We start from the raw sequence: 53862 nt of genomic DNA on the forward strand, positions 1-53862 counted from the left end.
CGACGTGTGCCCGAAGGGGCTCAATCCGACCAAGGCGATCGGCAAGATCAAGGAATTGATGGTGCGCCGGGCGGTTTAAGCGCAACCAGTCGAAGTCGATGGCGCAGTCCCGAAAGGGACTGCGCCATTTTTTTTGTCGCAAGGATTTGCGCGGCATGAAGTGATTGCATAGCTAAAGCATCGTTTCGAACGTCCGACATTTGGATCTTGTAATGAGACTGTTGTCTCACTAGAATGAATTCGAAGGCATCGTGAGCGATGCGCGCGAGGAGGCAATCATGACGCTGAGCCCTGTGGAGATGGACCGCAAGATCGACGAGCACTTCGGCTTCGAGCGGCGCGACGACGTGGAAGGCGTGCTCGCCACACTCACGCCGGATGTGGAGCACGACGTCGTTGGCTGGCCGGCAGGACCGGCGCATGGACGCAACAACGCCCGGCCGTTCTACGAAACGCTGTTTGCCGATCTGTCGGAGAGCCGCGTCGAAAGTTTGCGAAGACTGTATGGCGACGGCTTCGTCATCGACGAATCGCTGTGGCGCGGGAAGGCGCCGGGCCGGCCGTTCGGACTCGAAGGCCGCGGACGTCCGCTCGAATTCCGCATGCTGCATGTCGTCGAATTCAGCGAGAACGGACAGATCAGGCGCGAGAACGTATGGGTCGATCTCGCGGCGATCATCGGACAGTTGCCGCAAGCGTGAAGGCCCGGTCCGTGACTCGATCTCGCGCCAATCAGAAGCAGCGCACACGCAAGGACCTGCTGCAGGCGGCTTCGCGTCTGATGAAGCAAGGCCTCAAACCCGGCCTCGAAGAGATCGCCGCCGAAGCCATGGTTTCGCGCGCCACGGCGTATCGACATTTTCCGAGCATCGATGCGTTGCTGCTGGAAGCATCGCTCGATGTCGATACCCCCGACGCGAGCAAGCTCTTCTCCGCGCGCGCATCGGGCGATCCGGTCGCGCGACTGCAGCGCGTCGACGCCGCGCTGCACGACATGATCCTCGCCAACGAAGCGCCGCTTCGCATGATGCTCGCGCACTCGCTGGAGCGGGCGGCAAAGGGCGAATCCGGCGAGGATACTCCGCTGCGCCAGAACCGCCGCACGCCGCTAATCGAGGCGGCGCTCGCGCCCGCGCAGGCCGATTTCACGCCTGCCGCCTTGGATACCCTGATTCAGGCGCTTGCGCTCGTCATCGGCACGGAGGCGATGATCGTCTGCAAGGACGTCCTGCAACTCGACGACGCACGGGCCCGCCGTGTCCGGCGCTGGGCGATCCGCGCCCTGGTCGATGCGGCGCGGCGCGGCGGGTTGGACGAAGCAGGTATGGGATAATCTCGAAATTCGCGCCGGGCCGACTCAAGAGGTCGCCTGCACGGGCGCGCAAGGGCCTTTATCCTCGTGGCCCGCTTATTTCTCGCGATATTCCAACAGCAACCACGATGCCCACATACCGTTCCAAAACTTCCACCGCCGGCCGCAACATGGCGGGCGCGCGTTCCCTGTGGCGCGCCACCGGCATGAAAGACGAAGATTTCTCGAAGCCGATCATCGCCGTCGTCAATTCGTTCACCCAGTTCGTACCGGGCCACGTCCACCTGAAGGACCTGGGCCAGCTCGTCGCGCGCGAGATCGAGGCCGCGGGCGGCGTCGCGAAGGAATTCAACACCATTGCCGTCGATGACGGCATCGCGATGGGTCACGACGGCATGCTGTATTCGTTGCCGAGCCGCGACATCATCGCGGATTCGGTGGAGTACATGGTCAACGCGCACTGCGCAGATGCCATGGTGTGCATCTCCAATTGCGACAAGATCACGCCGGGCATGCTGATGGCCGCGATGCGCCTGAACATTCCGGTCATCTTCGTGTCGGGCGGCCCGATGGAAGCGGGCAAGACGCGCCTCGCCAATCCCACGACGAAGGCTATCGAACTGAAGAAGCTCGATCTGGTCGATGCGATGGTGATCGCCGCCGACACGCGTTATTCCGACGCCGAAGTCGCCGAAGTCGAGCGCTCCGCGTGCCCGACGTGCGGCTCGTGCTCGGGCATGTTCACGGCGAACTCGATGAATTGCCTGACCGAAGCGCTGGGTCTCTCGCTGCCGGGCAATGGCACGGTTGTCGCGACGCACGCGGATCGCGAGCAACTGTTCAAGCGCGCGGGACGCCGCATCGTCGAACTGGCGCGTCAGTACTACGAGCAGGAAGACGCGCGCGTGCTGCCGCGCTCGGTCGGCTTCAAGGCCTTCGAAAACGCGATGACGCTGGATATCGCGATGGGTGGCTCGACCAACACCATCCTGCATTTGCTGGCGATCGCGCGCGAGGCGGAGATCGAGTTCACGATGAAGGACATCGACCGCATGTCGCGCATCGTGCCGCAACTGTGCAAGGTCGCGCCGAACACGAACAAGTATCACATCGAGGACGTGCATCGCGCGGGCGGCATCATGGCCATCCTGGGCGAACTGGACCGCGCAGGCAAGCTGCATACCGACGTGCCGACCGTGCACGCGCCCACGCTGAAAGACGCGCTCGATCAGTGGGACGTCAAGCGCACGGAAGACGAAGCGGTCAGGACCTTCTACATGGCAGGTCCGGCCGGCATTCCGACGCAAACGGCGTTCAGCCAGAACACACGCTGGCCGAGCCTCGACACGGATCGCGCGGAAGGCTGCATCCGCTCCTACGAGCACGCGTTCTCGAAAGAGGGCGGTCTCGCGGTGCTGACGGGCAATATCGCGCTGGATGGCTGCGTGGTGAAGACCGCCGGCGTGGACGAGAGCATTCTCGTGTTCGAAGGCACGGCGCATGTCACCGAGTCGCAGGACGAGGCGGTCGAGAACATCCTGAGCGACAAGGTCAAGGCAGGCGACGTGGTCATCGTCCGTTATGAAGGTCCGAAGGGCGGCCCGGGCATGCAGGAAATGCTTTATCCGACGAGCTATATCAAGTCCAGGGGACTCGGCAAGGCGTGCGCGCTGCTGACGGACGGACGCTTTTCGGGCGGCACCTCGGGCTTGTCGATCGGTCATTGCTCGCCGGAAGCGGCTGCGGGCGGCGCGATCGGCCTCGTGCGCGATGGCGACAAGATTCGTATCGACATTCCGAACCGGACCATCGATGTGCTGTTGACGGACGATGAACTGGCGCGCCGTCGCGAAGAACAGAACGCGAAGGGATGGAAGCCCGCTAAGCCGCGCCCGCGCAAGGTGTCGGCGGCGCTCAAGGCTTATGCGAAGCTGGTCATGTCGGCTGACAAGGGCGCGGTGCGCGATCTGTCGTTGCTGGATGACTGAGTGCGCGGCGGGCCTCGTGCCCGCCTGCCGCCAGCTTGCAGGCCGCTCTCCGGAGCGGCTTTTTTTTCGATCTTATGGCCAGTCTCGTCAGTGCTTTTCAAAAATGCGCTGAATCATTCGTCATTCCTCTACGCTGCGCCCGGGCATTCAACGGGCGATTCCCGGCTCGTGGCGATTTCTGATCGAAACAATTCAGGTTGCCGGTCTGGAATAAAGCAAGTGCTGGAAAGCGCGTCGGAAAATGCGCGGAAACGGTCGTGCTTTGTGCGGACTTCTGTGTGTTCTCGCACGGTTCGCCATGCAGGTCAGTCCTTTCATAGCGGCGTGGATCACGGTGCAATGCGCGCGACGGCGCGTATCTGGCGAGGAGGCAACGATGGCGAAGAACATAGTCTTTTGTGCCGACGGAACGTGGAACGGACCGCACTCCGGCGACGACGACGGAGTGCCGAAGACCACCAACGTCTGGAAGCTTTTCACGCTGCTCGCGGGAACCTCGGACACCGAGCCGGATTATCAGTCCGAGCAGGAACTCGTCGATAGCGCGAGCGGGCAAGTCGCCAAGTACCTGCACGGTGTCGGCGACAGCAATAATCCGCTGACGAAGTTATTGGGTGGAGCATTGGGCGCGGGATTGGTCATGCGCATCGTGCGAGGCTATACGTATATTTCGCGCAACTACACCGATAACGATCTCATCTATCTGATCGGCTTTAGTCGCGGCGCATATACGGCGCGCGCGCTCGCCGGACTGATCGCGGACATGGGCCTGCTGAAGCCGAGCCTGACCACGGATCCCATCATCGCCTATCGAATGGGGATGCAGGCGTGGCGGCAGCATCAGGCGAAGAAATATTCCACCACGGACGCGGGACAGAGCAATCCCATCGACTCGATCCTCGACCATCTGCCGCATCTGATGTTCAGCAATCTCGATGACGACGATCTGGTGCAGGTTCCGGATGGAGGGATCAAGGCCGTCGCGGTATGGGACACGGTCGGATCGCTAGGGATTCCGAATTATCTGGTAAAGCAGGATTCGCGTTATGACGCGTTCCAGTTCGCGGATACCAAATTGAATCCCAAGATCGGCTTTGGATTTCATGCAATCAGCCTGGATGAACAGCGGGCGGATTTCACGCCGACTTTCTGGGACCCGCGCGACGACAACACCGTCACGCAGGTCCTCTTCGCGGGCGCACACTCCGATGTGGGCGGAGGCTATGCGCTGGCGGAGTCGGGGCTCTCGGACATCGCCTGCAAGTGGATGATCCAGCAGTTACAGGGGGCGGGAGTGAATTTCCGGCCGGATGCCATTCAGACGCTCAATCCCAACTCGCGCAGCAGCGCGCATCAGCCGTGGCTGACTCCGCCGTTCGATGCGCTGCCACGCGGTCCGCGTCAGGACATCGCGTTCCCGAAGGCTGTCGGCGCCCACCGGTCGATATTCGAGCGGCTCGCGAAGGGTTCGCCCGGCGTGCGTGCGGACCCTAGTCTCGCGCCGGGCGTGTATATGCCCGCGTGCTTCGCCACGGACTTCGCGGCCTTCGAAAAGTGGGCGGATTGACACGTCAGCGTTTCGCACCGTCGGTTCGTGCCCGTCCCTGGCGCGTACTGTATGAAATATGACGGCGCACAGCGTCCGCTCGATCGCGAATCCGTCACGCGGAGACATTCCGCCGGCATCGCTGGCGTGTGTTTCCGCGTGGCAAGCCATCGTTCCTGCATGCGCGGAAAAAGAAAACGCCCGCGCTAGACGCAGGCGTTTCCGTGGCCCCGCTACCGCGCCCCAAAAACGATTTCTCGTTCGCTTTCGCATCAGGGGCCGGCTTCCGCGCGGCTCGCTTTCAGTATAGGCGCTGCGGTGAGATATCCAAGTCGGCGAAGCGAATTCTCTGCGCGGTCCCGCCCCGACAGCGAGGCGGATCGTCCGGAGAGATCGTCGTCAGTGCGCCATCACGCAATATGCACGGAGATTGGTACTTGTTCCAATGACGGAGGGCATAATTGCAACTATTAATTAACTGTCGCACTCTGATCCGGGGAAACCACGCCATGAGCGAACTACGAGTAAAACGAGACCCCGAAGGCACGCGGCGGCGCATTCTGGAAGCCGCCACCGAGCAGTTCACGAAGTTCGGCCTCGCCGGCGCGCGGGTCGACGCGATCGCCACGGCCGCGGGAACGAACGAGCGCATGCTGTACTACTATTTTACGAGCAAGGAAGGGTTGTACGTCGCCGTGCTCGAAGCGATGTACGGCAAGTTCGCGGAGCGTGAGAGCAGTGTCGATCTGACCGGTCTGCCGCCCGCGGAGGCGATCCGTCAACTGGCGCAATCCATCTGGACTTACCTGCGGGAAAATCCTCAGTGGTTGAGCCTCATCAATAACGAAAATCTGCATGAGGGGCGGTATCTCGAGCGTTCGAGCACGATGCGCGAGACGATCTCGCCCGTGGTCGATCTCCTGCGCACGATCCTCCAACGCGGCACGGCCACAGGAGAGTTTCGCGAAGGCATCGATCCGCTGGATTTCTACGTCACGCTCGTCGGCATGGGCTATTACATCGTGTCCAACCGTTATACGCTGGAAGCGTTCACGGGCCGGAACTATGCGGACCATGTCCGCCAGAAAACGATCTCCACCATGCATGTCGACATGCTGCTTTCGTATTTGCGTCCGGCCGACAATCGGGCGTAATGCGACCCCGGTCGCTCGCGAGATGCCTTGCTGTCGATGAGGCGTTACGTCGATAGCGAAGCGATATTTTTGCTTACATTGGATGTCAGCCAACGGCCGAATGGAATCAGCCATGCATCTTCCCTCGCCCTCTCAATCGCCGGGACGAGCAGCCAGCCGGGTCGCCCTGTGCATCGCGCTGCTGGTCTCGCCGCTTGGCACGCTTGCGCAGAACGGAACTCCCGGCGTGAGCTTTTCGACGGCCGAAGCGGGCGGATCCCTGCCCGCAGGATGGAAGAATTTGCCGGTGGTGAAAGGCAAGCCCATGACGCGTTACACGCTGGTTCGCGACGGCCATACCATCGTCCTCCAGGCGGACGCGGACCATTCCGCCTCGGCATTGATGCATGAGGGCGATATCGATCTGAATCAAACGCCGGTCGTGTCATGGCGTTGGAAAGCGGAGGGGCCGATCGAGGGCGCGGACAATCGCACAGGATCGAAAGAAGATGCGCCGGCGCGGCTGGTGTTCGTCTTCGACGGCGACAAAAGCAAGCTCTCGATGTTCGACCGCGCCAGTATGGAAGTTGCGAAGCGCCTGGGCGGCCAGGACTTGCCTTATGCCACGCTCATGTATATCTGGTCGACCACGGCGGCGCCGGGCACTGTGATTCCAAATCCTCATACGGGGCGCGTGCAGATGATCGTTGTTTCCGGTCAGCCGGGGGATGCGGGTCAGTGGCAGAGTCTGCGCCGTAACATCGTGCAGGACTATGAGAAGGTCTTTCACGAACCGCCCGGACGCATGACCGGCTACGGTCTGCTGACCGATACGGATAACACCGCGACGACCACACGCGCGTGGTACGGCGACATACAATTTTTGGGCCAGTGACAAGGCAGGTGATTGGCTTTCTCGAATCACTCACCGACTCATGACGAATCGCCACAGCGCCGCGCACTCGGCATCGGTGATTCGATAGAGCGGCATCGACTTGCGAAGCATAATGCTTGTGGGATCGATACCGTCTTTCACCGCGCGGCAGAAGGCCGTCGCGTCATAGTGACTGATCGGCCCGCCACGCCGACGTGTTTCCCCGAGCAATGAATCGTGTGTCAGCGGTGGCGCAAAGGCCTTCGCCGTCGGTGTGCCTGCGTGGCAATTGACGCATCGCGTCGTCCAGGCGGGCAGCGGACGATCGTCGTCTCGCAGATGCGCCGTCATCGGATGCTGTCCGTTGAATATTGCGCACCCCAGGTCGGCTGATTCACACGTGGCGTCCGCATGCGCAAGGCGAGTCAGCGCGATGAAAGCAAGTGCGATCGCGACGGCGCGCCTTGCGGGGTAGCGTCGTCGGGCCATTCAATGCACCAGCAGCACGCGCGAGACGCTCGGCACGCCCTTCGAATTCAGCGCGAACAGCATGTAATAACCCGGAACCACGACGCCCGGATCGGAAGGAATCTGCAAGTGATATTCGCCCGCGCTGCCTACGGTGAACGACAAAGGCACGCGTCGCTGCTCGTTGTTCAGCGAATGCGTGACCGATGACGAACGCATCAGCGCGAACGCGCGCATGCCGCGGCTGGCCGTCACCACGATCGTCGTACCGAGTTGCGCATCGCCCGGCACGGACGAGAGACTCGGCCGGGACGCGTTGGACCCATCTGCGTTGAGCAGATACGGCGGCGTCAATATCTCCACGTCGGTGTGATTGGTCGAGCATCCGCCGCACAATCCGCCGCCGCCGCTCAGCACGCGTCCGTCGTTCAGAAGCAGCGCGACGCTGTGATACGTGCGCGGCACGGCCTGAGGCGCGAGTGGTGAAAACGTATTGGTCGCCGGGTCCCACAGCTCGGGCGTGAGGATCGCGTTGTCATCGGAGAAAGGCGCGGCGAAGGTCTGTCCGCCGACCACGACGACTTGCCCGTTCGGCAGCACGACGCTGTTGCTGAACGCGCGCCGATAGCTCATCGGCGCGATGGTGCGCGTCACCGCGTTTCCGCTGCTGATGTCGATGAGCGTCGCATTCGACGTGGCCTCCGACTGGTCGTAGCTCGGCGCGCCGCCAACCGCGAGTATCTTGCCGATGTCGTACATGACCGCGTTGCCGTTCATCGCGTCGTTGTCGTTGCCCCGGTTGCCGGCCGACGTGACGTTGCCGTTGCCCGCCGTATCGAACCAGTGCATCGCGCGGCTCGGTCCGGCATGGAACACGCGTCCGTTGGAGACCGCGAACATCCAGGCGTGATTGTCGGAGCGGAAAATGCCCGCGGCGTCGTTCGTGAGAATGTAATCCTCGACGATGGAACTGTTGATGCGCCAGCCCGAACCCTGCGTCCACGTTTCGCCTGTCTTTCCACCGAGTCCGCCGTTCCACGAGCCGCCCACCACGAACACATCGCCGTTGCTCAAGGTGACACTTCCCTGATAGCCGCGCGGAATGTTCATCTGATCGCTCGCGGACCACGTGCTCGTCGAAGGCGAATAGATGCTGCTCAGTCTCGTGCTCGATCCGCCGGTCACGAAGATCGTGCCATCGGCGAGATTGTTGATGCCGGGGCAGAACATGTCGTGTCCGGTATTGCTGACGATCACTTGCCTGCTTCTTCCGGTCGACGGATTGAAGATCGCCGTGTAGGTCTGACCCGGCGTGACCTCGCCGGTCGTGAAACTGACCGCGCTGTCAGCCGACCAGACCAGCACGTTACCGTTGGGAAGATTGGCGGCTTGCAGCGGCACGAGCGGCACCGTGACGGGCGCCGTCCACTTCGAAGGCAGCGTGGGTATGGGCGGCGGCAAGCCGTTCACTTGCCACGTCTGTATCGCGCTTCCATTGCAGATTTGCTGCGTCAACTGGGCGCCCTGCGAAGTGGTGTTCGCCGCGCTCACGCATAAGCCGCTATGTCCCGCGACGATCGCGTAGCCCGCGCCTTGCGGCACCAGCGAGAAGGCCTGATTCGCGCCCCCGGTGCAGGTCCACTGGATGATGGGGCCGCCCGGGCCGCCCGCCCAGCCCGACACGTCCATGCACAGGCCGCTGTTCTGATTGATGAGGTTGTAGCGCGCGCCGGTCGCCGAAGGCAGCCATTGCTGATTCGGGCCGCCCCAGCACGTCCAGGACAGCACGGGCGCGCCGGGCGTCACGGATTGGCCGCTGACGTCCGCGCAAAAGTTGGTGCCGCTCAGCGTGATGGGAGCCGATCTTTGCGCGCGGGCGGTGATCGATACGGTTGCGAGAGCCAGCGGCAATGCAATCAAAAGCAGGAAGCGCATGGTTCGGAAGAGCAAGCGGGACGCGTTCCTCGTCGAACGGATTCCTGACATGGTTTTGCTCCCCGTGGATGAAACTGTTTAAACGCGTGCGAGCGCACCGAGCACATCGCAGACGTCGTCGACGCGCGGAAGGTCGGCGCTTCGCCAGCGCAGCATCGCGTTGGCATCGAAGCAATAGACTTGGGTCGAATGGTCCGCGATGTCGCCGAGCGGGAGCTTGCTGCCCGACAGCGCCACGCGCATCCGGTCGACATCCGTGAGTGCCGGCGTCGCCGCAGTCCACGCCGGACCCGCCTGAAAGCGCGCGAGCCATGCGCGCAAGGCCGAGGGCGAATCGGAAAGCGGATCGATTCCAAGCGACAGCAATTGCACGGGATGATGCGTGCGGATCGCGCCGATCCGTTCCTGCACCGCGCCGAAGAGCGCTCCTTGCAGCGGACATACGGTGCCGCAACCGGTGTAGATCGTCTGCAATGCGGTGATGCCCTGACGCAGCATGTCGTTCAGCAATACCTTTCGTCCCGTCTGATCGACGACCCAGGTATCGTCGAGGCGCAGTGGCGGCGTGACGAGTCCCAACCCGCCATGCTGCGCGAACGAAACGGGCGACACCGCGCCAAGCGCGAGCGCGGCCATGTCGCGAAGCAGAGAGCGGCGAGTCAACGATGGAGCAGGCGCGCGCATCCTTTCGTGGCATCTCGGAATCGTGCTCATCGACACTTTCATGTTTCGCGTTTCACGCGTTGAGGGTGAGGCTTGCGTGCCGAAGATCCAGCCAAAGGGGCGCGAGACGAGTCGCATCCATCCGGCTCATTTGTATTGCAATATCTCTGGATCAAAGACTAGCAATCAAACGCGGAAAAAAAAGTTTGGCTCACGAAATGATTAGCTAAATGTGTGCACTCGGACACATTCTTTTTTAGAGCCCGAACAACGCGTCACGAAGCGGGGATTGCTTTCGCGCGTGGATTGATTTATTGACGTGGATCGTTGCAGAAGATGAGCCGGGCTCGGTATGAAACCCATGGGCGGGTGAGGCAAGACGGCAGAAGGCCGGGCCGCGCGTTCCTCCACGAACGTCGGCCTTTTGCGAGTGATTAGGCGTCCGTGCGGCCCTGTCGCCGCAGGACGACATGCGTGGCTTTTTCCGTCGATACGAATTCGACGCATTCGTATCGGAGCGACCGCATGTCGACTCCGCCGAACAGCGATTCGCCGCGGCCGAGCAGCACGGGCGAGATAGCGATGTGCAGTTCGTCGATGAGACCTTCGCGAAGATACTGCCGGATCGTGTCCGCGCCGCCGCCGATGCGCACGTCCAGACCGCCGGCCGCTTCGCGTGCGCGGTCGAGCGCCTCGCGTATGCCGCCCGTGACGAAGTGAAACGTCGTGCCGCCTTCCATCTCGATGGAAGGACGCGCGTGATGCGTCAGGATGAAGGCCGGAACGTGATACGGCGGATTGTCTCCCCACCAGCCTTTCCAGTTCATGTCCGGCCAGTCGCCACGAACGGGGCCGAACATGTTTCTGCCGAGAATCCACGCTCCGACATTCTGAAAGCCGCGCGCGGCGAAATCATCGTCGATTCCGGTCGTGCCGTCGTCATTGCCGAACAGGCTCCGCTGGAACGTGCGTGTCGGGACGAGCCATTGATGCAGTTCCGTTCAGCCCATGCCGAGCGGATTGTCGATGTCCTGATCCGGGCCTGCTCCGTATCCGTCGAGCGAGATGGTGAAGCCGTCAACGCGAACGCGTGCCATCCTTTGTCTCCATTTGAACGACTGATGGGTAATCAGCGACGCATAAGCCTTTTGTCGTCATCGCGCGCTGGATGCGATCGTTAATGTACCGTGCGTCCACGCTCCGCGCCGAGGCGCGCCTCCGAACTTTCCCTATGTTACGATCGTAACAAAACCGATATAAACTGAGATCAATCTATCAAAACATGTTGTGCGTCGCACAAGACGCCGGCAAAACGATCTCATCTTGGAAAACGCATCGAAGTCCATCGTCGCCTGGCCCGGCCAGACGCAGCATCAGGACAAGGCTCACGCCGACGCCCGCAATCCGGGCGTGCCGTTCGATCTCGCATGGCTCGACGGCCTGCGCGTGAACCAGTCGGCGGTGGCGCGCCGCGCCTCCACGCTCGGCACGCGCCGCGCCGTGAAGAAAGACGCGCAGGCGGCGTGGCTGCTGAAGGCCATCACCTGCATCGACCTCACGACGCTCAACGGCGACGACACGCATGCCCGCGTCCAACGCTTGTGCGCCAAGGCGCGCCGTCCCGTGCGCGACGATCTGCTCGACGCGCTCGGCATGACGCCCGAATCGATCAGGACGGGGGCGGTGTGCGTCTATCACCGTTACGTGAAGACCGCCGTGAACGCGCTTCAGGGCAGCGGCATTCCGGTCGCCGCGGTCTCGACGGGCTTTCCCGCGGGCCTCAATCCGCACGCGCTGAAGTTGCGCGAGATCGAGGCATCGGTGGCGGACGGCGCGGCGGAAATCGATATCGTCGTCACGCGCGAGCACGTGCTGACGGGGAACTGGAAGGCCCTGTACGACGAAATGCGCGACTTCCGTGCGGCGTGCGGCGACGCGCACGTCAAGGCGATTCTCGCGACCGGCGACATCCGCACGCTGTCGAATGTCGCGAAGGCGTCGATGATCTGCATGATGGCCGGCGCCGATTTCATCAAGACCTCGACCGGCAAGGAAGGCGTCAACGCGACGCTCGACGTGTCGCTCGTGATGGTTCGCATGATCCGCGAATATCTGGAACGCACCGGCGTTCTGATCGGATTCAAGCCCGCGGGCGGCGTATCGACCGCAAAGTCGGTGCTCGAATACCAGATCCTCATGAAAGAGGAACTCGGGCGCGCATGGCTCGAGCCGGAGCTCTTCCGCATTGGCGCGTCGAGTCTGCTCGCGGACATCGAACGCCAGCTCGAACATCACGTGAGCGGACGCTATTCGGCGTTCAATCGCCATCCCGTTGCCTGACCCGCAAGACTTCACTATGAAAGCCTCATGAGCGTTGCCGAATATTTCTCCTCGATGGAATACGGACCCGCACCGGAAGACGATCGCGCCGCGCGCGCCTGGCTCGATCAGCATGGAAGCCGCTTCGGCCATTACATCAACGGCGCGTGGCGCGAGAGCGACGCCGCCGAACGCTTCGATTCGCGCGAACCCGCGACGGGCCGGGTGCTCGCATCGATCGCGCAAGGCGATGACACTGATATCGACGCCGCCGTGCAAGCCGCGCACGATGCGCTCGAAGGCTGGCAGGCCATCGGCGGCGCGGGGCGGGCGCGGCATCTGTATGCGTTGTCGCGCATGGTGCAGCGTCACAGCCGCCTGTTCGCCGTGCTCGAATCGCTCGACAACGGCAAGCCCATTCGCGAGTCGCGCGATATCGATATCCCCCTCGTGGCAAGGCATTTTCTGCATCACGCTGGCTGGGCGCAGTTGCAGGACAAGGAGTTCGCCGACTGGGCGCCGCTCGGCGTGATCGGCCAGATCGTGCCGTGGAATTTTCCGCTGCTGATGCTAGCGTGGAAGATCGCGCCCGCGCTCGCGCTCGGCAACACCGTCGTCTTGAAGCCCGCCGAATTCACTTCGCTGACCGCGTTGCTGTTCGCGGAGCTGGCGCATCGCGCGGGTCTGCCCAAGGGCGTGCTCAATGTCGTCACCGGCGACGGACGCACAGGCGCGGCGCTGGTCGGGCACAAGCGCGTTGCGAAGATCGCGTTCACGGGATCGACCGAAGTCGGCCGCCAGATTCGCGCGACGACCGCGGGCTCCGGCAAGTCGCTGACGCTCGAACTCGGCGGCAAGTCGCCCTTCATCGTGTTCGACGACGCCGATATCGACAGCGCCGTGGAAGGCGTCGTTGACGCCATCTGGTTCAATCAGGGGCAAGTGTGCTGCGCGGGCTCGCGTCTGCTCGTGCAGGAAGGCATCGAAGCGCGTTTCGTCGAAAAGCTCAAGCGCCGCATGGATACGCTGCGTGTGGGGACATCGCTCGACAAGGGCATCGACATGAGCGCCGTTGTCGATGACGTGCAGCTCGAACGCATCCGCTCGCTCGTCGCGAAGGGCGCGAGCGAAGGCTGCGGGATTCATCAGTCGTCGCGTTCGACGTTGCCCGAGGGCGGCGCATTCTTTCCGCCGACGCTCGTCACCAACGTCTCGCCCGCATCGACGCTCGCGCAGGAAGAAATCTTCGGCCCCGTGCTCGTGACGATGAGCTTTCGCAGCCCGGAAGAAGCCGTCGCGCTCGCGAACAATACCCGCTATGGCCTCGCCGCCAGCGTGTGGAGCGAGAACATCAGCCGCGCGCTGGATGTCGCGCCGCGCCTGCAATGTGGCGTCGTTTGGATCAATGCGACCAATCTGTTCGATGCAGCCGTGGGTTTCGGCGGCTATCGCGAGTCGGGCTTCGGACGGGAAGGCGGGCGCGAGGGCATTTACGAATACCTCAAGCCGCGCGCATGGTCCACGCTTGCCGTTCGCGGTGAAACGAAACCGTTGCAGGCGCAGCCCGATGCGCTCGTCGATGCCGGCAATGTCAGCGCGCTCGATCGCACGGCGAAGCTCTTCATCGGCGGCAAGCAGGCGCGTCCGGACAGCGGTTATTCGCGGCTCGTGCATTCGCCCGCTGGTGAGATCGTCGGCGAAGTGGGCGAGGGCAATCGCAAGGACATTCGCAATGCGGTCGCGGTCGCGCGCGGCATGACGAAGTGGTCGTCGGCGAGCGCGCACAACCGCTCGCAAGTGGTGTACTACCTCGCCGAGAATCTGAGCGCACGCGCCGACGAATTCGCGAAGCAACTCGTCACGCGCGCCGGTTCGAGCGAGCGCGATGCGAAGCGTGAAGTCGACGCGTCGATCGCGCGCCTTTTCACGTACGCCGCGTGGGCCGACAAGTACGACGGCGCGGTGCATGCGCCGCCGCTGCATGGCGTCGCGCTCGCTATGCATGAACCGCTCGGGGTGATCGGCATCGTGTGTCCGGACGAAGCGCCGTTGCTCGGTTTCGTTTCGCTGGTGGCGCCGGCGCTCGCGCTGGGCAATCGCGTGGTCGTGGTGCCGAGCGAAACGTGTCCGCTGATGGCGACGGACTTCTATCAGGTCGTCGAGACGTCCGATGTGCCGGGCGGCGCGCTCAACATCGTCACCGGCGATGCGCGAACGCTCGCGCAAACGCTCGCGCAGCACGACGACGTCGATGCGCTCTGGTGCTTCCACGGCGCGTCGCTGTCGGCGATGGTTGAGCGCGAGTCGGTCGGCAATCTGAAGCGCACGTTCGTCGATCAGGGCCGCGTGTTCGACTGGCATGACGCCGCGAGCGAAGGCTTGCCGTTCCTGCGTCAGGCGGTGCAGGTGAAGAATATCTGGGTGCCATACGGAGATTGACCCAAGACCGGCCCGAGACTGATTCAGATTTGATCGCGGCGCAGATCCCGATACGGGACGCGCCCTGCATGGAGGAGACGCTGTGCTGAAGAACATCGATCCGCTTTTGAACGCCGATATCCTGTACGCGCTCGCCGCGATGGGTCATGGCGATGAAGTGGTGATCTGCGACGCTCATTTCCCCGCCGATTCCGTCGCGCGGAGAACGGTGCTGGGCCGCGTCCTGCGAGTCGATGGCGCGAGCGCGCCGCGTGCGGTGCGCGCGGTGCTGTCGGTGCTGCCGCTCGATACCTTCGTCGACGATCCCGCCAGCCGCATGGAGATCGTCGGCGATGCGACTGCGTTGCCCGCGGTTCAGCGCGAGGCGCAACGCGAAGTCGATGACGCGTCCGGCCGCGAACTGCCCCTTGCGCCCATCGAACGTTTCGCGTTCTACGAGCGCGCGAAAAACGCCTATTGCGTGATCGCGACGGGCGAGGCGCGCGGCTACGGCTGCTTCATCTTCAAGAAGGGCGTGATGCTCGCAGCGGATGAACCCGAAGCCGCGCACGGAGGCACGCGATGAAAAGCGTCGTCATTCTCGGCATCTTCGTGACGGACCTCGCGTTTCGTGCGCAACGCATGCCCTTGCTGGGCGAGACCGTCGCGGGCTCCGCGTTCAAGATGGGGCCGGGCGGCAAGGGCTCGAATCAGGCGGTGGCCGCCGCGCGCGCGGGCGCGGACGTGATCTTCTGCACGCGCATCGGCGCGGATGCGTTCGGCGAAATCGCGCAGGCGACGTGGGCCGCCGAAGGCATCACCTCGCGCGCGACCGTGATGAGCGATGTGGCCACGGGCGCCGCGCATATCTATGTCGATGAAAACACTGGCGGCAACGCGATCATCGTGGCGGCGGGCGCGGCAGGGGCGCTCGTGCCCGAAGACGTCGACGCCATCGAGGACGACATCGCGCGCGCGGGCGTCTTCGTCACCCAACTGGAGCAGCCGATTCCCGCCGCGCGCCGTGGACTCGAACTCGCACGCAAGCATGGCGTGACGACCGTGTTCAACCCCGCGCCCGCCATGCCGCTCAGCGACGATATCTATCCGCTGTGCGACTACATCACGCCGAACGAAACGGAAGCGGCCGCGTTGACCGGCATCGAGATCGCGAATGTCGAAGACGCGCGCCGCGCCGCGAACGTGCTGATCGGCAAGGGCGCGCGCGCCGTGATCGTCACTCTGGGCGAAGCGGGCGCGCTGCTGCACACGGCGAGCGAATCGGCGCTCGTTCCCGCGTTCGACTGCGGCCGTGTCGTCGAAACGGCAGGCGCGGGCGATGGCTTCACCGGCGGTTTCGCGGCCGCGCTCGCACGCGGTGAAAGCCCGCTCGATGCGGTGCGTTTCGGCTGCGCGCTCGCGAGCCTTTCGGTGACGCGTCCGGGCACCGCGCCGTCAATGCCGCGCCTCGATGAAATCAACGCGGTGCTCGAACAAAGGAGCGTCACGCAATGAGGTGGTTTCAGGATCGCCAGTTCAATTTTCTGATCGGCGTGAATGTGCTCGTCGTCATCGTCGCGACGTGGCTGTCGCACGGCCAGTTTCTCGACATCGACAATCTTCAGTCAATGGGCGGTCAGTTGCCCGAGCTCGGCCTGCTCGCCCTCGGCATCATGCTGTCGATGGTGTCGGGGAACGGAGGCATCGATCTGTCGGGTGTCGGGCTCGCGAATCTTTCCGGCATGGTTGCGGCGATGCTTCTGCCGCATATGGTTTCCGCCGATGATTCTCCCGCGCTCTATACCGGCGTGTTCGTATGCATCGTCGTGTTGATGGGCGCGCTAGGCGGCTTGCTCAACGGCGTGGTGATCGCGAAGCTCAGGCTCACGCCGATTCTCTGCACGCTCGGCACGCAATTGCTCTTTACCGGCATCGCGGTCGTTCTGAGCAACGGCGCATCGGTGCGCGTGGAGTATGTCGATCCGCTTTCCAACATCGGCAACGGCACCTTCCTGCAAGTGCCCATTTCGCTGTGGATCTTCATCGCGGCCGTGCTGCTGCTCGGCTGGATCTTGAAGCGCACGCCCTTCGGCCTGCGTCTCTATCTGATGGGCACGAACCCGAAGGCCGCGTTCTATGCGGGGATTCCGCGCGCGGGCATGCTGATCGTCACTTATGGTTTGTGCGGTGTGCTCGCATCGCTCGCGGGCCTGATCAGCGCGACGCACACGTCGAGCGCGAAGTGGGACTACGGCAATTCGTATCTGCTGATCGCGATTCTGATCGCGGTGATGGGCGGCGTGAATCCGGCGGGCGGCTACGGCCGCATCGTCTGTGTGTTTCTCGCCGCGACGGTGTTGCAGTTCCTGTCGAGCCTGTTCAATCTCCTCGGCGTGTCGCAGTTTTTCGGCGATTGCGCGTGGGGCTTTCTGCTGCTCGCATCGCTCGCATTCGCGGGTGGCGAGCGCGTGCGCGCGATCTTCGGCATCGGCGGCGCCGCGCCCAGAAGCAATGTTCCGCCGCCGCCTGCATCGACCGGAAAATAGTGTTGCGTGTGATGTGCAAAGAGACCAATCGATACATAAAGGAGACAACGCAATGAAGCTGAACAAACTGGGCACCGCGCTCACGGCGATCGCACTCGCCGCCGGCGCGATTGCAGCGGCGCAGGCCGCGACGAACGAAACCATCGTGACGGTCGTGAAGGTGACCGGCATCAACTGGTTCAATCGCATGGACGAAGGCGTGAAGGAGTTCGGCAAGGAAAACCCGAACATCAACGCGTATCAGACGGGTCCGGGCCGCGCCGACGCCGCGCAGCAACTGAAGATCATCGAAGACCTGATCGCGAAGAAGGTCACGGCGATCGCCGTGGTGCCGTACGATCCGCCGACGCTCGAACCGGCGCTCAAGAAGGCGATGGATCGCGGCATCAAGGTCGTCACGCATGAAGCGGACAACGCGAAGAACACGATGGTCGATATCGAAGCCTTCGACAACACCGCATACGGCGCGGGCCTGAACGAGCGTCTCGCGAAGTGCATGGGACAGCAGGGCAAGTGGGCGGTGCTGGTCGGCTCGCTCGGTTCGCGCTCGCAGGTGCAATGGGCCGATGGCGGCATCGGCAACGCGAAGGCCAAGTATCCGAAGATGGATCTGGTCGAGCCCAAGCTCGAAACCAATAACGATGGCGAGCGCGCCTATCAGGTCGCGAAGGAAGTGCTGCGCAAGCATCCGGATCTGACGGGCTTCCAGGGTTCGTCGTCGCTGGACGTGATCGGCATCGGGCGCGCGGTCGAGGAAGCGGGCAAGGTCGGCAAGATCTGCGTGTACGGCACGGGCCTGCCGACGGAAGCGGGCAAATTCCTCGAAAGCGGCGCGATCAACGGCATCGCGTTCTGGGACCCCAAGCTCGCCGGTCTGGCGATGAACAAGGTCGCGCAGATGCTCGTGGACGGCAAGGAAGTACAGAACGGCGCGGACCTCGGCATCACCGGCTACAACAAGGTGACGGTGACGAAGGGCCCGGGCAAGGGCGTGATCGTGCGCGGCACCGGCTGGGTGGACGTCGACAAGACGAACTACAAGCAATATAACTTCTGATGTGACGTGCGCGGCGTGCCTTGTTTCAAGGTGCGCCGCCTGCTTCGATACGACATGACCACCACGACACCGCTTCTCGAAGTCGTCAACATCCACAAACGCTTCACCGGCGTGTATGCGCTGCGTGGCGTGAGTCTCGCGTTCGAGCGGGGACAGATCTATCACCTGCTCGGCGAGAACGGCTGCGGCAAGAGCACGCTCATCAAGATCATTTCCGGCGCGCAGCCGCCCGATGAAGGCGAGCTCGTCATCGAAGGCCTGCGTCACAGCAGGCTCTCGCCGCTCGAGTCGCTTTCGGCGGGCATCGAGACGGTTTATCAGGACCTCTCGCTGCTTCCGAACATGAGCGTTGCGGAGAACGTCGCGCTGACGTCCGAGCTCGCGGAGCACGCGGGCAAGCTCGCGCGCACCTTTAATCGCCGTGCGCTTGCACAAACTGCCGCCCGCGCGCTCGAAGCGGTCGGCTTGCCGGGCGACGCGGACTTCCAGAAGACGCTCATCGAACAGCTGCCGCTCGCGACGCGGCAACTCGTCGCCATTGCGCGCGCGATCGCGAGCGAGGCGAAGTTCGTCATCATGGACGAGCCGACGACTTCGCTCACTCAGAAGGAAGTCGATAACCTGATCGCCGTACTCGCGCGTCTGCGCGCGGATGGCGTCGCCGTGCTGTTCGTCAGCCACAAGCTCGACGAATGCTACGCGATCGGCGGCGAAGTGATCGTGCTGCGCGACGGCCAGAAGATGACGCAAGGGCCGATCGAAAACTACACCAAGGCGCAGATCAGCGAGCTCATGACGGGCAAGCATCTTTCGACGGAGCGCTATCGCGCGGAAGGCGAAGCGGGTGCATCGCAAGTAGTGCTCGACGTGCAGGGTCTCGGCCGCAAAGGCCAGTTCACCGATGTGTCGTTCAAGCTGCACAAGGGCGAGATTCTCGGCGTGACCGGGCTGCTCGATTCGGGCCGCAACGAACTCGCGCGCGCATTGGCGGGCGTCGCGCCCGCGGACATCGGCACGGTGACGCTCGACGGCATGCGCGTGCGGCTGCAATCGCCCGCCGATGCCAAGGCGCAGCGCATCGGCTATGTGCCGGAAGATCGCCTGAACGAAGGGCTGTTCCTCGACAAGCCGATCCGCGACAACGTCGTCACCGCGATGATCGCGAGCCTGCGCGACCGCTTCGGCCAGATCGACCGCAAGCGTGCGCAAGCGCTCGCTGAACGCACGGTGAAGGACCTGCAGATCGCCACACCCGATGTCGACAAGCCCGTGCAATCGCTTTCGGGCGGCAACCAGCAACGCGTGCTGATCGGCCGCTGGCTCGCGATCGATCCGCGCGTGCTGATTCTGCACGGCCCGACGGTCGGCGTCGATGTGGGATCGAAGGACATCATTTACCGCATCATGCAGCGGCTCTCGAAGGAGGGCATCGGTATCATCCTGATCAGCGACGACCTGCCCGAGCTGCTGCAGAACTGTGACCGCATTCTGATGATGAAGAAAGGCCGCATTGCGAGCGAATATCGCGCGGACCGGCTGAACGAAGCCGATCTTTATCACGCGCTACTTTCAGAGGCAGCATGAGCATGAGCGAATCCATCCGCCGCACGGGAAGCGAGACGGTGCCGCAGCCGGTGGCCGAAGTCGCGCCGCGTGTGCGCAAAGGCAATCTGTACGCACAGTTGATGCGCAATCCGGAGTGGTTCACGGTCGGGCTGATCGTGGTGACGTGTCTCGTCGTGGGCAGCCTCAACCCGCGCTTCTTCCAGCTCGCCACGCTGTTCGACATGCTGCATTCCGCGACGACGGTCTCGCTCTTCGCGCTCGGCACGCTGGTCGTGCTGGCGTCGGGCGGCATCGACGTATCGTTTACGGCGATCGCGGCGCTTACGATGTATTCGATCACCAAGGCCGTGTTCGCGTGGTGGCCGGAGTGCCCGTTCGTGCTGATCCTGCTGGCCGGTGCGCTCGGCGGCGTGGTGCTCGGCGTGATTAACGGCCTGCTCGTGCATCGGCTGAAAGCGCCGTCGCTGATCGTGACCATTGGCACGCAGTATCTGTATCGCGGTTTGTTGCTGACGTTTGTCGGCACGCAGTTCTTCATGAACATTCCGCACAGCATGGATACGTTCGGGCGTCTGCCGCTGTTCTTCTATCACACGCCCGATGGTCTGCGCGCCGTGCTGCCGGTGTCGGTGATCGCGCTCGTGATCGCGGCGATGGTCACCTGGTGGCTGCTCAATCGCACGATGATGGGACGCGGCGTCTACGCGATGGGCGGCTCGCTCGCGATCGCCGAACGGCTCGGCTACAACCTGCGCGCGATCCATCTTTTCGTGTTCGGCTATACCGGTTTGCTGGCGGGCGTCGCGGGCATTCTGCACGTTTCGACGAACCGGCTCGCGAATCCGTTCGATCTCGTCGGCACGGAGCTCGATGTGATCGCCGCCGTGATTCTCGGCGGCGCGCGCATCACCGGCGGTACGGGAACGGTCGCAGGCACGCTGCTCGGCGTCGTGCTCGTCACGCTCATCAATAACGTGCTGATTCTCGTCGGCGTGCCGAGCACCTGGCAGAAGGTCATCATTGGCGCGTTCATTCTTTTTGCGGGAACGCTGTTCGCGCTCGGACGCAGACAGTAAGCACACTAGGCACGGTCAGCGCCTTTTCGAAAACCGGAACGAAAACGGCCCATTCAAAAACTGAATGGGCCGTTCGCCTTTTTATCGGAACGATTCACGCGCGCTTTTTAAGCGTCTGGCCTTCTTCGGTGATGACCGAATCGAATTCGGAGAGCTGCGAGAAGCGCACGGCCTTGACCTTGCCGAACTTGCTTGCATCGACGACGAGATGACGTTCCACCGCGCTTGCCATTGCCGCCTGCTTGATGGCGACTTCGTGAAAATTCCAGCAGGTCACGCCGCGCGCCTCGTCCACACCGCCCGCCGACATGAAAGCCTTGTTGATCCCCATGCGCCGCAAGATCTCGACGCTCTCATCGCTTGCGAACGACTCGGAAGACGGCACGTATACCCCGCCGAGCAGAATCATTCGCACATTGGGCTTGCGCCGCAAAATCTCCGCGACATTGAGCGAATAACATACGACCGTCAGATGCATCTCGACGGGAATCTGGCGCGCGAGCGTCGTCAACGTCGTGCCGCAGTCAATGAAGATGGTTTCGTTATCCACGAGCAGTTGCGCCGCATGATTCGACGCGACCGCCTTCGCCTGCGCGAAGTGATCTTTTTCCTCTTCGATGGTGTATCCGGCGTTCGGCACATCGGCGGCGCTGACGATGTAGCCGCCGAGATAAGTGAACTGTCCGGGATGTGCGGCGATATCGCGGCGCACCGTCATTTCCGACACGCCGAGCAATGCGGCCGCATCGCGCAGGCGCATCACGTTCTGTTTTTCGAGCGCGTTCGAAAGGGCGCGCAAGCGGTCGTTCTTGGCCATCGGTGCGGCGCGATGATGCGCGCTATTGCGGGCGGCGTATCGCGCAGGGAGTGTTAGATTCTGGTCGTCGGATGAGAAGATTATAACAATGCGCGTCGCGCTTTTTGAGGCGCAACGCGCGTGTCGGGGGTAAATCCCGAGGCCGGAAATCAGGCATGCATCGCATGCATGAGAAGTGCTTCAATCCGCGTCGGTCATCGGACCGGGAACGATGAGCCGCTCCGGCGCATGCGAGCCCGCGAAGCGCGACACGGCGTAATAGAGCACGCCCGGCACGACGATCCCGACGATCCACGACACATCCACGCCGCCGAGCGCATCGACCCATGGACCAGTGTAGAAGCCCGTCGCGACGAACGGCATTTGCACGAGCACGCCGATCGCATAAACCGTGATGCCGGCAAGGTTCCATCGGCCGTAGCGGCCATCGACATCGAAGAGGGCGGGCACGTCGTAGCGTTCGCGCGTGACCCAGTAATAGTCGACGAGATTGATCGCGCTCCACGGCGTGAAGAACACGAGCAGGAACAGCAGAAACGAAGAAAAGGCCTTCAGGAAAGAGTGCTGCCCGAGCAGCGCGAGTCCGCTCGATGCCGCGACGCTCAGCAGCACGAACACGAACCGCGTGCGCGCCGAGATCTCGCGCTGCCCGCCGAAGCCTGTGACGATCGCAGCGACCGACATCACGCTGCCGTATGCGTTGAGCGTCGTGATCGTCAGCTTGCCGAGCGCGATCGTGAAATAGAGCACGGCGGCAATCGCGCCGGTCGCGCCGAGTCCGACGATGAACGCGACCTCGTGCCCGGAAAAGCGCTCGCCGGCGAGCGCGGCGGCCAACACGCCGAAGGTCATCGAAACTTGCGCGCCGATCACCGTGCCGCTGAACACGGCGAGGAAGGTCCGGAGCGCGGACGTGGACTTCGGCAGATAGCGCGAATAGTCCGCGACATAAGGCCCATAAGCGATCTGCCACGACGCCGACAACGAGACCGCCAGCAGGAACGACGCGACGGTGAAGTGGCGGTTCGCGAGCAGGCTGTCGAGCGCATGACCATGAAGCAGGCTCGCGAACAGATACAGAAATGCGAGCGTGCCGACGATGCTCGACACGCGACCCATCGTGTGAATGATGCGATAGCCGAGGCCGGTAAGCAGCACGACCAGCGCGGAGAAGATCAGAATCGACGTGGTGTTGTCCGTGTGCAGCAACTCGCCGACGGCCTGCCCCGCGAGCACCGTCCCGCCCGCCGAGAAGCCGATGTACATCACGCACACGAGCACGAGCGGAACGATCGCGCCATACACGCCGAACTGCACGCGGCTGGAGATCATCTGCGGCAGGCCGAGTTGCGGTCCCTGCGCGCCGTGCAACGCCATGACCGCGCCGCCGATCACCTGACCGATGAGCAGCCCGATCAGCGACCAGAAAACGTCGCCGCCGAGCACGACCGCGAGCGCGCCGACGACGACCGCCGTGACCTGCAGATTCGCGCCGAACCACAGCGTGAACTGGCTGAACAGATTGCCGTGGCGTTCGGCATCCGGAATGAAGTCGATCGACCTGCGCTCGATCAGCGAAGCGTTGTCATCGACAGTCGTGGTTTTGCGTTCCATGCTCGTCTCCTGAGCGGTGAGGAACTTCATGAGGGAATGCGGCGTTACGCGAACAGCGAACGCGCGATGACCGTGCGCTGAATCTCCGACGATCCTTCGTAGATGCGCAGGATGCGTGCATCGCGCACCAGACGCTCGATGCGCATCTCGCGCGTGAAACCGTAGCCGCCGTGTATCTGCAATGCGGCGTCCGTGACGAAGGCCACCATTTCCGACGCGTAGAGCTTGGCCATCGACGCGAGTTCGGTGAACGGCTCGCCTGCCGCGCGTCGCGCGGCGGCCTGAAGCGTGAGAAGCCACGCGGCTTCGAGGCGCGTCTTCATGTCGGCGAAGGTCCATTGCAGGCCTTGCTTGTGCGCGAGCGGCTCGTCGCCGACGTGACGCTGCTTCGCCCATTCGACCGCGTCGCCGAAGGCCGCTTCCGCGATGCCGAGACTCGTCGCCGCGACGTCGAGGCGGCTGTTGTCGAGCACTTTCATTGCGGTGCGAAAGCCGCTGCCTTCGTCGCCGAGACGGTTGGCGGCGGGCACGACGCAGTCCAGCGCGACCTCGTGCGCGGGCGCGCCGTGAATGCCCATCAGCTTCTCCGGCGGCGCTACGGTCACGCCCGGCGTATCGCGATCGACGACGAAGGCGCTGATGCCGCGCGTGCCCTTGTCGGCCGAAGTCTTCGCATAGACGACGATGAACTGCGCCGCGCCCGCGTTCGATATGAAATGCTTGACGCCGCGAATGTGATAGCTGTCGCCGTCGCGCAAGGCTTGCGTCGTCATGCCTGCGGGATTGGAGCCGGCCTGCGGTTCCGTCAACGCGAATGCGCCGAGCTTCGCGCCCGTCGCGGCATCGGGGAGATAGCGCTCGCGCAGCGCATCGCAGCCGCCGATGAGAATTGAGTCGGTCGCCAGATAATGCGCGCCGATCATCGACGATGTGGCCGCGCACGCCTTCGCGATTTCGGATAGCGCAAGCACGATCGCCGCCGGCGATGCGCCGATGCCGTTCCATCGCTCGGGCAGGTTCATGCCCATCACGCCGAGTTCGGCGAGCGCTTGCACATAACGCGTCGTCGGGATTTCCTCGCGATCGACTTGCGCTGCATGCGGCGCGAGTTCGGCCTGCGCGAATCGGCCGATCGCGTCCGCGATTTCGAGGTCGGCGTCGTTGACGCCCAGTCGCTTAAGCAAGATCGTTCTCCTGAAGTTTTCCCGTATCGTTCGTTCGAACGATGCCGTTTGCCGCGAATGCGGCGATTGTATTCGAGTCGAGGCCGAGCACATCGGCGAGGACCGACGACGTGTGTTCTCCGAGGCGCGGCGCGCGCGTCGTGCATGTCTTCGGGTAAGCGGAAAATTTGAGCGGCTGCGCGGGCAGGCGCGAAGTCGATCCATCGGCCGCGTCGGTCTCGACGAGCAGACCGCGCGTGCGTGCGTGCTCGCTGTCGAGCGCCTGCCGGATGGTCTGGATCGGCGCGACGGGAATGCCCGCGTCACCGAGCGCCTTATTGACTTCATCGACCGGGCGCGTCGCTGCCCATCGTTCGATGCAAGCACGCAGCGCGGCTTCGTGCGTGCAGCGCGATGTATCGTTCGCGAAGCGTGGATCGTCGGCGAGTTCGGGATGACCGATCGCATCCGCGAGCCGGCTGAACAGCTTGTTGTTGAGCACCGCGACGACGAAGTGACCATCCGAGGCACGATAGGCGCCGAACGGCGCGGATGTCGGATGACGATTGCCGACACGCGACTGCGCGACACCCGTGGCCGCATAACGCGCGACGAGCGCGGCGGTCAGGCTCAGCGTGGCGTCGAACATCGACACGTCGACGTGCGTTCCTTCGCCCGTGCGATCGCGCGCCACGAGTGCGGCCAGCACGCCCCACGACGCGAAGATTCCGCTGATGGCATCCGATACCGAATCGCCGACGAGCGTCGGTTCGCCATCGGGCGCGCCGGTCGCGTCCATCAGCCCGCAAAGCGCTTGCAGGATGATGTCGTACGCGGGCCGATGCGACTCGGGACCGCTCTGCCCGAAGCCGGAAACGCTCGCGTAGATGAGCGCCGGATTGCGCGCCGACAACGCCTCGTACCCGATGCCCAATCGCTGCGCGACACCGGGGCGAAAGTTCTCGACGACGACATCCGCCTGCGCGCACAGCGATTGCGCGAGCATCTGTCCATCAGCGGTTTTCAGGTCGATCACGACACTGCGCTTGTTGCGGTTCATCGCGCTGAAGAGGCCGCTTTCGCCATGTGCGAAAGGGCCGATCGCGCGATAGTCGTCGCCGCCCGGCGGTTCGATCTTGATGACGTCGGCGCCGAGATCGCCGAGCAGCGCCGAGCACAGCGGCCCCGCCAGCACCCGGGAAAAATCGATCACGCGTATGCCGTCTAACGGCAGCCTGGACACAGTCACGGCATCGTCTCCTGAAGTCCGGCCAGATCGGCCGATGTCATGATTCTGGTCGTGCAGGGCGATTAGATAAAATATCGGAATAAATTAACGCTTATAGGATTTTCGTATGGCTTTGTCGCTTAGGCTGCTGCGCTATTTCGTCGCCGCCGCCGAACTCGGGAGCACGACCGCGGCGGCGAACCAGCTCAACGTGTCGCAGCCATCGATATCGGTTGCAATCCGCGAGCTCGAAACGCTGTTCGACGATCCGTTGTTCACGCGCGGCGCCGGCACGCGCATGACGCTCACGCATTTCGGCGAGCGCAAGCTCGCGGAGGCACGGCAACTGCTGGCGTCGGCATCGGCGTTTGCCACCGGCGATGTCGGCGACGAAGAGGGCGGCGAGGTACAGATCGGCGTGTTTCGCACCATCGCGCCCGTTTATCTGCCGCGTGCGCTTGAGTTGGCGCGCGAGCGTCATCCGAGCTTGTCGGTGCGTTTTGTCGAAGGGGATTTGTCGCAACTGGAGACGTGGTTGCGGAAACGGCAGATCGACTTCGCGCTGATGTACGACGTGGGTTTGCCCGACGACATCGAGCGGGAATGTCTCGCCGAATTGCGGCCTTACGGGCTCGTGCCGGCAGACTCACGGCTCGCGAAACGCAAGCGGGCCGTGTCGCTGCGCGATCTCGCGGCGGAGCCGTTCATCCTGATCGACTTGCCGCAGAGTCGCGATTTTCTGATGACGCCGTTCTGGCAATGCGGGCTGTCGCCGAACGTTCGATATCGCGCCACGTCGATCGAACTGGTCCGCGCGATGGTCGCGAGCGGACTCGGCGTGTCGCTGCTGATTACGCAGAGCCCGGCGGCGACACAATCGCCGCTGGTGGTCGAGTGTCCGATTCAGGAATCGACGGTGATTCAGCCGCTGGTGATCGCGACGCCAGTTCGGGCCGCGCGCACGCGCGCATTGGAATGGATGTCGGCATGCGTTCGCGATGCGATCAGCGAGTCGGTGCGCGGGCGGGCGCGGCGGCAAGGGTGAGCCTGATTTCGTCGGAATTCCTTGCGCTGCATCGCGATAAAACGCTCATTCACAGACGCCTGCGCGACAGAATGAATTCCTCGAGTTCCTTGCACGCGTGCTCGATATGCCGTTTCAACAGCGACGCGGCGCCTCGCACATCGCCGATGCTGCACAGACGCACGAGCTCGCCATGCTCTTCTTCCGCGCGCTGACAGCTCTGCGCGCTCAACGACAACTGCAAGCGCGTATAACGATCGGTCTGCTGCAATAGACTCGTGACGATCGCCATCGTGCGTGGCTGGTCGGCGCGCGACATCAGCACGTCGTGGAGTCTCGTGTTCAACTCGCCCCAACGGTTCGGATGTTGGGCGTGCAGTTCCTGTTTGTATTCGCCGAGAATGGCATCGAGTTCGGCGAAGTCCGCCTGCGTGAGCTTAGGCGCCGACTTCTTCAGCAGCAGCGGTTCGAGCAATCCGCGCAACATGAACAACTCGCTGATCTCGTCGATGGACAACTCCGATACCACTGCGCCCTTGTGAGGGACGATCCGCACCAGCCCTTCGCCTTCGAGCTGCACCAGCGCCTCGCGCACGGGAATGCGGCTGATGCCGAACTCGGCCGCGAGCGCGTCCTGACGAAGCTGAAAGCCCTCGGGCAAGTCACCTGACATGATCTTGCGGCGAAGCTCATCGGCCGCCCGCTCCGCGACTGTGGCTGCTGAGAAGCGGGTGGCTGATGCGGTGGAATTCATTGCGAAAAGCCTTATCTGATTCGACGACGAAGAAGCCCGACGGCGCTTCTAATTTTGTATAAATTATATCACTGAGAGATCGCCGAAATTCAGTTTGGCGGCCGTACGAGGCCGTCTCGGGCAAGGTTTCCGGCGACGCGACTCGCGAGACTCAAGATTTTTATTGCCGATCGATCAAGGCAAAACGGCCAGCTTTCGCTGGCCGCATCGACCGATACGGAATTCAGGCCTTACGCGCTGACTTCCTTGGACCAGCCCGCGTACCAGTTGCGGAACAACGCGTATTGCGTTTCGGCGTAGCGGCGCTGGGCGTCGCTGAGCACGTCCGTCGCGTTGAAGTGCAGCGTGTATTCCTTGTCGCCGTTGAGCACCATCAGATACTTGTAGTACAGCACGAGGTCGGTGCCTTCGTCGAACGAGGAGAGCACGTTCAGCGCGGCTTCGAGTTCGCGCGCCTGGCGGCGTGCGGTCACGTCGCCCTTGGCGGCCTTGCGGCACAGATCGACCAGTTGCAGCACTTCGCGCGGCAGCGCATTGCCGATACCCGTGATTGCGCCCGTCGCGCCGCAGTTGACGAAGCCGTGGAACACCTGCGTGTCGACGCCGACCATGAGCGTGACCTGATCGTCCTGACTCGTGATGTGCTCGGCAGCGTACCGCATGTCCGCGGCACCGCCGAATTCCTTGAAGCCGATGAGGTTCGGATGCTTCGCGCGCAGTTCGAAGAACAGATCGGCGCGCGTGGCGAAGCCGTAATAGGGGCTGTTGTAGATGACCGCGGGCAGGTTCGGTGCGGCTTCGAGGATGGCGGCGAAGTGCGCCTTCTGCGCAGCCGGAGACGAGCCGCGCGACAGCACGCGCGGAATTACCATCAGGCCGCCCGCGCCGACCTCGGCCGCGTGCGCGGCGTGCGAGACCGCTTCCTTCGAGTTGACCGCGCCCGTGCCGACGATCGTCGGAATGTCGGCGGCAACGAGACGCGCCACGCCTTCCTGACGCTGCGCTTCGCTCAGCAGGGGCCAGTCACCCATCGAACCGCAATACACCACAGCGCTCATGCCGAGGCCGACGAGTTCGCGGCCCTTGGCGACGAGTGCGTCGAAATCGGGCGTGCGGTCAGCCGTGCAGGGCGTCATGAGGGCCGGAATGGTGCCCGTGAAGATGTTGTCGCTCATCGTGTGTCCTTCGAGGATTCGTTAGTGGCAGGAGGCCGCGCAACACAGGGAGACATCCCATGGCGAAATCCTACCTTACTTGAATATTTTATACAAAATGAATTTGCGAGCATTGACGCGGAAGGAGCGACAGGTTGGCTTTTCAGGCTTTAGATGCGATAGCGTTCATGGAGCGGCGCGGCCTCGGTGGTCGAACAGGGGGAGGATCAGGGAATATTTTATACAGGCCGCCGTCCCTGTGCATCCTGAATGGGCTTGTTCCTCGTGCACCGCGATCCGGGTCAACCCGGATTGTTAAAAACTGTCGATCGCCAGTACATTCCAGATCATACGTATGACCTAGAGCGACATGACATGGCGACCTTACACAGGCAGGTATTGAACAAAATGGGCGAGCAGATCTGCTCGGGCCAGTTCCAGCCGGGCGACATCCTGCCCGCCGAGGACGAGCTAGCTGAGCAGATGCAGGTGAGCCGCATCACCATTCGCGAAACGATGAAGTCGCTGTCCGCGAAGGGCATGCTTCAGGTGCGCCGTCGTCACGGCACCATCGTGCTGCCGCGCTCGGAGTGGCAATTGTTCGATCCCGACGTGATTACGTGGCGCGCGCGCGCCGGGGCGGTCGATGCCGATCTGGTCGCCGACCTGATGGAGTTGCGCACGATCATCGAGCCGAACGCCGCCAAGCTCGCCGCAAAGCGCGCAACGCCCGAGGATCGCGTAGCCGTGCGGCGCGCGTTCGAAGCGATGGAGCGCGCGGTGGCGGGCCGCGGAGAATACGTGCCCGCGGATCTCGCCTTCCACGGCGCGATCCTGACCGCGTGCCACAACCAGTTCATTCAGCAGATGCAAAACGCGCTTTCCGCGATTTTGCGCACGAGCTTCGAACTCAGTTCGGAGATCGAGGGCGGGCCGGCGCGTTCGCTGCCGATGCACGAAGCGCTGTGTATCGCGATCGAACAAGGCGACGCACAAGCGGCCGAGCAGGCCGTGCTCAGGCTGATTGAGCGCGCCGAAAAGGACTTCGACGATCGGGCGACACTGGTCCGCACTGCAAACGACAAGCCGCTGTAACGCGGTTTTCGGTACGTCATGACAAGACCGCAGCCTGTCTACCAGGCTGCGCGGGCACGTTCGCGCCCACGATTTGATGCATTCGATAAGGAAATAAGTATGACGAAGTTATTCGATTTGAGCGGCCGCACGGCGCTCGTCACCGGCTCGGCGCGGGGCATCGGCTATTCGTTAGCTGAAGGGCTCGCGGATGCGGGCGCACGCGTCATCGTCAACGGAACGAAGGCCGATACGGTTGATGCAGCGGTCATCCGCTTGCGCGAGCGAGGCTTCGACGCGCGCGGCCGTGCATTCGATGTCACCGACGAGCAATCCGTTGCCGCTGCATTCGCGGCGTGGGACGAAGACGGCATCGACGTGGACATCGTCGTGAACAACGCGGGCATTCAGTTCCGCAAGCCGATGATCGAACTCGCGCTCGCCGACTGGCAACGCGTGATCGATACCAATCTCACGAGCGCGTTCATCGTCGCGAAGGAAGCGGCGCGGCGCATGATCGCGCGCGGACGCGGCGGCAAGATCATCAATATCGGATCGCTGACGAGCGAAGGCGCCCGCGCGACCGTTGCGCCTTATACGGCAGCAAAGGGCGGCATCAAGATGCTCACACGGGCGATGAGCGCCGAATGGGCCGTGCATGACATTCAGGCCAACGCGATCGGCCCCGGCTATATCCTCACCGACATGAACCAGGCGCTCGTCGACAACGCGAGCTTCGACGCGTGGGTAAAGAGCAGCAATCCCTCGCAACGCTGGGGCAAGCCCGAAGAACTCGTCGGCACGGCGGTGTATCTGGCGTCGGCCGCATCGAGCTATGTGAACGGGCAAATCATTTATGTCGATGGCGGCTGGCTCGCCGTCCTTTGATCACGTCGATCAAATAAATTCCGTCGATTACGATTTCCGGAGACATCATGGATCACGTCAAAACCGTGGCGCCGCAAAGATGGTGGTATCTCATGCCCATCATCTTCATCACCTACAGCCTCGCCTACCTCGACCGCGCGAACTATGGATTCGCGGCGGCAGCCGGCATCGACAAGGATCTCGGCATCACACATGCAACCTCGTCGCTGATCGGATCGCTGTTCTTCCTCGGCTATTGCCTGTTCCAGATTCCCGGTGCGATGTACGCACAGAAGAACAGCGTCAAGAAGCTGATCTTCGCGAGCCTCCTGCTGTGGGGCGCGTGCGCGGCGCTGACCGGCATGGTCAGCAATATCCCGATGCTGATGGCGCTGCGCTTCATTCTCGGCATCGTGGAGGCGGCTGTGATGCCGTCGATGCTGATGTACATCAGTCGTTGGTTCACACGCACCGAGCGTTCGCGCGCGAACACGTTCCTGATCCTCGGCAATCCCGTCACGGTGCTGTGGATGTCGGTGCTCTCCGGCTATCTCGTGAAGAGCTTCGGCTGGCGCGAGATGTTCATCTTCGAAGGCGTGCCCGCGATTGCATGGGCGATCGTGTGGTGGTTCACGGTGAAGGACAAGCCCGCCGATGCGAACTGGATGACCGACGCCGAGAAGACCGAACTCGACGCACGCCTGAAAGCGGAGCAGGCGCATATCGCGCCGGTGCGTGACTACAAGGCCGCGTTCCGGTCGTCGATCGTCCTCAAGTGCTGTGCGATCCATGCGCTGTGGAGTATCGGCGTGTACGGCTTCATCATGTGGCTGCCGTCCATTCTGAAGTCGGCTTCGACGATCGATATCGTGTCGGTTGGCTGGCTTGCGGCGGTGCCCTACCTCGCGGCCATTGTGCTGATGCTGCTCGCCTCGTGGCTCTCCGACAAGACGAACAATCGAAAACTCTTCGTCTGGCCGTTGCTGCTGATCGGAACCATTGCGTTCGTCGGCTCCTATCTCGTGGGCACCTCGAACTTCTGGCTGTCGTTCGTGTTGCTCGTGATCGCCGGCGCGACCATGTATGCGCCTTACGGGCCCTTTTTCGCACTCGTGCCGGAGCTGATTCCGAGCAACGTGCTCGGCGGCGCAATCGGGTTCATCAATGCCAGCGGCGCGCTTGGCGCGTTCCTCGGCTCGTGGGTGGTCGGCTACCTGAACGGAGCAACCGGCAGCCCCGCGGCGTCCTACGCATTCATGGCTGCGGCGCTCTTCGCGTCAGTCGTTTTGATGATGCTCGTGCCGGCGCACTCGGGCGAGCGCTCGACGCCGTCGGGAAGTTCAGGAAAAAAATCGGTCCCTTCGGCTCTCGCGAAATAAAACCATGGCAACTCTGATTACTGACGTCAAAGTCATTCTGACCGCGCCGGAAGGCATCAATCTCATCGTCGTGAAGGTCGAGACGAATCAGGACGGGCTCTACGGACTGGGTTGCGCGACGTTCGCGTATCGACACCTGGCGGTCAAATGTCTGATCGAGGAATATCTGCGGCCGCTCCTCATAGGGCGCGATGCCGAGGCGATCGAGGAACTCTGGCAATTGATGCACCAGAACGCCTATTGGCGTAACGGCCCGATCGAGAACAACGCGATCTCCGGCATCGACATGGCGTTGTGGGACATCAAGGGCAAGCAGGCGAACATGCCTCTGTATCAGCTTTTCGGCGGCAAAGTGCGCGAAGGCGTGCCGATTTATCGACATGCCGACGGACGCGACCTCGCCGAACTGTGCGATAACATCCAGCGCTATCGCGAGCAGGGCATCACGCATATCCGTTGCCAGAGCGGCGGATATGGCGGTGGCGGTTTCGGCCGCGCACCAACGGGTGCCCCGCAAGGCGCGCCCGACGGCATCTACCTCGACAGCCGCAAGTACATTCGTGACACGCTCAAGCTGTTCGACGGCATCCGCGGCAAGATCGGTTTCGATGTCGAGCTGTGTCACGACGTTCACGAGCGATTGAAGCCGGTGGAAGCGATCCGCTTCGCGCGTGAGTTGGAGCCGTTCGAGCTGTTCTTTCTCGAAGATGCGATTGCGCTCGAGGAAGGCGAGTGGCTGCGTCAGCTTCGCGAAAAGACCACGACTCCGCTTGCACAGGGCGAACTGTTCAACAACCCGTACGAGTGGCGCTTTCTGATCACCGAGCGGCTGATTGATTTCATCCGCGTGCACCTGAGTCAGATAGGCGGCATGACAGCCGGGCGCAAGTTGCAGATCTTCGCCGAGCAGTTCGGCGTGCGCACCGCCTGGCACGGTCCGGGCGATATGTCACCGCTCGCGCATGCTGCCAATATCCATATCGATCTGGCGTCGCGCAATTTTGGCGTGCAGGAGTGGTCAGGCACGGAGCCGCCGAACTTCGTCATTCAGGAGCTGAAAGGACCGCGCGCCGCGTTGCTCGACGTGTTCCCGGGACTCCCCGAGTTCCGCAACGGCTATGTTTATGCGAATGACAAGCCCGGACTCGGTGTCGATATCGACGAGAAGGAAGCGGCCAAATACCCCTGCGAACGCAACGTGACGCACTGGACGCAGACGCGTTTGATGGATGGTGCATTGCAGACGCCTTGAGCGCATTGGTACGTAAGGCGAAGGTGAAGATTGTCCGGGCTCGTCGGCGCGGCTCCCGGACAATTGTCCTCACTTCGGACGAGCTCGGCTGATGAGGCCATGCGTTCACGAGGTTGTTTCCGCTCGACGAACAGATAGAAGCAGTTGCGTCTGGAGAAACTCGGCGATTCAATCCAGTCCAGGCTTTTTGTCAGTCGCGATCGCCAGTCTGATTCTCAGTTGATCGCCAACCGGAGTAAGCTTCAGTTTGCTCGAGGCGGCGGATGTCGGGCTCAGCGAGCTTTGAAAACGAAGGGATGAGCAGAGCCCCTTCTCAACAGCTGACACAATGCTGGGCAGATTACCCGAGCGAAATGCAATTCTATGCAGGGGCGCCTGCTGGGCAGCAGGCCACAAGGTCATGTCACGTAAGACCCAATCGACGTCCAACAGTCCGAATGCCGTATAGCTGTCGGCGCGCTGCTCGCTCTGCAGAGGCTCCGCCCAAACCAGCTTCTCCTCCCAAAGCGGCAAGCCCGAATCTATGTCCATATCCTGCGTCAGTATCGCCAGGTCCAGCTCATTGTTTTCAATCTTTCGCCGAAGCTTCCGAATCAGATCGCACTCTACAGAGGGGACTACGGCAGGAAAAATGTCGTGAAGATAAGGAAGGGCCGAAGACAAAAGGGCGGGGGCATAGGCGGCTGGCACGCCGATGCGAATCTCACCGGCAATCGGCTCGCGTAAGAATTCGTTCAGCGCGACGTTCTCGAGGCGAAGCATCGCACGAGCGTGAGCGAGCATCTTTTCACCAGCCGGGGTCGCGGTCAGAAGAGCATGCGAATTCGTGGGCCGAGGAAATTGCCGATTTGCTCACCGAGGTTTGCGGGAAAGATGCGGTGCTTGGACTCGACCGCATCGACCCGCTACCTCTGCGGGCGCTCGACAAGCTTCATCGACAGCTCCTGGAAGATGCCGGAACTGTATGTGCCCAATCGACGGTGGTTTCGGCAACCTTAGACCAGACGATCGATCAAGCGCGCGAGGAATTCATCGCACGCGTCGAGTTGCGCGAGCGCGACATATTCATCCGGCTTGTGAGCGACGGCGATGTCGCCGGGACCGCACACCAGCGTCGGTACTGTTAGCCGTGAAGAAAAAAGGCCGCCTTCCGTGCCGAAAGCGACTTTTCGTTTCGAAGTCTCTGCGGGTAACAAGGCTTCGAGAAAGCGCACCGCATCGCTCGTGATCTGCTCGTCGAGTCCCGGATAGGCATTGACCTCTTCGATGTCCGGCAGCGCGGTCCCGCCGCCGTTCACGACATGCATGCGGATATCGTCGAGGATCGTCGTTGCGTGGTCATTCGCAAGCGTGCGAATTTCGAACTCGAGCGTGCATTCGTTCGGCACGATGTTGAGCGCCTTGCCGCCGTGGATCGTGCCGACGTGAATGGTCGAATAGGGCACTTCGTAGCCGTCGTCCTGCGCGCCATGCCGCGCGAGATTCGTTTGCGCCGCGCGCATTGCCGCAATCCAGTCGGTCGCGACGTGAATGGCGTTTCGATAGTTCGGTGCCAGCGCCGAGTGACCCTCTTCGCCGCAGCATATCGCGCGGTACGCCGCCTTCCCCTTGTGGCCGGTCGCGATCTGCATCATCGTCGGTTCGCCGACGATGCACAGTCCGGGCCGCACCGGCGCGTTCTCGAGCACGTCGATCAGACGGCGCACGCCGACGCAACCGATTTCCTCGTCGTACGACAACGCGAGTTGCAGCGGCTTTCGCAGCGTGCGCTTCGACGCGTCGAGCATCGCCATGACCGCGCACGCGACGAAGCCTTTCATGTCGGCGGCGCCGCGACCGTATACGCGGTTGTCGCGCAAGGTCGCCTCGAAAGGCGGCATCGTCCACGCCTGGCCTTCGACGGGCACGACATCGGTATGGCCCGAAAGCATCACGCCGGGCGCCTGCGCCGGTCCCGTGCTCGCGAACAGATTCGCGCAGGTGCCGGTATCGTTCCGGACGAGCGTGCACGCGATGCCCGCCGCGCCGAGCATGTCCGCGACGTGTTCGACGAGCGCGAGATTCGGCGTGCGCGAGATCGTCGGGAACGCGATCAGCGTTCTCAGCAATTCGGCGCTGCGGCTGAGCGTCATTCCGGCTTCACCGCGATCACGTCGATTTCGACGAGCCACTCGGGTCGCGCGAGCGCCTGCACGACGATGCCGGTCGATACGGGAAACACGCCCTTGAGCCAGCGGCCCATCACGTTGTACACGGCTTCGCGATAACGCGGATCGATGATGTACACCGTCACCTTGCAGATGTCTTCGAGCTTGCTGCCGCATTCGTCGAGCAGCATCTTGACGTTGGCCATGGCCTTTTCGGTTTGCGCGGTCACGTCGCCGATGCCGACCGATTCGCGCGTGTCGAGATCCTGGCCGATCTGGCCGCGCAGATAGATCGTGTTGCCGGCGATCACGGCCTGGCACAGATCGTTATCGAGCTTCTGTTCCGGATAGGTTTCGCGCGTGTTGAACTTGCGGATGCGGGTATGCGTGGTCATGTCGTGTCGAAAGCAGTATCAGTGATGAAGAATCTTCGAGAGGAAGCGCTTGACGGCGGGGCTGGCGGCGTCGTTGAAGAACACGTCGGTCGGACTGTCTTCGACGATCGCACCGTCTTCCATGAACACCACGCGATGCGCGACGCGCCGCGCGAAGCCCATCTCGTGCGTGACGACCATCATGGTCATGCCTTCGCGCGCGAGTTCGACCATCACGTCGAGCACCTCGTTGACCATCTCGGGATCGAGCGCGGAGGTGGGCTCGTCGAAGAGCATCGCCATCGGGTCCATCGACAACGCGCGAGCGATCGCCACGCGTTGCTGCTGGCCGCCGGAGAGTTGCCCCGGGTGCTTGTGCGCATGCGCGGACAGGCCCACGCGATCGAGCAGCTCGCGCGCTTTCGCGCGCGCCTTGTCCTCGTTGCGGCCGAGCACGATGCGCTGTGCGAGCGTGAGATTGCGCGTCAGGTCGAGATGAGGGAACAGCTCGAAATGCTGAAACACCATGCCGACGCGGCTGCGCAGCATCGGAAGATCGGTCGACTTCGCGGCGAGCGACGTGCCGTCCACCACGATATCGCCTTTCTGGAACGGCTCCAGCGCATTGACCGTCTTGATCAGCGTCGACTTGCCCGAGCCGGAAGGACCGCATACGACGACGATCTCGCCTTTCTTCACGTGCGTCGAGCATTGCTTGAGCACGTGATGCGTTCCGTACCACTTGTCGATGCCACGAATGTCGATGATCGGCGTCGTCATTTGTCGAAGTATCCGGCGCGGATCGACGCGCCAATGAGGTTGAGAATCAGGCGTCCGGCGGTCACGCACGAGATGAGGTTCGCGTCGTCCTTCTCGGGCTGAATCTCGACGATATCCATACCGACCACGCGACCCTTCTTCACCAGGCCATGAATCAGCTTGCGCGCCTGCACGAACGTGACGCCGCCGGGCGCGGGGCCTGCGACGGCCGGCATCACCGAGGGATCGAGGCCGTCGGCGTCGATCGTCAGGTAGTAGTTGCCGCCCTCCGGAATGCGCGCGAGCACCGCTTCCATGCCGATGTCATGCAGCTCGTACGCGGTAATGAGGTCCGCTCCGTATTCGCGCGCGGCGATGAGTTCCTCGGGACGGCCGCTGCCTTGCGCCCGCAAGCCGATCTGGATGATGCGATCGACATGCGCCATTTCCGACGCCCGGCGGATCGGGCTGGACAAGCCTTCGCGCACGCCGTTCACGTCGTCGCGCCAGTCGAGGTGGGCGTCGATGTGCACGAGCGTGATCGGGCCTTTTGCGTCGAGTCCGCGCAGCACCGGCGTCGTGATGCCGTGATCGCCGCCGAGCACGATCGGCATGGCGCCGCCCGCGGCGATGGCGCGCACGGCGGCTTCGGCGCGCGCGTAATGCTCGCCGGGTTTGGTCAGGTCGGGAATGACGTCGCCGCAATCGACGAAACGGATATCGGTGCGGCCCTGCAACAGCGGACCGTCGATGTCGAAGTCGTAGTGATGCGGCTTGCGCACGACGCGGTCCGTCGCCTGACGAATGGCGGACGGCGCGTTGGTCTGATCGTTGCTGAAATCCGACGGATCATAAGGCGCGCCGTACGGCATGCCGAGCACGGCGATATCGGCCTTGAGATTGTCGATGTCGAGATCCAGTTCCGAGTACAGCAAGGTCGGATGGCCGACGCGCGGCGCAACGGTGTATCGAGTCATTCGTAAAGCTCCGGTAAGAGGGATGTGCGTCAGGCGGGGCGCGCGCGGCGCCCGACGGCCGATTCCAGACGGCGTCCGACGCCGGCCAGCAACACGCTGCAAATCCAGTAGATCAACGCCGTCGTGCCGAGCACTTCGACGTAGGCGAACGTGTCCGCGGTGAGCAGGTTGCTCTGGTAGGTCATCTCCGGCAGGCTCATCACCGAGAAGATGGCCGAGTCCTTGAACATCATGATGACGAGGCTGGTCGTCGGCGGCGTGATGAAGCCGAACAACTGCGGTGCGATGACATGACGCTGCGCCTGCCAGAACGTCATGCCGAGCGAGAACGCCGCGTGCGTCTGGCCGCGCGGCACGCTGCGCAGCGCGGCGCGCAGGATTTCGCAGAAGTAGCCGCCTGCGTAGAACGCCGTGCAACCGATCGCGACCTGCATCGCCGATGCGCTCACGCCGAGTTTCGGCAAGCCGAAGAACGACAGATAGACGAGGATCAGGTACGGAATGTTGCGCACCAGTTCGACGTAACCCAGCGCGAGCGGACGCAGCAGCGTGCGCGATTGCGCCGCGTAAGCCGCGACGATTCCCGCAACGATGCCGATCGGAATGCCGATCGCGCTGACGAGGGCGGTGATGCGCAAGCCCTCGATGAGCGGCGGAATCGCTTCGCGGACGACCGAAAAATCAATGGCCATGGGGCAACATCCTCGCAACGCGCCCTTCGCAAAGTCGCGAAGCGGCCGAGATCAGAAACAGAATCACGAAGTAGACGGCGGCGGTGATCGTGAAGACCTGCAACGGCAGATCGGTTTGAAGCGTCGCGTTGCGTGCGACCGTTGCAAGCTCGGGCACCGCGATGATCGACATGAGCGATGACGCCTTCAGCAGGATCGTGAATTCGCTGGTGAGCGGCGGGATCGACCGGTAGATCATTTGCGGAAGCAGCACATGACGCCAGACCTGCGAGGCGCGCATGCCCATCGCGTAACCCGCGGCGTGCTGGCCGTGCGAGATGGTGCCGAGCGCGCCGCGCAGAATCTCGACGATGTACGCACTGGTGTTGCACGCGAGCGCCGCGATGCCTGCCGTGATTGGCGAAACGGAGATGTTCAGCAGCGCCGGCACCATGTAGTAGGCCATCAGCATATGAATGATCGCCGGCGTGCCGCGAATCAGGCTCACCCACAACACGACCAGCGAGCGCAACGGCGCCAGCGATGAAATCCGCGCGAGCAACAGCACGATGCCGAGTGCCAGTCCGATCACGAACGCGCACGCCGATGCCGCCAGCGTGAGCGCCGTGCCCGAGACGACGCCGTCGAGCAGCGGTGCGAGCACGCCGCCTTTATCGATCCAGTCGAACATGGCGACGCGTCAGATCGCGCCGGTCGGCAGATAGTCGCTGCTCGGCGTGTCCATCGGCGCCCCGAACCACTTGGTCTGCAACGCGGCGAGCTTGCCGTTCGCACGGAATTGCTGGAGCGAATCGTTGATGAACTTGCGGATTTCTAGGTCGTTCGGATTGGCCACCCAGGCCAGCAGCTTCGGCTGGCCGATCGTGCCCGCGATGCGGAACGCGTTCGGCTGGCGCTTCATCTGCACGGCGGCGATGTTGGAGGGCATCAACGCGACGTCGATCGTCTTGTTCGCGAGCGCGTTCGACACATCCGGATAGGCCTGGAACAGCTTCGTGCCTGCATAACCCTTGCCGGTCTTGTCCTTCAGTTCCTTCTCGAACTCGGTCGCCACCGGTTGTGACGACGAACCCATTTGCGTGCCGATGGTCTTGCCGCCGATATCGAGGTCGCGTTTGATCGCAGTGTCGTCGGCGCGCACCATCAGCACCGAACGGACCACGCCAACCGGCTCGCTGAACGCGAAGCGCTTCGCGCGCTCGGGCGTGATGCCCACGCTCGTCGCGACGAAGTCGAACTTGTGCGACATCAGGCCCGGCAACAGACCCTGGAAAGGCAGATTCATCTGTTCGAGCTTGACGCCGAGCTTCGCCGCCATGAGTTCGAGCACATCGTGGCCGTAGCCGACGATCTGCCCGTTCTCGACGAATTCGAACGGCTCATACGCGGCTTCCGTGCCGACCACCAGCTTGCCGCGCTTCTTGATGTCGGCGAGCGTGCCGCCTTCCGCGTGCGCGATGGTCGGCAGTGCGAGCGCCATCCCCGAGGCGAGCGTCGCTTTGACGAAGGAACGTCTGGACCAGTCTTTCATTGCTTTCTCCGCGTATGAACGTGTGGATGCCGCGATTGCGGCGTGGGCGTCGCGACTGCGCGCGTTTCACCATTCATCCGAATGTATGTCGCCATAAAGAGAGTGAAAAATGATTTTTTTATCGGTATGGTTTCGAAAAACGTAACCTTTGCCTTCATGGAAGCGGTAGACAATGAATGATCGAACCTCGCCCCGAATGGCCGCCGAGAAGCGTCCCGACTTCAGCGAACGCGACTTGCGTTCGTTGCGGATCTTTTGCGCCGTCGCGCAGGCCAGCGGTTTCGCCGCTGCGGAGAAGCAGCTCAATATGTCCAAGGCGTCGATCAGCCGGCATATTCGGGAGGTGGAGCAAACGCTTGGTGCGCGGCTGTGCGAACGTGGACCGTCGGGATTCGCGCTTACGCATGCGGGAACGGTAGCGCTGGATCTCGCGCGCGATGCGTTGATGTCGCTGGAACGCATTCGCCCGGAAATCGATGCGGTGCGAGGCGTGTTGTCCGGCACGCTGTCGATCGGCATGGTGGAGCACATCGTGCACGACGAGGGCTGCCATTTGACCGAAGCACTCGCGGCTTTCAAGGAACAGGCGCCGGACGTGAATATCGAACTGCGCGTGATGACGTTCAACGAACTCGATCTGGCCTTGCGCGAACGTCGCGTGCAGGTCGCCATTCGCGGTATGTATCGTCGCGAAGCGGGCTTTCACTACTCGCCGCTGTTCATTGAACGGCAACGTTTGTATGTCGCTCGCCGTCAGTTGCGCAACGCCGCGACGCTGCCGCTGGTTTACCGATCGCAACCGTTCGTGCACGAAGCCCTCAACACGCTCGGGATGCAGCGAGGACCGACAGCGTCGGGTCTGGAAGCGGTTGCGATGCTGTTGTTGTCAGGACACTATGTCGGTTTGCTGCCGCAGTTCTATGCGGCGTCTTTCGTCAAGCGGCATGCCTTGGCCATGATGCCGAACGGTCCGCAGTACGAGAACACCATTAGCGCGATCATCGAAAGCTCACGGCCGCGAACGCGCGCGCTCGACTTGTTTCTCAGTCTTCTCGATCAATTGCATCGCGGAGAATGAATCACGGAGTGTCGATTACGGAAAGGCAACGCGTTGTGCGCTTATGTGAGAAAGGGAGTTGCAGCTCGTCGTATGTGGGTGATTAACTTAATCGTGGGTGCGGAAGGCAGGACTCTGCCGCTTGCCGCCCTTCGCTTTCGCCGATGCCGTGCCAGCCGCTGAACGGCGCTGTCGGTGTGACAATCAACTCGAGACGGGCGAGAGTGCCGAAGCGGCCTGACCATGGAGCCACTCCCTCAGCGTCGCGACCGGTTCGCGATGAACCGGTTTGCGCGGCGTCACGATATAAAACCCCGCTCCGGTCAGGAGTTCTGCATCGCCCACGCGCACGAGCCGGCCCGCGGCGATATCCCGCGAAACGAACGCCGGATGCGCGAGCGCGATGCCTTGTCCTTCCATCGCGGCATCGACGGCGAGCGCCGTCTGATTGAAGCGGATGTTCTTCCGGTCCAACGTGCCAGGCCGGCCGGTCACGCGCGTCAGGTATTGCGGCCACATGGAATGCGCGTCGTGAAGCAGCGCGACCTTGTCGGGAAACCGGTCGTGATCCCGCGCTTGGTCTGCCAGCAGTCTCGGGTGCGCCACCGCGATCAGCACGTCCTCGAACAGCAGGTCCGCGGCAAGACCGGGACCGAATGGCGGCGAGCCGTAACGCACCGCGATATCCACGCCGTCAGACTGAAAGTGGGACAGCCGGTCCGAAGCGACGATGCGCAGATCGATACCCGGATGCATATTCGTGAAATCGGGCAAGCGCGGAATGAGCCATTTGGCGGCGAACGTCGGCGTCACGCTGATCGCGATCTTCAGCGACTGGGGGCGGATGGCGCGGGTCGCATCGATCAGCAAGTCGAACGCGCGGCGAACCGTGGACGCATAGAGCTGGCCGTTGTCCGTCAGGATCAGCGCGCGAGGGCGGCGCTCGAACAGTTTCACACCGAGCTCGCTCTCCAGCCCGCGTATATGCTGGCCGATGGCGCCCTCGGTCACGCCGAGAGCTTCCGCCGCGCGCCGGAAGCTCAAATGCCGGCTCGCGGCCTCGAAGGCGCGCAACGCGTTGAGCGAAGGAAGCGGATCGTTCGAATCTTTCGAATCGTTCATGGAGTAGTTTTTCTACTGCAAACCGTCAGAAAAGCTATCGCTTGTGCACGGGGAGTCAGTGCTACGCTTGGCTATCAGGCTGCATCTTATCGATGCAATTCGAATACTAACTCGCTCAGGAGTTTCCATCATGACGATAGAAAAAGTTGCGGTTATCGTGGCCGCAGGCAGTGGCATGGGCGCGGCGGCCGCTAAACGGCTGGCGTCGGACGGTTATCGCGTTGCGATCCTGTCTTCTTCCGGCAAGGGCGAGGCGCTGGCGAACGAACTGGGCGGTGTCGGCGTCACGGGATCGAACCAGTCGAACGCGGACCTCGAACGACTGGTCGCGCTGACGATGGAGCGCTGGGGCCGCATCGACGTGCTCGTCAACGGCGGCGGACATGGTCCGCGCGCGCCGCTGCTCGAAATCACCGACGACGACTGGCATAAAGGCATGGACACGTATCTGATGAACGTGATCCGCCCGACGCGCATCGTCACGCCGATCATGCAGAAGCAGAGCGGCGGGGTCATCGTGAACATCTCCACCGCGTGGGCGTTCGAGCCGAGCGCGATGTTCCCGACATCGACCGTGTTTCGCGCGGGTCTTGCTGCTTATACCAAGTTGTTCGCGACTGAACAGGCCGCATTCAATATCCGGATGAACAACATTCTGCCGGGCTGGATCGACAGCCTGCCGGCCACGGACGAACGCCGCGACAGCGTTCCGTTGCGGCGCTATGGCAAAGCGGAAGAAATCGCGGCGACCGTGGCGTTCCTCGCATCCGATGGAGCTGGATACATCACGGGTCAGAACATCCGCGTGGATGGCGGCGTGACGAGATCGATCTGATGAGCGACCGGATCGTGTCGCCTTCGTCGCTCGAGCAGGTCGTGCGAACGGCGTGGTCGTCGCTTGCCGATGCGGCGAATCCGTCAGCGCCACGTTCGCGGTTCACGATGCTGAGCCTCGCGACAATTGGCATCGACGGTGGTCCTCGCATGCGTACCGTGGTGCTGCGCGGCGTCGACGAAACCGCTGGCGCCGTCGTCTTTTACACCGATGCGCGCTCGACCAAGCTCGCGGAAATCGCGCGCGATAACCGTGTTGCGCTGCTCGCATGCGATTCCGGTGCGGGGATTCAGATCCGGCTCGAAGGGCGTGCAATCGTGTCGTTGAACGACAGCGTCACGAAGGCGCATTGGGATACGGCGCGCGAGCGAAGTCTGATCGTCTATCGGACGCCGCTCGCGCCGGGAGTCGCCATCGACTCGCCCGAGCAGGGATACGTCGCGATGAACGAAGCTCACGCGCCGTTCGACGGCTACGAGCACTTCAGCGTGGTGACGGTATCGGTTCAGGCGATCGACTGGCTCGATCTGTCGCCGCGCGGACATGAGCGCGCGGTGTTTCGCAGAGACGCCGATGCGTGGAAAGGGCAGTGGATCGCGCCATGATCGCGTTCGGAGTCTCCTACCAATCGAGTTAGAGAAGTCGTGAAAAAGTCTGCATTGTTTGCATTCTGTGTCCTCGGTGGCATCTGGGGTTCGAACTTCATCTTTATGAAGTGGGCGACCGAAGTCGTGACGCCGGCACAGGTGACGCTGGCGCGCGTTGTTTGCGGCTTTGTGCCGATCGCGATCTATGCCGCGTTCACCCGGGCGATCCGCTGGTCGGACTTGCGCCACGCACACCATTTTTTCGTGATGTCGCTGCTGGCGACTTTCCTCGACTATTTCACTTATGCGCAAGGCGTCGCGAGATTGTCGAGCGGCATTGCCGGTACGCTGAGCGGGACGATTCCCCTTTTCGCGGTGGTATGTTCCGCTTTCCTCCACGGCAGGAAGGAACTGGATGTCTGGAAAGTGATGGGCGTGGTCATCGGATTCCTCGGCGTTTTGCTGATCGCGCACCCCTGGTCCGTTGCGGATGGCAGCATCGACATGACTGGTGTCTGCTGGATGCTGGGAGGGTCTTGCAGCATGGCCTTGTCGTTCATCTACGCGCGCCGGTATCTTACGCCGCTGAAGATACCCGGCGTCGCGCTAACCACCTATCAGGTCGGCTTCGCCGCCCTCTATCTCGCCGTGTTCACGCCGTTCGACGGGATGAGCGCATTGCTCATGCATCCGCATGCGGCGGTAGGGCTGATCATTGGTCTCGGTCTTCTTGGTACCGGGATAGCCTATCTCGCCTACTATCACGTCGTCGAACATCTCGGCGCGCTCGCAGCATCCAGCGTGACGTACATTCCACCGGTTGTTGCATTGTTTATCGGCGCAATCATCGTTGGGGAACCGACGACGGCTTCAGATTATGTCTCCGTCGTGCTTATCATGGTCGGCGTCGGCGTGATGCAGTTCGGCAAGTCGATTCAGCGAGTGATGAGCAGCAAGACACAGCGTGTTGTGTAAGAAAAAAGAGATGGCATTACTCGGCGACCATGACTGCGAGGCACCTCTCTAGCGTCCCGGATCGAGAAGGTTTGCGGAGAAATCGCACGATTGCGCCGCGAGCTTCGCCACGGCTGCACTGAGCGAATGCAACTGTTCTGCCCGGTGCATCGCGACGTATCTCACGGGCGGCAACGCCGGCCGCGTCGGCACCTCGACGAGCGTGCGCCGTTTGAGCATGCGGGAGAGGCATGCCTTGGGCAAGTAGCTCACGCCGAGCCCGGATAGCGTGAGCCCGATCTGCGCGATGAGGCTGTTGCTCGCCAGCACCTTCTGCAGCGCCACGCCCTGTTCATCCAGAAACCGGCTGTACACATAGCCCGTTCCCGATAAGCCGCCCTGCAAAATGAGCGGATATTTTGCGATCTCCGCGAGCGCAATGGCGCGCTTGCCCGACGCGAGGCTCGTCGCGCACATCCATGCATTCTCGACCTGACCCACAAGCGTTGCCGCAAAGGGTTCCACCTCGTGCGTTTGCGGCACGATGATCACGTCCACCGTCGCTGCGGCCAGCCGTTCCCGCAATGTCGCGTTGAGGTCGACTTCAGCTTCGACCTTGACTTTCGGGTATTCGGCCTGAATCGCCGCGATGAGGCGCGGCAGCCACGTCAGCGCCGTGAGTTCGGTCACGCCGATGCGAATCTGCCGCACCAAAGCTACCTTCGAACTCATGCGCTCGACGATCTGGTCCCGGCGTTCGAGCAATTCCTTCGCGTGCTCGAAAAATTCGGCGCCTTTTTCTGTCAGACGCGCAGTGCGATTCGCGCGGTCGAAAACGGCGACGTCGAAGGCACGCTCCAGTTCCTGCACGCGTTTGGATACCGCCGACTGGGTCGTGTTGAGGCGCGTCGCGGCGGCCTCGAAGGAGCCGAGCTGAACGATCCAGTACAACGCTTCCATCTGCTTGAAGGTCAGCATGCGCCCCTCATTCATCGCTTAAAGCGATAGTTTCTCATATAAAAAAATCGCTTTTTTTGTTCTTTTTAGCCGATTACTTTCTACGTAACGGGTCCTGGTCGAGGCCCGACTGGGCTTACGCACGAAAAGCGGCCCATCCACATCAATCGGAGAGTGTCTGGAGGACGCATGGAATCCGTCATGGAATCACCTCAAGCCGAGCGCGCGCAACGCAAGCCGCGCATCGGACTCGCCTGGCAAATCCTGATCGGCCTCGTGGTCGGTATTGCGATAGGCCTTGTGCTCAACCGTTTTCCGGAATTTCGTGAATCGGCCATTAACGGCTTTCTACAGCCGGCCGGCGATATCTTCATCCGCCTGATCAAGATGGTCGTGGTGCCGATCGTTTTCACCAGCATGGTGATGGGTATCGCTGGCGTGGGCGACGGCCGCGCGCTCGGGCGAATCGGCCTGAAGACGCTGATCTACTTCGAGGTGGTCACGACCATCGCCATCGTGTTGGGCCTCGTGCTCGGCAACGTGCTGCATCCGGGACTCGGCACGGACCTGTCCCAGCTCGGTCACACGGACATTTCGCGTTATCAGCAGACGTCGCAGCAGACGCATGGCCATCACGGGTTCATGGCGCTGCTGCTGAGCATCATTCCCGACAACATCGTCATGGCGATGGGACGCGGCGACCTGCTTCCGGTGATCTTCTTCTCCGTGCTCTTCGGACTCGGTCTTCAATCCGTGCCGGCGGAATATCGCAAGCCCGTGCTCGCCACGTTCAAGGGCATTGGCGACGCCATGTTCAAGGTCACCGGCATGGTCATGCGTTATGCGCCCTTCGGCGTGTGCGCGCTGATCGCCGTGACGGTCGCGAGCTTCGGCTTCGGTTCGCTGCTGCCGCTCATCAAGCTCGTCGCGGTGACGTATCTCGCGATCATTCTGTTTGCGGTGTTCGTGCTCGGCGTGACGGCGCGGCTCTTCGGCTTCAACATCTTCACGCTGTTTCGCATCATCAAGGACGAACTCATCATCGCGTTCTCGACGTGCAGTTCGGCGACCGTGCTGCCGCAACTGATGAAGAAGATGGAGGACTTCGGCGTGCCCAAGAGCATCACGACTTTCGTGGTGCCGACCGGCTACACCTTCAATCTCGATGGCGCATCGATTTATCTCGGCATCGGCACCCTGTTCGTGGCGCAGCTTTATGGCGTACATCTCGGGCTGCAAGAGCAGATCGTGCTGGTGCTGACGATGGTCGTCACCTCAAAGGGTGCGGCGGGCGTGCCCGGCTTCATGTTCGTCATCCTTTTGACGACGCTCGCGAGCGCCGGACTGCCCCTCGAAGGACTTGCGTTCATCGCGGGCGTGGACCGGATCATGGACATGGGGCGGACCGCGCTGAATGTAGTCGGCAATGCGCTCGCGCCGCTCGTGATTGCGAAATGGGAAGGACAGTACGACGCGGAGAAGGGCCGGGCTTATCTGGAATCGCTGGACGCCTGAGCGTCGGCCGGAACAGGAATGGACATCATGGAACCAGGAGCAAATGAGATGAGCAGTCGTCAGGGGCAGTTGTTTTCGGAATCGCTCATGAAGAGCATCAAGGACCGCTTTCATTACGTCGATCACGACGTCGACGGCCGCGCGCGTCTCTTCTTCGATAATGCCGGCGGATCATTCCGCCTCAAGTCGGCACTCGATGCCTTCGCGCGCATCGACGCCTTGCCGGATTGCCCCGAACGTATCCACGAACGCGCACTCTATCTGCAGGACATCCAGGCGCGCGGCGAGGCGGACATTCGCCACATTCTCAACGCGCGAGATGGCAGCGTGTATCTTTCGCTCACTGCATCCGCGGCAATGTTCGAGATGGTGCGCGCCGTCATGGAAAACGTGTCTGGCACGAACGCGGTGACGACGATACTCGAACATCCGTCGTCGTTCGACGCGATGAAGCTCTACTGCGAGCGCACGAGCAAGGAATTGCGCGTCGCGCCGAGCAATGCGGAAACGGGCGGCGTCGACGTGGATGCGATCGTCTCGCTGATCGACGACGACACCACGCTGCTGAGCGTGATGTATGCGTCGAACATCTCGGGCGCGAAGCTGGATATCGCGAGCATCGTCGAGCAGGCGCGCGCGCGCAAGCCAGACCTCTTCATCATTGTCGATGCGGTTCAGCATGCACCGCACGCGGTCATCGACTTGCAAAAGACACCGGTCGACGGCATCAACTTCGCGCCGTACAAGTTCTTCGGTTGCAGAGGCGCGGGCGTGGCGTGGCTGTCGGAGCGGCTCGCGGAGCTGCCGCATCATCGGCTCGACGCCAAGGAGAAGGGCGTCTGGGAACTCGGCAGTCCCGCGCCGGCGCAGTTCGCCGTGGTGAGCGCGATCGTGGACTATGTCGCATGGATCGGCGCGCAGTTCAGCGATGCACAGGACCGGCGCGAACTGTTTGTGCAGGGCATGCAGCGTATCGAGGAACACGAGCGCGCTCTGCTGGCGCTGCTGCTCGATGGCGTCGATGGACAGCGCGGTTTGCGTGGCATGGACGGCGTGCGCGTGTTCTGGGATCACGACGACCTGACGCGTCGCGATCTGATCGCAGGCATCGGCTTCGATGGCCTGGACCCGACTTCCGCCGTGCGTGCTTATGAAGAGCGTGGCGTCATTGTCTATGAGCGCGTCGCGACCAGTCTTTACTCGGGGCGCATGTTGAAATCGTTCGGGCTGGACGGTGCGGTGCGGGTCTCTCCCTTGCATTGCCACGGACCGAGCGACATCGCGGGGTTTCTTGCGGTGACTAACGAGATTGCATCGGCCAGCCGCGTCGAGTGACGAGTTGCGCGAGAGAGCGACGCATTGAGATTGAGTTCGACATCCAGGCCAGCGAGCGGGCCGGTTCGCTGCTGGATCGGGCGTTTGTCAGTGCCTAAAATCGAGTTCAACCGCCTGTTCCTCGGACGCGATCAAGAATGTAATCGATGAAGGCGTGCGTCGCGCGCGTCTGATGACGATTCGGCATATAGAGCATGTACATGTGGGTGCCGAAGATGCTCAGCCGCCACTGATCAAGCGCTGTCACAGCGTGGCCTTGCCGCAGGTCATCCATCACGACGTAATCCGGCACAATTCCCACGCCCAGTCCGGCGAGAATGGCCTGTCTCAAGAAGGTGAAATTCTCCGAGATGAGGCTCGGTTCGAGCATGACCTCGTGACGCTCGTCGTCGAGATAGGCCGCGACGCGTGTCTGTTTGCCGACGACCGTGGCCGTGATAACCGGCACGATTCGAAGCTCGTCGAGCCTCGTGGGCATGCCATGCTGCGCGGCGTACGCCGACGACGCGCATGCGACATAGCGCACCGGCCCCATGTCGCGTGCGACCAGACTCTGCGGCGGCTCCGGCATCACGCGCACCGCAATGTCGACTTCGTCGCGTAGCAGATCTTCTACGCGATTCTCGAACATCACATCGAGCACGATATCCGGATACTCGCGCTTGAACGCGATGAGCCACTCCGACATCACGAGTTGCCCGTAACCGCTCGGCACCGAAAGCCGCACGCGCCCTTGCAAGCGTTGACCGAGCGTCGACACCGACTCCTGCGCCGCCAGCAGCGCATTGCGAATCGACCGACCGTGCTCGTAGAGCGTCAGTCCAATATCGGTCGGCTCGACGCGCCGCGTGGTTCGCCGCACCAGTTGCATACCGACCGACTTTTCGAGCTGATTCAGGTGATAGCTGACATTGGCGCGGGTCATCTTGAGTCGCCGCGCCGCTTCGCTGAGATTGCCGGCATCGAGGATTTCGACCAGCAAAGAGAGTCCGTTGACGTCCACGAGCGGGAAGATTGTCAAATTGGGTTTGACAGTCTGTCAATCCCGGTTGTAATTGTCAAGGCAGTCTGTCCCCGCGAGAATGCAGTCAGCCTCTCAAACATTCGAATTCAGACCGGAGACAGCATTCATGACGTCGAGCAGCACGATTAAAGCCGCACCCACCGTAATGGGCGAAAGCGCCAGCGTGAGCCGTCAGCGGCGCGGCAGCGTACTCGTCGTGACCATCGATCATGCGCCGGTCAACGCGCTCAATGCAGCGGTGCGGCGCGGCCTGATCGATGCGATCGAAGCCGCCGACACCGACGCCGCCGTGCGCGCCGTGCTGATAGTCGGCGTGGGCCGCAATTTCATCGCGGGCGCGGATATCCGCGAGTTCGGCAAGCCGGCGGTTCCGCCGTCGTTGCCCGACGTGTGCAATCGCGTCGAGGCTTGCGCGAAGCCCGTGATCGCGGCGATTCACGGCGCGGCGCTCGGCGGTGGTCTGGAGGTTGCGCTCGCCGCGCACTATCGCATCGCGTTCGAAGGCGCGAAGCTCGGACTGCCGGAAGTACAGTTGGGCCTCTTGCCCGGCGCGGGCGGCACGCAGCGCACGCCGCGTCTCATCGGCGCGGCGGCGGCGCTGTCGCTGATCCTGAGCGGACGCCATGTCGGCGCACAGGAAGCGCAACGCATGGGTCTGGTCGATCGCGTAGGCGTAAGCGATGACGTGCTCGCTGAAGCGCTCGCCTACGCGCACGAGCTGATCGCCACGCAGGCGGTCGCACGTCGCACGAAGGACGCCGCCGCGCTCGCCGACAAGGCAGCGAGCACTGCCGCCATTGCAGCCGCGCGTGCCGAAACGCAGAAGAAATCACGCGGCCTGCTTTCGCCGATGAAGATCGTCGACTGCGTCGAGGCCGCGGTGAATCTGCCTTTCGATGAAGGACTTCGCATCGAGCGCCAGCAGTTTCTCGAATGCCGCGAAAGCCCCCAGCGCGCGGGCCTGGTGCATGCCTTCTTTGCCGAGCGCGAGGCGCAGAAGGCGCCGGAAACGCGTGATGCAAAGGCGCGTGCGCTGCGCTCCGTTGGCGTGATCGGCGGCGGAACGATGGGCGCGGGCATCGCAGTGGCTTTGCTCGATGCCGGTCTGCTCGTCACGATGATCGAGCGTGACGACGACTCGCTTCAGCGCGGCCGCGCGCACATGGAAAAGGTGTACGACGGGCTGATCGAGAAAGGGCGTTTCACGCTCGACGCGAAGTCGCGCGCGTTCGAGCACTTCAACGGAAGCACCGCGTACGATGCGCTCGCAGATACCGATCTCGTCATCGAAGCCGTGTTCGAGGACATGGCCGTGAAGAAGGCCGTGTTCGCCGAACTGGATCGCGTGTGCAAGCCGGGCGCGGTGCTCGCGACCAATACGTCCTACCTCGATATCGACGAACTCGCCGCGAGCATTTCGCGCCCCCAGGACGTCCTCGGGCTGCACTTCTTCTCGCCCGCGAACATCATGAAACTACTGGAAATCGTGGTGCCCGAGCGCGTCAGCGGGGATGTCGTCGCGACCGCGTTCGAGCTCGCGAAAAGGCTGAAGAAGGTCGCGGTGCGTGCCGGTGTGTGCGACGGCTTCATTGGCAATCGCATGCTGGCGGTGTATCGCTCGGCGGCTGACCAGCTGATGGAAGAGGGTGCGTCGCCGTATCAGATCGATCAGGCCATCCGCGAGTTCGGCTTTCCGATGGGACCGTATCAGGTCATCGATCTGGCCGGCGGCGATATCGGGTGGGCCGCGCGCAAACGCCGCGCCGCAACGCGCGATCCTCGCGCGCGCTACGTGCGCATCGGCGATCTGTTGTGCGAGCGAGGATGGTTCGGTCAGAAGACCGCGCGCGGCTATTACCGTTATGACGATGGCGCGCGTATCGGCAAGCCTGACCCCGAAGTCGAAGCGATCATCGACGCCGAGCGCGCGCGGGCCGGTATCACGCCCCGCACATTCGACCACGGGCAGATCGTGCGCCGATACCTCGCAGCGATGATCAACGAGGGCGCGAATATCGTGCATGAGGGCATCGCATTGCGTCCTCTGGACGTGGATGCCACGTTGATGCACGGCTTCGGCTTTCCGCGCCATCGCGGCGGACCGATGCACTACGCGGACAGCGTCGGCCTCGATGCCGTGCTTGCCGACATTCGCGAGTTCGCGAAAGAAGATCCGCTCTTCTGGCGCGCGTCGCCGCTGCTCATCGAACTCGTGGAAAGCGGCAAGAATTTCGCGAGCCTGAACCAGGCTGCCTGAGCCGGTCGAATCATCCCTTTCCAGACAGGACCGCAATCATGGATCTGACATTTACCGCACAGGAAGAAGCGTTTCGCGCCGAAGTGCTCGATTTCCTGCGCAGCTCGCTGCCGGAGCACATCGCGCAAAAGGCCCGCACTGGCAAGCCTTTGACGCGCGACGACATGGCGCAATGGCACGGCATTCTCAACGCGCGCGGCTGGCTCGCGAATCACTGGCCGAAACAGTACGGCGGCCCCGGCTGGACCGCCGTGCAGAAATTTATCTTCGAGAACGAATGCGCGATTGCGGGCGCGCCGCGCATCGTACCGTTCGGCGTGAACATGCTCGGGCCGGTGCTGATCAAATACGGCAACGAAGCGCAGAAACGGCACTGGCTTCCGCGCATTCTCGACGGCTCCGACTGGTGGTGCCAGGGCTATTCGGAACCGGGTTCGGGGTCCGATCTCGCATCCGTGCGCACGACAGCCGTGCGTGAGATGGAGGGCGGCGAGGCGTATTACATCGTCAACGGACAGAAGACGTGGACCACGCTCGGGCAGTACGCCAACATGATCTTTTGTCTCGTGCGTACCGCGCAGGAGGGCCGCAAGCAGGAAGGTATCAGCTTCCTGCTGATCGACATGAACACGCCAGGCGTGGAAGTGCGTCCGATCATCACGCTCGATGGCGAGCACGAAGTCAATGAAGTGTTCTTCACCGACGTGCGCGTGCCTGCTGAGAACCTCGTCGGCGAAGAGAACAAGGGCTGGACGTACGCGAAGTATCTGCTGACTTACGAGCGCACCAACATCGCCGGCGTCGGCTTTTCCGTTGCCGCGCTGGCTCGTCTCAAGGCCGCTGCCAGCAAGGTACGGCCCGACGGCCGCGCGCTCATCGACGACCCGCTGTTCGCCGCGCGTCTCGCACGTGTGGAGATCGATCTCGAGAACATGAAGACGACCAATCTGCGCGTGATCGCGGCCGTGGCGGGCGGCGGCGTGCCCGGGGCCGAAAGTTCGATGCTCAAGATTCGCGGCACCGAGATACGGCAGGAGATCTCTTCATTGATGCGTCGCGCGATGGGTCCGCACGCGCTGCTGTTCAGCGACGACGCATCGCAGAACGCTTCTGCTCAGTACTTCAACAATCGCAAGCTGTCGATCTTCGGCGGCTCGAATGAAATCCAGAAGAACATCATCTCGAAGATGATTCTTGGACTCTAAAGGCATCGCACCATGAACTTCCAGCACACCGAAGACCGCCGGATGCTCGCGGATTCACTCAATCGTTTTATCGCGGAGCAGTATGGCTTCGACGCTCGCGACCGCATCGCGCGTTCGGCGGAGGGCTTGAGCCGCGATATGTGGCGGCGGTTCTGCGAACTGGGCATCATCGGCGCGTTCTTCGATGAAACCGTGGGCGGTTTTGGCGGCGATGGATTCGATGTCGCGGTCGTGTTCGAGGCCCTGGGGCGCGGACTCGTCGTCGAGCCGTTTCTCGATGCGTTGATCGTTGGGCGCGCGCTCGCTCATGCGGGCAACGAATCGCAGCGCGAGGTCATCGCGAAGATGGTCGATGGCGCAGTCATGGTGTCTTTCGCGCACGACGAGCCGGGCTCGCATTACGAACTGTCGCGCGTGTCGACGCGCGCCGGGCGCAGTGACCAGCACTGGACGCTGAACGGTGCGAAGGGCGTCGTGCTGCAGGGCGAGCAAGCGGACATGCTGCTCGTTTCGGCTCGCACGTCGAACGATGAATACGACGAGGCAGGCATTTCGCTCTTCCTCGTGCCGCGAGATGCGAAAGGCGTGACCGTGCGCGGTGACGGAAAGATCGACGGCGGAAGGGCCGCGGAAGTGCTGTTCGACAATGTCGCGCTGGATGCCGATGCACTCGTCGGCGTCGAAGGCGATGGGTTTGCCACGCTCGTGCATTCGGTCGGTTACGGACTCGTCGCGCTGGCATCGGAAGCCGTCGGCGCGATGGACGTCGCGAAAGAACACACGCTCGAATACCTTCGCACGCGCAAGCAGTTCGGGGTCGCCATCGGTACGTTTCAGGCATTGCAGCATCGTATGGCCGACGTGCTGCTGGAAATCGAGCAGGCTCGTTCCGCCGCGATCAATGCGGCCGCGGCGGTCGGCGGCGCGGGCGTCGAACGTGAGCGCGCGCTGTCGGCGGCGAAGTATTCCGTCGGCCACATCGGTGCGCTGGTCGCCGAAGAGTCGATCCAGCTGCATGGCGGGATCGGCATGACCTGGGAACTGCCGCTGGCGCATTACGCCAAGCGTCTCGTGATGATCGATCACCAACTCGGCGACGAAGATCATCATCTCGCACGGTACATGGAACTGGGCCGTCAGAGCGCGGCGTGAGCGCGTGTTGGGTCAATCTCGTAGTTCAATCAGGAAACGGATATGAAGATTCTTGTGCCTGTTAAACGTGTGGTCGACTACAACGTGAAGGTCCGCGTGAAGTCGGACAACACGGGCGTCGATATCGCCAACGTGAAGATGTCGATGAATCCGTT

Annotated in this window: 48 protein-coding genes and 3 pseudogenes; 30 read left to right on the top strand and 21 right to left on the bottom strand. The window is 62.5% G+C overall.

The annotated features are described in order from the left end of the window. From sdhB to AWB79_RS34365, 7 genes and pseudogenes are all read left to right on the top strand, one after another. Positions 1–79: pseudogene (gene sdhB / locus AWB79_RS38640) on the top strand (succinate dehydrogenase iron-sulfur subunit); the annotation flags it as partial. A 199-nt stretch (positions 80–278) separates the two neighbouring features. Then, on the top strand, positions 279–701 hold the full coding sequence (locus AWB79_RS34340) for a nuclear transport factor 2 family protein (protein ID WP_061171957.1): 423 nt from the start codon (positions 279–281) through the stop codon (positions 699–701). A gap of 11 nt (positions 702–712) precedes the next feature. Continuing rightward, on the top strand, positions 713–1333 hold the full coding sequence (locus tag AWB79_RS34345) for a TetR/AcrR family transcriptional regulator (protein WP_061171958.1): 621 nt from the start codon (positions 713–715) through the stop codon (positions 1331–1333). A 107-nt stretch (positions 1334–1440) separates the two neighbouring features. Continuing rightward, positions 1441–3300 (top strand): dihydroxy-acid dehydratase, encoded by a 1860-nt coding sequence (gene ilvD / locus AWB79_RS34350; RefSeq protein ID WP_061171918.1) that lies wholly within the window; start codon positions 1441–1443, stop codon positions 3298–3300. 376 nt (positions 3301–3676) lie between these two features. Then, entirely contained in the window at positions 3677–4867 is a 1191-nt protein-coding gene (locus AWB79_RS34355; protein ID WP_157695912.1) for a T6SS phospholipase effector Tle1-like catalytic domain-containing protein, read from the top strand. Between the two features lie 488 nt (positions 4868–5355). Then, positions 5356–6000: a TetR/AcrR family transcriptional regulator gene (locus tag AWB79_RS34360; RefSeq protein ID WP_061171920.1), complete on the top strand. Its 645-nt coding sequence runs from the start codon at positions 5356–5358 to the stop codon at positions 5998–6000. 112 nt (positions 6001–6112) lie between these two features. Then, complete coding sequence (locus AWB79_RS34365; RefSeq protein ID WP_061171959.1) at positions 6113–6874, top strand: DUF3047 domain-containing protein; 762 nt, start codon at positions 6113–6115, stop codon at positions 6872–6874. A 30-nt stretch (positions 6875–6904) separates the two neighbouring features. Here AWB79_RS34365 and AWB79_RS34370 read toward each other — a convergent pair whose 3' ends face one another. The 4 genes and pseudogenes from AWB79_RS34370 to AWB79_RS34385 form a co-directional block, all read right to left on the bottom strand. Beyond that, complete coding sequence (locus AWB79_RS34370) at positions 6905–7204, bottom strand: cytochrome c (RefSeq protein ID WP_232471109.1); 300 nt, start codon at positions 7202–7204, stop codon at positions 6905–6907. A 138-nt stretch (positions 7205–7342) separates the two neighbouring features. Further along, a complete protein-coding gene (locus AWB79_RS34375) occupies positions 7343–9307 on the bottom strand; it encodes an RICIN domain-containing protein (protein WP_061171922.1) in 1965 nt (654 codons plus the stop codon). A gap of 27 nt (positions 9308–9334) precedes the next feature. Beyond that, complete coding sequence (locus AWB79_RS34380; protein ID WP_061171960.1) at positions 9335–9970, bottom strand: SCO family protein; 636 nt, start codon at positions 9968–9970, stop codon at positions 9335–9337. A 383-nt stretch (positions 9971–10353) separates the two neighbouring features. Further along, a pseudogene (locus AWB79_RS34385) lies at positions 10354–11016 on the bottom strand (dihydrofolate reductase family protein). Between the two features lie 247 nt (positions 11017–11263). Between AWB79_RS34385 and deoC the strand changes: the two are divergent. The 8 genes from deoC to AWB79_RS34425 all read left to right on the top strand — a co-directional run bounded on the left by deoC (position 11264) and on the right by AWB79_RS34425 (position 20901). Next, the gene (deoC, locus tag AWB79_RS34390; protein ID WP_061171961.1) at positions 11264–12259 is read left to right on the top strand and encodes a deoxyribose-phosphate aldolase; all 996 of its coding nucleotides are present in this window, start codon (positions 11264–11266) and stop codon (positions 12257–12259) included. A gap of 27 nt (positions 12260–12286) precedes the next feature. Continuing rightward, the gene (locus tag AWB79_RS34395; RefSeq protein WP_061171923.1) at positions 12287–14677 is read left to right on the top strand and encodes an aldehyde dehydrogenase family protein; all 2391 of its coding nucleotides are present in this window, start codon (positions 12287–12289) and stop codon (positions 14675–14677) included. An 82-nt stretch (positions 14678–14759) separates the two neighbouring features. Further along, positions 14760–15242: an RbsD/FucU family protein gene (locus tag AWB79_RS34400; protein ID WP_061171924.1), complete on the top strand. Its 483-nt coding sequence runs from the start codon at positions 14760–14762 to the stop codon at positions 15240–15242. Then, a complete protein-coding gene (rbsK, locus tag AWB79_RS34405; RefSeq protein ID WP_061171925.1) occupies positions 15239–16171 on the top strand; it encodes a ribokinase in 933 nt (310 codons plus the stop codon). Before AWB79_RS34400 ends, rbsK begins: the two co-directional genes overlap by 4 nt. Beyond that, positions 16168–17202, top strand: coding sequence for an ABC transporter permease (locus AWB79_RS34410; RefSeq protein WP_061171926.1), 1035 nt, complete (start codon positions 16168–16170; stop codon positions 17200–17202). The genes rbsK and AWB79_RS34410 overlap by 4 nt, the downstream gene beginning before the upstream one ends. A gap of 52 nt (positions 17203–17254) precedes the next feature. Further along, entirely contained in the window at positions 17255–18259 is a 1005-nt protein-coding gene (locus AWB79_RS34415) for an autoinducer 2 ABC transporter substrate-binding protein (protein WP_061171927.1), read from the top strand. 54 nt (positions 18260–18313) lie between these two features. Next, positions 18314–19843 carry a sugar ABC transporter ATP-binding protein gene (locus AWB79_RS34420; protein WP_061171928.1) on the top strand — a complete coding sequence of 510 codons (1530 nt, stop codon included), beginning with the start codon at positions 18314–18316 and terminating at the stop codon, positions 19841–19843. Beyond that, on the top strand, positions 19840–20901 hold the full coding sequence (locus tag AWB79_RS34425) for an ABC transporter permease (protein ID WP_061171929.1): 1062 nt from the start codon (positions 19840–19842) through the stop codon (positions 20899–20901). Before AWB79_RS34420 ends, AWB79_RS34425 begins: the two co-directional genes overlap by 4 nt. 94 nt (positions 20902–20995) lie before the next feature. On the opposite strand, the gene AWB79_RS34430 is transcribed toward AWB79_RS34425, so the two are convergent. The 4 genes from AWB79_RS34430 to AWB79_RS34445 form a co-directional block, all read right to left on the bottom strand. Further along, a complete protein-coding gene (locus AWB79_RS34430; RefSeq protein ID WP_061171930.1) occupies positions 20996–21718 on the bottom strand; it encodes a DeoR/GlpR family DNA-binding transcription regulator in 723 nt (240 codons plus the stop codon). Positions 21719–21898: 180 nt separating this feature from the next. Then, on the bottom strand, positions 21899–23332 hold the full coding sequence (locus AWB79_RS34435) for a purine-cytosine permease family protein (protein WP_061171962.1): 1434 nt from the start codon (positions 23330–23332) through the stop codon (positions 21899–21901). A gap of 44 nt (positions 23333–23376) precedes the next feature. Further along, entirely contained in the window at positions 23377–24516 is a 1140-nt protein-coding gene (locus AWB79_RS34440; protein ID WP_082862557.1) for an acyl-CoA dehydrogenase family protein, read from the bottom strand. Then, positions 24509–25744, bottom strand: a complete 1236-nt coding sequence (locus tag AWB79_RS34445; RefSeq protein ID WP_061171931.1) for a CaiB/BaiF CoA transferase family protein — start codon at positions 25742–25744, stop codon at positions 24509–24511. The genes AWB79_RS34440 and AWB79_RS34445 overlap by 8 nt, the downstream gene beginning before the upstream one ends. A gap of 106 nt (positions 25745–25850) precedes the next feature. On the opposite strand from AWB79_RS34445, the gene AWB79_RS34450 reads away from it, so the two are divergent. Then, on the top strand, positions 25851–26768 hold the full coding sequence (locus tag AWB79_RS34450) for a LysR family transcriptional regulator (protein WP_061171932.1): 918 nt from the start codon (positions 25851–25853) through the stop codon (positions 26766–26768). Between the two features lie 49 nt (positions 26769–26817). Here AWB79_RS34450 and AWB79_RS34455 read toward each other — a convergent pair whose 3' ends face one another. Then, positions 26818–27501, bottom strand: a complete 684-nt coding sequence (locus tag AWB79_RS34455) for a GntR family transcriptional regulator (protein WP_061171933.1) — start codon at positions 27499–27501, stop codon at positions 26818–26820. A gap of 230 nt (positions 27502–27731) precedes the next feature. Continuing rightward, positions 27732–28676, bottom strand: a complete 945-nt coding sequence (locus AWB79_RS34460) for a dihydrodipicolinate synthase family protein (protein WP_061171934.1) — start codon at positions 28674–28676, stop codon at positions 27732–27734. A 354-nt stretch (positions 28677–29030) separates the two neighbouring features. Between AWB79_RS34460 and AWB79_RS34465 the strand changes: the two genes are divergently transcribed. The 4 genes from AWB79_RS34465 to AWB79_RS34480 all read left to right on the top strand — a co-directional run bounded on the left by AWB79_RS34465 (position 29031) and on the right by AWB79_RS34480 (position 33227). Further along, the gene (locus AWB79_RS34465) at positions 29031–29750 is read left to right on the top strand and encodes a FadR/GntR family transcriptional regulator (protein ID WP_061171935.1); all 720 of its coding nucleotides are present in this window, start codon (positions 29031–29033) and stop codon (positions 29748–29750) included. 99 nt (positions 29751–29849) lie between these two features. Continuing rightward, positions 29850–30617, top strand: coding sequence for an SDR family oxidoreductase (locus AWB79_RS34470; RefSeq protein ID WP_061171936.1), 768 nt, complete (start codon positions 29850–29852; stop codon positions 30615–30617). A 47-nt stretch (positions 30618–30664) separates the two neighbouring features. After that, on the top strand, positions 30665–31975 hold the full coding sequence (locus AWB79_RS34475; protein ID WP_061171937.1) for an MFS transporter: 1311 nt from the start codon (positions 30665–30667) through the stop codon (positions 31973–31975). A 4-nt stretch (positions 31976–31979) separates the two neighbouring features. Continuing rightward, positions 31980–33227, top strand: coding sequence for an enolase C-terminal domain-like protein (locus AWB79_RS34480; protein WP_061171938.1), 1248 nt, complete (start codon positions 31980–31982; stop codon positions 33225–33227). A 168-nt stretch (positions 33228–33395) separates the two neighbouring features. On the opposite strand, the gene AWB79_RS34485 is transcribed toward AWB79_RS34480, so the two are convergent. The 8 genes from AWB79_RS34485 to AWB79_RS34520 form a co-directional block, all read right to left on the bottom strand. Continuing rightward, positions 33396–33989 carry a LysR family transcriptional regulator substrate-binding protein gene (locus tag AWB79_RS34485; RefSeq protein WP_157695913.1) on the bottom strand — a complete coding sequence of 198 codons (594 nt, stop codon included), beginning with the start codon at positions 33987–33989 and terminating at the stop codon, positions 33396–33398. Positions 33990–34222: 233 nt separating this feature from the next. Next, positions 34223–35359: an acetylornithine deacetylase gene (gene argE, locus AWB79_RS34490; RefSeq protein WP_061171940.1), complete on the bottom strand. Its 1137-nt coding sequence runs from the start codon at positions 35357–35359 to the stop codon at positions 34223–34225. Next, a complete protein-coding gene (locus AWB79_RS34495) occupies positions 35356–35769 on the bottom strand; it encodes a RidA family protein (RefSeq protein WP_061171941.1) in 414 nt (137 codons plus the stop codon). The genes argE and AWB79_RS34495 overlap by 4 nt, the downstream gene beginning before the upstream one ends. Positions 35770–35787: 18 nt before the next feature. Continuing rightward, on the bottom strand, positions 35788–36528 hold the full coding sequence (locus AWB79_RS34500; RefSeq protein ID WP_374728584.1) for an amino acid ABC transporter ATP-binding protein: 741 nt from the start codon (positions 36526–36528) through the stop codon (positions 35788–35790). Beyond that, entirely contained in the window at positions 36525–37484 is a 960-nt protein-coding gene (locus tag AWB79_RS34505; protein ID WP_061171942.1) for an agmatinase, read from the bottom strand. Before AWB79_RS34505 ends, AWB79_RS34500 begins: the two co-directional genes overlap by 4 nt. Positions 37485–37513: 29 nt before the next feature. Then, positions 37514–38176, bottom strand: coding sequence for an amino acid ABC transporter permease (locus AWB79_RS34510; RefSeq protein ID WP_061171943.1), 663 nt, complete (start codon positions 38174–38176; stop codon positions 37514–37516). Beyond that, the gene (locus AWB79_RS34515; protein WP_061171944.1) at positions 38166–38846 is read right to left on the bottom strand and encodes an amino acid ABC transporter permease; all 681 of its coding nucleotides are present in this window, start codon (positions 38844–38846) and stop codon (positions 38166–38168) included. The genes AWB79_RS34510 and AWB79_RS34515 overlap by 11 nt, the downstream gene beginning before the upstream one ends. A gap of 9 nt (positions 38847–38855) precedes the next feature. Further along, on the bottom strand, positions 38856–39707 hold the full coding sequence (locus AWB79_RS34520) for a transporter substrate-binding domain-containing protein (RefSeq protein WP_061171945.1): 852 nt from the start codon (positions 39705–39707) through the stop codon (positions 38856–38858). Positions 39708–39879: 172 nt separating this feature from the next. On the opposite strand from AWB79_RS34520, the gene AWB79_RS34525 reads away from it, so the two are divergent. Continuing rightward, a complete protein-coding gene (locus AWB79_RS34525; RefSeq protein WP_082862558.1) occupies positions 39880–40785 on the top strand; it encodes a LysR family transcriptional regulator in 906 nt (301 codons plus the stop codon). Between the two features lie 183 nt (positions 40786–40968). Here AWB79_RS34525 and AWB79_RS34530 read toward each other — a convergent pair whose 3' ends face one another. After that, a complete protein-coding gene (locus AWB79_RS34530; RefSeq protein ID WP_061171947.1) occupies positions 40969–41886 on the bottom strand; it encodes a LysR substrate-binding domain-containing protein in 918 nt (305 codons plus the stop codon). A 130-nt stretch (positions 41887–42016) separates the two neighbouring features. Here AWB79_RS34530 and AWB79_RS34535 point away from each other — a divergent pair, with 130 nt between their 5' ends. The 3 genes from AWB79_RS34535 to AWB79_RS34545 are packed head-to-tail and all read left to right on the top strand — an operon-like array spanning position 42017 to position 44283. Beyond that, complete coding sequence (locus AWB79_RS34535; RefSeq protein WP_061171948.1) at positions 42017–42721, top strand: SDR family oxidoreductase; 705 nt, start codon at positions 42017–42019, stop codon at positions 42719–42721. Next, on the top strand, positions 42721–43326 hold the full coding sequence (locus tag AWB79_RS34540) for a pyridoxamine 5'-phosphate oxidase family protein (protein ID WP_061171949.1): 606 nt from the start codon (positions 42721–42723) through the stop codon (positions 43324–43326). The genes AWB79_RS34535 and AWB79_RS34540 overlap by 1 nt, the downstream gene beginning before the upstream one ends. 39 nt (positions 43327–43365) lie before the next feature. After that, positions 43366–44283: a DMT family transporter gene (locus AWB79_RS34545; protein WP_061171950.1), complete on the top strand. Its 918-nt coding sequence runs from the start codon at positions 43366–43368 to the stop codon at positions 44281–44283. Between the two features lie 48 nt (positions 44284–44331). On the opposite strand, the gene AWB79_RS34550 is transcribed toward AWB79_RS34545, so the two are convergent. Further along, the gene (locus AWB79_RS34550) at positions 44332–45240 is read right to left on the bottom strand and encodes a LysR family transcriptional regulator (protein ID WP_061171965.1); all 909 of its coding nucleotides are present in this window, start codon (positions 45238–45240) and stop codon (positions 44332–44334) included. Between the two features lie 168 nt (positions 45241–45408). Here AWB79_RS34550 and gltP point away from each other — a divergent pair, with 168 nt between their 5' ends. Together gltP and AWB79_RS34560 are read left to right on the top strand one after the other, a co-directional pair. Further along, complete coding sequence (gene gltP / locus AWB79_RS34555; protein WP_061171951.1) at positions 45409–46734, top strand: glutamate/aspartate:proton symporter GltP; 1326 nt, start codon at positions 45409–45411, stop codon at positions 46732–46734. A gap of 48 nt (positions 46735–46782) precedes the next feature. Next, positions 46783–48069 carry an aminotransferase class V-fold PLP-dependent enzyme gene (locus tag AWB79_RS34560; protein WP_061171952.1) on the top strand — a complete coding sequence of 429 codons (1287 nt, stop codon included), beginning with the start codon at positions 46783–46785 and terminating at the stop codon, positions 48067–48069. 106 nt (positions 48070–48175) lie between these two features. Here the strand turns inward: AWB79_RS34560 and AWB79_RS34565 are convergent, their stop codons facing one another. Further along, entirely contained in the window at positions 48176–49072 is an 897-nt protein-coding gene (locus tag AWB79_RS34565; RefSeq protein WP_061171953.1) for a LysR family transcriptional regulator, read from the bottom strand. A 166-nt stretch (positions 49073–49238) separates the two neighbouring features. Here AWB79_RS34565 and AWB79_RS34570 point away from each other — a divergent pair, with 166 nt between their 5' ends. The 4 genes and pseudogenes from AWB79_RS34570 to AWB79_RS38645 form a co-directional block, all read left to right on the top strand. Continuing rightward, complete coding sequence (locus tag AWB79_RS34570) at positions 49239–51350, top strand: 3-hydroxyacyl-CoA dehydrogenase NAD-binding domain-containing protein (RefSeq protein WP_061171954.1); 2112 nt, start codon at positions 49239–49241, stop codon at positions 51348–51350. A gap of 38 nt (positions 51351–51388) precedes the next feature. Further along, positions 51389–52555 carry an acyl-CoA dehydrogenase family protein gene (locus AWB79_RS34575; RefSeq protein ID WP_061171955.1) on the top strand — a complete coding sequence of 389 codons (1167 nt, stop codon included), beginning with the start codon at positions 51389–51391 and terminating at the stop codon, positions 52553–52555. A gap of 12 nt (positions 52556–52567) precedes the next feature. Then, positions 52568–53707: an acyl-CoA dehydrogenase family protein gene (locus AWB79_RS34580; RefSeq protein WP_061171956.1), complete on the top strand. Its 1140-nt coding sequence runs from the start codon at positions 52568–52570 to the stop codon at positions 53705–53707. Positions 53708–53749: 42 nt separating this feature from the next. Continuing rightward, a pseudogene (locus AWB79_RS38645) lies at positions 53750–53862 on the top strand (electron transfer flavoprotein subunit beta/FixA family protein); the annotation flags it as partial.

Origin of the sequence: Caballeronia hypogeia (assembly GCF_001544875.2) — a bacterium.
In the GTDB taxonomy this organism is placed as follows: Bacteria; Pseudomonadota; Gammaproteobacteria; order Burkholderiales; family Burkholderiaceae; genus Caballeronia; species Caballeronia hypogeia.

Bases quoted from the DNA above. Each gene is read 5' to 3' on its own strand.
- AWB79_RS34550 (WP_061171965.1), bottom strand. From the start codon at position 45,240: ATGCTGACCTTCAAGCAGATGGAAGCGTTGTACTGGATCGTTCAGCTC.
- AWB79_RS34535 (WP_061171948.1), top strand. From the start codon at position 42,017: ATGACGATAGAAAAAGTTGCGGTTATCGTGGCCGCAGGCAGTGGCATG.
- AWB79_RS34425 (WP_061171929.1), top strand. From the start codon at position 19,840: ATGAGCATGAGCGAATCCATCCGCCGCACGGGAAGCGAGACGGTGCCG.
- AWB79_RS34435 (WP_061171962.1), bottom strand. From the start codon at position 23,332: ATGGAACGCAAAACCACGACTGTCGATGACAACGCTTCGCTGATCGAG.
- AWB79_RS34430 (WP_061171930.1), bottom strand. From the start codon at position 21,718: ATGGCCAAGAACGACCGCTTGCGCGCCCTTTCGAACGCGCTCGAAAAA.
- AWB79_RS34460 (WP_061171934.1), bottom strand. From the start codon at position 28,676: ATGAGCGACAACATCTTCACGGGCACCATTCCGGCCCTCATGACGCCC.
- AWB79_RS34380 (WP_061171960.1), bottom strand. From the start codon at position 9,970: ATGAGCACGATTCCGAGATGCCACGAAAGGATGCGCGCGCCTGCTCCA.
- AWB79_RS34360 (WP_061171920.1), top strand. From the start codon at position 5,356: ATGAGCGAACTACGAGTAAAACGAGACCCCGAAGGCACGCGGCGGCGC.
- AWB79_RS34495 (WP_061171941.1), bottom strand. From the start codon at position 35,769: ATGACCACGCATACCCGCATCCGCAAGTTCAACACGCGCGAAACCTAT.
- AWB79_RS34520 (WP_061171945.1), bottom strand. From the start codon at position 39,707: ATGAAAGACTGGTCCAGACGTTCCTTCGTCAAAGCGACGCTCGCCTCG.
- AWB79_RS34505 (WP_061171942.1), bottom strand. From the start codon at position 37,484: ATGACTCGATACACCGTTGCGCCGCGCGTCGGCCATCCGACCTTGCTG.
- AWB79_RS34355 (WP_157695912.1), top strand. From the start codon at position 3,677: ATGGCGAAGAACATAGTCTTTTGTGCCGACGGAACGTGGAACGGACCG.
- AWB79_RS34530 (WP_061171947.1), bottom strand. From the start codon at position 41,886: ATGAACGATTCGAAAGATTCGAACGATCCGCTTCCTTCGCTCAACGCG.
- AWB79_RS34365 (WP_061171959.1), top strand. From the start codon at position 6,113: ATGCATCTTCCCTCGCCCTCTCAATCGCCGGGACGAGCAGCCAGCCGG.
- rbsK (WP_061171925.1), top strand. From the start codon at position 15,239: ATGAAAAGCGTCGTCATTCTCGGCATCTTCGTGACGGACCTCGCGTTT.
- AWB79_RS34395 (WP_061171923.1), top strand. From the start codon at position 12,287: ATGAGCGTTGCCGAATATTTCTCCTCGATGGAATACGGACCCGCACCG.
- AWB79_RS34525 (WP_082862558.1), top strand. From the start codon at position 39,880: ATGAATGATCGAACCTCGCCCCGAATGGCCGCCGAGAAGCGTCCCGAC.
- AWB79_RS34340 (WP_061171957.1), top strand. From the start codon at position 279: ATGACGCTGAGCCCTGTGGAGATGGACCGCAAGATCGACGAGCACTTC.
- AWB79_RS34420 (WP_061171928.1), top strand. From the start codon at position 18,314: ATGACCACCACGACACCGCTTCTCGAAGTCGTCAACATCCACAAACGC.
- AWB79_RS34540 (WP_061171949.1), top strand. From the start codon at position 42,721: ATGAGCGACCGGATCGTGTCGCCTTCGTCGCTCGAGCAGGTCGTGCGA.
- AWB79_RS34580 (WP_061171956.1), top strand. From the start codon at position 52,568: ATGAACTTCCAGCACACCGAAGACCGCCGGATGCTCGCGGATTCACTC.
- AWB79_RS34410 (WP_061171926.1), top strand. From the start codon at position 16,168: ATGAGGTGGTTTCAGGATCGCCAGTTCAATTTTCTGATCGGCGTGAAT.
- AWB79_RS34485 (WP_157695913.1), bottom strand. From the start codon at position 33,989: ATGCTTCGCCTCGAGAACGTCGCGCTGAACGAATTCTTACGCGAGCCG.
- AWB79_RS34560 (WP_061171952.1), top strand. From the start codon at position 46,783: ATGAGCAGTCGTCAGGGGCAGTTGTTTTCGGAATCGCTCATGAAGAGC.
- argE (WP_061171940.1), bottom strand. From the start codon at position 35,359: ATGACGCTCAGCCGCAGCGCCGAATTGCTGAGAACGCTGATCGCGTTC.
- AWB79_RS34510 (WP_061171943.1), bottom strand. From the start codon at position 38,176: ATGGCCATTGATTTTTCGGTCGTCCGCGAAGCGATTCCGCCGCTCATC.
- AWB79_RS34370 (WP_232471109.1), bottom strand. From the start codon at position 7,204: ATGACGGCGCATCTGCGAGACGACGATCGTCCGCTGCCCGCCTGGACG.
- AWB79_RS34470 (WP_061171936.1), top strand. From the start codon at position 29,850: ATGACGAAGTTATTCGATTTGAGCGGCCGCACGGCGCTCGTCACCGGC.
- AWB79_RS34475 (WP_061171937.1), top strand. From the start codon at position 30,665: ATGGATCACGTCAAAACCGTGGCGCCGCAAAGATGGTGGTATCTCATG.
- AWB79_RS34515 (WP_061171944.1), bottom strand. From the start codon at position 38,846: ATGTTCGACTGGATCGATAAAGGCGGCGTGCTCGCACCGCTGCTCGAC.
- ilvD (WP_061171918.1), top strand. From the start codon at position 1,441: ATGCCCACATACCGTTCCAAAACTTCCACCGCCGGCCGCAACATGGCG.
- gltP (WP_061171951.1), top strand. From the start codon at position 45,409: ATGGAATCCGTCATGGAATCACCTCAAGCCGAGCGCGCGCAACGCAAG.
- AWB79_RS34465 (WP_061171935.1), top strand. From the start codon at position 29,031: ATGGCGACCTTACACAGGCAGGTATTGAACAAAATGGGCGAGCAGATC.
- AWB79_RS34480 (WP_061171938.1), top strand. From the start codon at position 31,980: ATGGCAACTCTGATTACTGACGTCAAAGTCATTCTGACCGCGCCGGAA.
- AWB79_RS34570 (WP_061171954.1), top strand. From the start codon at position 49,239: ATGGGCGAAAGCGCCAGCGTGAGCCGTCAGCGGCGCGGCAGCGTACTC.
- AWB79_RS34450 (WP_061171932.1), top strand. From the start codon at position 25,851: ATGGCTTTGTCGCTTAGGCTGCTGCGCTATTTCGTCGCCGCCGCCGAA.
- AWB79_RS34455 (WP_061171933.1), bottom strand. From the start codon at position 27,501: ATGAATTCCACCGCATCAGCCACCCGCTTCTCAGCAGCCACAGTCGCG.
- AWB79_RS34500 (WP_374728584.1), bottom strand. From the start codon at position 36,528: ATGACGACGCCGATCATCGACATTCGTGGCATCGACAAGTGGTACGGA.
- AWB79_RS34415 (WP_061171927.1), top strand. From the start codon at position 17,255: ATGAAGCTGAACAAACTGGGCACCGCGCTCACGGCGATCGCACTCGCC.
- AWB79_RS34575 (WP_061171955.1), top strand. From the start codon at position 51,389: ATGGATCTGACATTTACCGCACAGGAAGAAGCGTTTCGCGCCGAAGTG.
- AWB79_RS34375 (WP_061171922.1), bottom strand. From the start codon at position 9,307: ATGTCAGGAATCCGTTCGACGAGGAACGCGTCCCGCTTGCTCTTCCGA.